The sequence below is a fragment of the Parabacteroides sp. genome (assembly GCF_977054455.1).
Map to the genome: position 1 here is coordinate 1 of NZ_CDRTCT010000016.1, position 57,671 is coordinate 57,671.

The 57,671-nt window shown below is 48.9% G+C and carries 47 protein-coding genes, 1 tRNA gene and 1 pseudogene (1 of these 49 running past the window's edge); 25 read left to right on the forward strand and 24 right to left on the reverse strand.

Annotation, left to right across the window (positions count from 1 at the left end):
• Positions 1–158 precede the first annotated feature (158 nt).
• The 3 genes from ACW6QF_RS09415 (at position 159) to ACW6QF_RS09425 (ending at position 1,206) form a co-directional block, all read left to right on the forward strand.
• A complete protein-coding gene (locus ACW6QF_RS09415) occupies positions 159–536 on the forward strand; it encodes a helix-turn-helix domain-containing protein (protein WP_456087621.1) in 378 nt (125 codons plus the stop codon).
• A gap of 14 nt (positions 537–550) precedes the next feature.
• Positions 551–853, forward strand: coding sequence for a DUF3876 domain-containing protein (locus ACW6QF_RS09420; protein ID WP_456087622.1), 303 nt, complete (start codon positions 551–553; stop codon positions 851–853).
• A gap of 110 nt (positions 854–963) precedes the next feature.
• Positions 964–1,206 carry a helix-turn-helix domain-containing protein gene (locus ACW6QF_RS09425; RefSeq protein WP_456087623.1) on the forward strand — a complete coding sequence of 81 codons (243 nt, stop codon included), beginning with the start codon at positions 964–966 and terminating at the stop codon, positions 1,204–1,206.
• 217 nt (positions 1,207–1,423) lie between these two features.
• Here the strand turns inward: ACW6QF_RS09425 and ACW6QF_RS09430 are convergent, their stop codons facing one another.
• The 3 genes from ACW6QF_RS09430 to ACW6QF_RS09440 all read right to left on the reverse strand — a co-directional run bounded on the left by ACW6QF_RS09430 (position 1,424) and on the right by ACW6QF_RS09440 (position 3,773).
• Positions 1,424–2,191, reverse strand: a complete 768-nt coding sequence (locus ACW6QF_RS09430) for a hypothetical protein (protein WP_025830704.1) — start codon at positions 2,189–2,191, stop codon at positions 1,424–1,426.
• Between the two features lie 35 nt (positions 2,192–2,226).
• The gene (locus tag ACW6QF_RS09435) at positions 2,227–3,456 is read right to left on the reverse strand and encodes a site-specific integrase (RefSeq protein WP_456087624.1); all 1,230 of its coding nucleotides are present in this window, start codon (positions 3,454–3,456) and stop codon (positions 2,227–2,229) included.
• Between the two features lie 243 nt (positions 3,457–3,699).
• Positions 3,700–3,773 (reverse strand) — tRNA-Asp (locus ACW6QF_RS09440).
• Between the two features lie 139 nt (positions 3,774–3,912).
• Between ACW6QF_RS09440 and ACW6QF_RS09445 the strand changes: the two genes are divergently transcribed.
• Together ACW6QF_RS09445 and ACW6QF_RS09450 are read left to right on the forward strand one after the other, a co-directional pair.
• Positions 3,913–5,226 carry a pyridoxal phosphate-dependent aminotransferase gene (locus ACW6QF_RS09445; RefSeq protein ID WP_298548403.1) on the forward strand — a complete coding sequence of 438 codons (1,314 nt, stop codon included), beginning with the start codon at positions 3,913–3,915 and terminating at the stop codon, positions 5,224–5,226.
• Positions 5,227–5,348: 122 nt separating this feature from the next.
• On the forward strand, positions 5,349–5,945 hold the full coding sequence (locus tag ACW6QF_RS09450) for a YqgE/AlgH family protein (protein ID WP_308573056.1): 597 nt from the start codon (positions 5,349–5,351) through the stop codon (positions 5,943–5,945).
• Positions 5,946–6,022: 77 nt separating this feature from the next.
• Here the strand turns inward: ACW6QF_RS09450 and ACW6QF_RS09455 are convergent, their stop codons facing one another.
• Genes ACW6QF_RS09455 through recR form a run of 3 tightly spaced genes read right to left on the reverse strand, consistent with a single transcriptional unit; the run spans position 6,023 to position 8,344 of the window.
• Positions 6,023–6,547, reverse strand: a complete 525-nt coding sequence (locus tag ACW6QF_RS09455; RefSeq protein WP_456087684.1) for a GNAT family N-acetyltransferase — start codon at positions 6,545–6,547, stop codon at positions 6,023–6,025.
• A gap of 5 nt (positions 6,548–6,552) precedes the next feature.
• A complete protein-coding gene (locus ACW6QF_RS09460; RefSeq protein ID WP_456087625.1) occupies positions 6,553–7,707 on the reverse strand; it encodes a glycosyltransferase family 2 protein in 1,155 nt (384 codons plus the stop codon).
• A gap of 13 nt (positions 7,708–7,720) precedes the next feature.
• Positions 7,721–8,344, reverse strand: a complete 624-nt coding sequence (recR, locus tag ACW6QF_RS09465; protein WP_456087626.1) for a recombination mediator RecR — start codon at positions 8,342–8,344, stop codon at positions 7,721–7,723.
• A 277-nt stretch (positions 8,345–8,621) separates the two neighbouring features.
• Between recR and ACW6QF_RS09470 the strand changes: the two genes are divergently transcribed.
• Complete coding sequence (locus tag ACW6QF_RS09470; RefSeq protein WP_456087627.1) at positions 8,622–10,619, forward strand: OPT family oligopeptide transporter; 1,998 nt, start codon at positions 8,622–8,624, stop codon at positions 10,617–10,619.
• Between the two features lie 49 nt (positions 10,620–10,668).
• Entirely contained in the window at positions 10,669–11,982 is a 1,314-nt protein-coding gene (locus tag ACW6QF_RS09475; protein WP_456087628.1) for a SpoIID/LytB domain-containing protein, read from the forward strand.
• A 223-nt stretch (positions 11,983–12,205) separates the two neighbouring features.
• Here ACW6QF_RS09475 and ACW6QF_RS09480 read toward each other — a convergent pair whose 3' ends face one another.
• The 3 genes and pseudogenes from ACW6QF_RS09480 to ACW6QF_RS09490 all read right to left on the reverse strand — a co-directional run bounded on the left by ACW6QF_RS09480 (position 12,206) and on the right by ACW6QF_RS09490 (position 13,756).
• A complete protein-coding gene (locus ACW6QF_RS09480; RefSeq protein ID WP_456087629.1) occupies positions 12,206–13,024 on the reverse strand; it encodes a carboxymuconolactone decarboxylase family protein in 819 nt (272 codons plus the stop codon).
• Positions 13,025–13,035: 11 nt separating this feature from the next.
• Positions 13,036–13,410 (reverse strand): annotated as a pseudogene (locus ACW6QF_RS09485) (putative quinol monooxygenase); the annotation flags it as partial.
• Positions 13,411–13,540: 130 nt separating this feature from the next.
• Positions 13,541–13,756 (reverse strand): hypothetical protein, encoded by a 216-nt coding sequence (locus tag ACW6QF_RS09490; RefSeq protein WP_186929831.1) that lies wholly within the window; start codon positions 13,754–13,756, stop codon positions 13,541–13,543.
• Between the two features lie 194 nt (positions 13,757–13,950).
• On the opposite strand from ACW6QF_RS09490, the gene ACW6QF_RS09495 reads away from it, so the two are divergent.
• The 5 genes from ACW6QF_RS09495 (at position 13,951) to ACW6QF_RS09515 (ending at position 17,837) form a co-directional block, all read left to right on the forward strand.
• Positions 13,951–14,826: a helix-turn-helix domain-containing protein gene (locus ACW6QF_RS09495; RefSeq protein WP_456087630.1), complete on the forward strand. Its 876-nt coding sequence runs from the start codon at positions 13,951–13,953 to the stop codon at positions 14,824–14,826.
• A 36-nt stretch (positions 14,827–14,862) separates the two neighbouring features.
• Positions 14,863–16,344, forward strand: a complete 1,482-nt coding sequence (locus ACW6QF_RS09500; RefSeq protein WP_456087631.1) for a sodium:solute symporter — start codon at positions 14,863–14,865, stop codon at positions 16,342–16,344.
• A 29-nt stretch (positions 16,345–16,373) separates the two neighbouring features.
• Entirely contained in the window at positions 16,374–16,970 is a 597-nt protein-coding gene (gene yihA, locus ACW6QF_RS09505) for a ribosome biogenesis GTP-binding protein YihA/YsxC (protein WP_456087632.1), read from the forward strand.
• 256 nt (positions 16,971–17,226) lie between these two features.
• Positions 17,227–17,529 carry a hypothetical protein gene (locus ACW6QF_RS09510; protein WP_298548433.1) on the forward strand — a complete coding sequence of 101 codons (303 nt, stop codon included), beginning with the start codon at positions 17,227–17,229 and terminating at the stop codon, positions 17,527–17,529.
• Positions 17,517–17,837, forward strand: coding sequence for a type II toxin-antitoxin system RelE/ParE family toxin (locus ACW6QF_RS09515; protein WP_298548435.1), 321 nt, complete (start codon positions 17,517–17,519; stop codon positions 17,835–17,837). Before ACW6QF_RS09510 ends, ACW6QF_RS09515 begins: the two co-directional genes overlap by 13 nt.
• A gap of 66 nt (positions 17,838–17,903) precedes the next feature.
• Here ACW6QF_RS09515 and ACW6QF_RS09520 read toward each other — a convergent pair whose 3' ends face one another.
• Positions 17,904–20,207, reverse strand: coding sequence for a TonB-dependent receptor (locus tag ACW6QF_RS09520; RefSeq protein WP_456087633.1), 2,304 nt, complete (start codon positions 20,205–20,207; stop codon positions 17,904–17,906).
• A 247-nt stretch (positions 20,208–20,454) separates the two neighbouring features.
• A complete protein-coding gene (locus ACW6QF_RS09525) occupies positions 20,455–20,808 on the reverse strand; it encodes a hypothetical protein (RefSeq protein WP_298548438.1) in 354 nt (117 codons plus the stop codon).
• Positions 20,809–20,979: 171 nt separating this feature from the next.
• Here ACW6QF_RS09525 and ACW6QF_RS09530 point away from each other — a divergent pair, with 171 nt between their 5' ends.
• From ACW6QF_RS09530 to ACW6QF_RS09550, 5 genes are all read left to right on the forward strand, one after another.
• A complete protein-coding gene (locus ACW6QF_RS09530) occupies positions 20,980–23,265 on the forward strand; it encodes an NADP-dependent malic enzyme (protein ID WP_456087634.1) in 2,286 nt (761 codons plus the stop codon).
• Between the two features lie 28 nt (positions 23,266–23,293).
• Complete coding sequence (locus tag ACW6QF_RS09535; RefSeq protein WP_298548444.1) at positions 23,294–24,646, forward strand: MATE family efflux transporter; 1,353 nt, start codon at positions 23,294–23,296, stop codon at positions 24,644–24,646.
• Positions 24,647–24,908: 262 nt separating this feature from the next.
• Positions 24,909–26,312, forward strand: coding sequence for an efflux transporter outer membrane subunit (locus ACW6QF_RS09540; RefSeq protein WP_456087635.1), 1,404 nt, complete (start codon positions 24,909–24,911; stop codon positions 26,310–26,312).
• 33 nt (positions 26,313–26,345) lie between these two features.
• Positions 26,346–27,461: an efflux RND transporter periplasmic adaptor subunit gene (locus ACW6QF_RS09545; RefSeq protein ID WP_456087636.1), complete on the forward strand. Its 1,116-nt coding sequence runs from the start codon at positions 26,346–26,348 to the stop codon at positions 27,459–27,461.
• A 6-nt stretch (positions 27,462–27,467) separates the two neighbouring features.
• The gene (locus ACW6QF_RS09550) at positions 27,468–30,590 is read left to right on the forward strand and encodes an efflux RND transporter permease subunit (RefSeq protein WP_456087637.1); all 3,123 of its coding nucleotides are present in this window, start codon (positions 27,468–27,470) and stop codon (positions 30,588–30,590) included.
• A 122-nt stretch (positions 30,591–30,712) separates the two neighbouring features.
• Here the strand turns inward: ACW6QF_RS09550 and fmt are convergent, their stop codons facing one another.
• From fmt to ACW6QF_RS09570, 4 genes are read right to left on the reverse strand one after another with little or no spacing between them, the layout of a single operon-like run.
• On the reverse strand, positions 30,713–31,687 hold the full coding sequence (gene fmt, locus ACW6QF_RS09555) for a methionyl-tRNA formyltransferase (RefSeq protein ID WP_456087638.1): 975 nt from the start codon (positions 31,685–31,687) through the stop codon (positions 30,713–30,715).
• 3 nt (positions 31,688–31,690) lie between these two features.
• Complete coding sequence (locus ACW6QF_RS09560) at positions 31,691–33,499, reverse strand: chloride channel protein (protein ID WP_298548455.1); 1,809 nt, start codon at positions 33,497–33,499, stop codon at positions 31,691–31,693.
• Between the two features lie 47 nt (positions 33,500–33,546).
• Positions 33,547–34,947, reverse strand: coding sequence for a sugar transferase (locus tag ACW6QF_RS09565; protein ID WP_456087639.1), 1,401 nt, complete (start codon positions 34,945–34,947; stop codon positions 33,547–33,549).
• Between the two features lie 2 nt (positions 34,948–34,949).
• Positions 34,950–35,510, reverse strand: coding sequence for an L-threonylcarbamoyladenylate synthase (locus ACW6QF_RS09570; RefSeq protein ID WP_456087640.1), 561 nt, complete (start codon positions 35,508–35,510; stop codon positions 34,950–34,952).
• A 400-nt stretch (positions 35,511–35,910) separates the two neighbouring features.
• Between ACW6QF_RS09570 and recJ the strand changes: the two genes are divergently transcribed.
• Positions 35,911–37,635 (forward strand): single-stranded-DNA-specific exonuclease RecJ, encoded by a 1,725-nt coding sequence (recJ, locus tag ACW6QF_RS09575; RefSeq protein ID WP_456087641.1) that lies wholly within the window; start codon positions 35,911–35,913, stop codon positions 37,633–37,635.
• Positions 37,636–37,644: 9 nt separating this feature from the next.
• Positions 37,645–39,333: a RecQ family ATP-dependent DNA helicase gene (locus ACW6QF_RS09580; protein ID WP_456087642.1), complete on the forward strand. Its 1,689-nt coding sequence runs from the start codon at positions 37,645–37,647 to the stop codon at positions 39,331–39,333.
• A gap of 48 nt (positions 39,334–39,381) precedes the next feature.
• On the opposite strand, the gene ACW6QF_RS09585 is transcribed toward ACW6QF_RS09580, so the two are convergent.
• The 8 genes from ACW6QF_RS09585 to ACW6QF_RS09620 form a co-directional block, all read right to left on the reverse strand.
• Complete coding sequence (locus tag ACW6QF_RS09585) at positions 39,382–40,986, reverse strand: NAD(P)/FAD-dependent oxidoreductase (protein WP_456087643.1); 1,605 nt, start codon at positions 40,984–40,986, stop codon at positions 39,382–39,384.
• 2 nt (positions 40,987–40,988) lie between these two features.
• A complete protein-coding gene (locus ACW6QF_RS09590) occupies positions 40,989–41,699 on the reverse strand; it encodes a hypothetical protein (protein WP_456087644.1) in 711 nt (236 codons plus the stop codon).
• The gene (locus ACW6QF_RS09595) at positions 41,696–42,442 is read right to left on the reverse strand and encodes a hypothetical protein (RefSeq protein WP_456087645.1); all 747 of its coding nucleotides are present in this window, start codon (positions 42,440–42,442) and stop codon (positions 41,696–41,698) included. The genes ACW6QF_RS09590 and ACW6QF_RS09595 overlap by 4 nt, the downstream gene beginning before the upstream one ends.
• A 12-nt stretch (positions 42,443–42,454) precedes the next feature.
• Positions 42,455–43,834, reverse strand: coding sequence for a DNA repair protein RadA (gene radA / locus ACW6QF_RS09600; RefSeq protein ID WP_456087646.1), 1,380 nt, complete (start codon positions 43,832–43,834; stop codon positions 42,455–42,457).
• 86 nt (positions 43,835–43,920) lie between these two features.
• Positions 43,921–44,877 (reverse strand): hypothetical protein, encoded by a 957-nt coding sequence (locus tag ACW6QF_RS09605; protein ID WP_456087647.1) that lies wholly within the window; start codon positions 44,875–44,877, stop codon positions 43,921–43,923.
• Positions 44,878–44,880: 3 nt separating this feature from the next.
• Positions 44,881–45,414: a ferredoxin domain-containing protein gene (locus ACW6QF_RS09610; protein ID WP_298548479.1), complete on the reverse strand. Its 534-nt coding sequence runs from the start codon at positions 45,412–45,414 to the stop codon at positions 44,881–44,883.
• A gap of 43 nt (positions 45,415–45,457) precedes the next feature.
• Positions 45,458–47,569 (reverse strand): KamA family radical SAM protein, encoded by a 2,112-nt coding sequence (locus tag ACW6QF_RS09615; RefSeq protein WP_456087648.1) that lies wholly within the window; start codon positions 47,567–47,569, stop codon positions 45,458–45,460.
• A 167-nt stretch (positions 47,570–47,736) separates the two neighbouring features.
• A complete protein-coding gene (locus ACW6QF_RS09620; protein WP_298548484.1) occupies positions 47,737–49,269 on the reverse strand; it encodes a carbon-nitrogen hydrolase family protein in 1,533 nt (510 codons plus the stop codon).
• A 467-nt stretch (positions 49,270–49,736) separates the two neighbouring features.
• On the opposite strand from ACW6QF_RS09620, the gene ACW6QF_RS09625 reads away from it, so the two are divergent.
• From ACW6QF_RS09625 to ACW6QF_RS09650, 6 genes are all read left to right on the forward strand, one after another.
• A complete protein-coding gene (locus ACW6QF_RS09625; protein WP_456087649.1) occupies positions 49,737–50,924 on the forward strand; it encodes an AAA family ATPase in 1,188 nt (395 codons plus the stop codon).
• Positions 50,925–50,933: 9 nt separating this feature from the next.
• Positions 50,934–51,551, forward strand: a complete 618-nt coding sequence (locus ACW6QF_RS09630) for an RloB family protein (protein WP_298548489.1) — start codon at positions 50,934–50,936, stop codon at positions 51,549–51,551.
• A 318-nt stretch (positions 51,552–51,869) separates the two neighbouring features.
• Positions 51,870–54,455: a DUF5686 and carboxypeptidase-like regulatory domain-containing protein gene (locus ACW6QF_RS09635; RefSeq protein ID WP_298548491.1), complete on the forward strand. Its 2,586-nt coding sequence runs from the start codon at positions 51,870–51,872 to the stop codon at positions 54,453–54,455.
• Positions 54,456–54,473: 18 nt separating this feature from the next.
• The gene (locus tag ACW6QF_RS09640; RefSeq protein WP_456087650.1) at positions 54,474–55,790 is read left to right on the forward strand and encodes a Na+/H+ antiporter NhaC family protein; all 1,317 of its coding nucleotides are present in this window, start codon (positions 54,474–54,476) and stop codon (positions 55,788–55,790) included.
• A gap of 109 nt (positions 55,791–55,899) precedes the next feature.
• Positions 55,900–57,081, forward strand: a complete 1,182-nt coding sequence (locus ACW6QF_RS09645; RefSeq protein WP_456087651.1) for a 6-bladed beta-propeller — start codon at positions 55,900–55,902, stop codon at positions 57,079–57,081.
• A gap of 14 nt (positions 57,082–57,095) precedes the next feature.
• Complete coding sequence (locus ACW6QF_RS09650; RefSeq protein ID WP_456087652.1) at positions 57,096–57,578, forward strand: energy transducer TonB; 483 nt, start codon at positions 57,096–57,098, stop codon at positions 57,576–57,578.
• 92 nt (positions 57,579–57,670) lie between these two features.
• Here ACW6QF_RS09650 and ACW6QF_RS09655 read toward each other — a convergent pair whose 3' ends face one another.
• Position 57,671 carries a 1-nt sliver of a hypothetical protein gene (locus ACW6QF_RS09655; protein ID WP_456087653.1) on the reverse strand. 275 nt of this gene lie beyond the right edge of the window, so only 1 of the gene's 276 nt is visible here; its start codon lies off the right edge, out of view — the gene reads right to left on this strand; its stop codon straddles the right edge of the window (only 1 of its three bases is visible, at position 57,671).

The window sequence follows — 57,671 nt, forward strand, 5'->3', positions numbered from 1 at the left end:
ATTTATAATGTTAATTAGTGTAGATAAAACTCAGACTTTTATATGCGATAGCCCTAAAGTTCTATCCAACGGGTGGGATACTTTTCAATTATTTTAGTGGAGTACTTTTCAGTTATTATCTACAGATAACGTACTGGAAGAACATTTGAATACACACAATGATGTTCTTTCGGCTCTCTATCGGGAAGAAATGCAAAAAGGAATATTCAACCAGCCAAAAGAAAAAAACCTATGAATATCATACTATTGAGGAACAGACCTTTAAACAGGTGTGCGGTCGGTTTTCCGGCTTCGCCAGTCAGGTGGAACGGATTTGCAAAGAGAATACCCGTCAGCCAGATGAATGGCTGTCAGGTCGTGAAGTGTGTGCCCTGCTCGGTATCAGCATCCGAAGTTTGCAGAACTACCGGGATAGCGGTAAACTGGGCTACTCCCAAATAGGTAACAAGCTGTACTATAAATCTGCCGATATTGAAAGACTGATTGCAGAATGTATGGAAAACAAGATAACGAATTATAAATCAAACAATAAATAAATAAATATTGTCCTATGGAAAAGAAAGAAGAAAATAATACGGAAATAAACCAGTCATTCAAATTGTCTGCTATTGTCGGAATTTGGGAAAGTTTAAACCTTCATCCTACGGTGATGATATACCCAAGCAAGAAAAAGTATTTCCTTTCGATGCTCCATGTATCTGATAACGGACAGGCGAAACCAGCCGTTTACGAGATACAGAAAGAAGATGACCGTTACTTCATCGTTGAAGCCTTTAAACGGCTTTATATCGGCTATGATGCGGTAAAAGATAGTATTTCCATATTTTACTATGGTGAGTATCTGCGTAACTGACAGGTGTATGTCTGTCAATCATTCAAACGAATTATCAATCAATATAACGATATAGCAATATGGAACTGATAAATGGCAATAGTGAAATAATTAGGGACTTCTTTTAGTCTATGGATAGAATATTAGACGGTATCAGCCGACTGGCAAAGGAAAACAGACCACATTTGAACGGTGAAAAGTTTCTAAGCAACCGGGAAGCAGCCAAATGCCTGAAAGTAAGCATCCGCACGCTGCAAGAATGGAGAGATACGGGCGTTATCCCTTACATTCAGATAAAAGGCAAAATAATCTACCGTCAAAGCGATATAAAAAGGCTTTTGCAGACCTACTATAATAAAGAACGGCAGGAATAACCTCCATCCTTAAAAACACACATTTTTTTCCGAAACTGACTAAGAGCATTAACTTTATTAGTGTAGTATTTCGTCTGTGCAAGTCTTTAACTAAAAATACAACCCGGAGCGCAGCGCAGGTGTGGAGATTTTTAGTTAAACCCATAGGGCTTGGACTTGAACGGACGGAATACGGAGCTTACCTTTGTTAATGTTTTATTCAGCTTCGGAAAAAGTACTATACTTCTTTCTGCAATTTTGCAAACCTTGTCATTAAGGATTTTTCCCCGAAGTTCTCAAAATCAACTTTCACCACTTCGTCTCGACCTGATTTTAAAATATCTTTTATAAATCCTTTTCCAAATCTTTCATGTATAACATTATCACCTATAGCTAATGCGCACTTTTGGTTTATGTAATGTATCTCAGAGGATGTATTTGGAAGTCTTTCTTGCAAATTGGTTATTTTTGAAGTTAGGTCTTTTATCATTTCTGTTACATAAGTAATTTCAGGCGATAAATGTATATTTGCTTCCAGTGTAGCAGTAGAAACGCCTAATAAAGATACTAAAGAATTAATATTTGTTTCTTTAGTAGAATATGTTGATTTTATATTAGCAGCTATAATATCTATTTCGTTTTGAACTTCATCTATTCTTAGTGAACTAGAATATTCACAATCCCTAAATCCTTGTATATCAAAAATACGACTTGTTAAATCATCCTTAATTAAACAAACAGGTAAGTTAAAAGCCTGCCTTATGCCTAATTCATATAACACATTTGGATTTTTAGAACTCAAATCACAGATACACATTTCAGCACTCAAAAGATGCTGAACTATATCTAATACTATAAAATTAGTCTCCTGAATTTCATCTGCTCTTGTTGCTTCAAATCCTGCCTTTTCAATTGCAGGTCTAAGAAGATGCAGATAAACTCTATTAAAATGTCCACTTGGATAATCGTCTGTATCAGATATAGGCATTATAACAAAACACTTCATATTATTTCTTTTGAGACAAAGTTAATAATTAAAAACTATTTTCCTATAAAATTTCTCTCTACATTTGCCATATCACGCATAATAGAACTATCCAAAACTTTTGCATAATGCTGTGTCATTCTGATATTGGAATGTCCCAAGATTTTAGACACATTTTCCATTGATACATCATTGGCAAGAAAAACAACAGTAGCCGCCGTATGTCTTGCAACATGCGTGGTCAGGCGTTTGGTAATGCCGCATAAATCAGCGATTTCTTTTAAGTAAGCATTCATGCGCTGATTACTGATTACAGGCAAAAGTACACCTTTCTTTATACACTCTGCATTATCTTCATATTTCCTCAATATCCTTTGAGGAATGGATAAAACAGGAATATTACACATTTGATTAGTCTTTTGTCGTGCCTTGCGTATCCATAAAGCACCGTTATTGTCTTTTGTTAGGTGTTCACGGCTTAACTGCTGCACATCAACGAAAGCAAGAGCAGTAAAACAGCAAAAGACAAAAATATCCCTTATCTGCTCCAGCCGTTGGATAGCAAATTCCTTGTTCATTAGAATATCCAGTTCTTCACGTGAAAGGAACTCTACATTTACTTCCTCCTGCTTGAAGTGGATGCCGTAAAACGGGTCTTTCTTTATCCAGTCATTAGCCAAAGCAATGCGAACAACCTTTTTCAAATTCTTCAAATGTTTCAATGCGGAATTGTTTTGGCAATGCTTCTCTGTTTTTAGCCAAAAATCAAAGTCACGGATAAACTGCCCGTCCAGTTCTGCCAGCATTATATCATCACGGTGGTAACAACTGCGGATATATTCTTTCAGTCGATTTATGGACGTATCAAACTTGGTAACTGTGCTTTTCGTATATTCTTTGCCAATCAGGGCACGGCATTTCTCGTTATGCTCCGCATAAACTTCCAATAAACTACGTTGTACTTTGTCCCGTCCGTAGAAACAATCTTTTATTATATCAGCTGTTATTGGCTTGTTGTCTATTTCCAGTTCGCGGTGTATCTGCAATACTTTGGCACGAACCGTATTAATATAGAGGTTTAGTTCTGTGGCTACACGGTCTTTTCCTTTGGAACATTCCTTTTTCTGATTCCATAAATCTACGGGAATACTCCGTTTAATCATAACTTCGGCTACTCGCTTGTTTACGGTGATGCGCATACAAATAGGAGCTTCACCGTTTTTCAGAAGTTTCGCTTTCTTGATGATAAATAATACGCTTAGTGTGTTTCTTTTCACTGCTCCCATAATTCTTTGATTTTTAAGTGGTACAAAATTAGTTTGCTACACTCAAAAACCAGCTACGTAAAAAGCTGACAATCAAAGACAAATGCGTCAATTCGTGGGAGCAAAAACGGTTTTCAAAAAGTCCCACGAATAAGCCACGTGAGAACTGCCTAAGACTACTGTTTTTTGCCGAAGCGGAGAAAAAGAAAAAGCTCTGAAATCCTTGAATTTCAGAGCTTTGCTTTAATTTGCTATTCGCTTTCGCGGTCCGGACGGGACTCGAACCCGCGACCCCATGCGTGACAGGCATGTATTCTAACCAGCTGAACTACCGAACCGGAACTTTTGTATTGCAATCTCTATCGATTGCGGTGCAAAGGTAGAGATTATTTCGAATCTTGCAATAGTTTCGTGGCGAAAATTTAGGTCGGATGGATTATTTTTCTACTTTTGCCCCTCATATAAACAATAACAATCATGAAGAATACTCCGGTAGATTATCAGACAGCCAGAAAGATCATAGATGGCTACGGACTTCCCGATTTCGGGAAAGCGACGATCCGCGAGGTCGTTGCCATATCCACACAACTCGAACAAGAGACTAAAACAGAATTTATCCATATGGAAATGGGGGTTCCCGGACTGAAAGCGGCTCAGGTCGGTATCGATGCCGAGATCAAGGCCCTTCAGGAAGGCGTCGCCTCCATCTATCCGAATATCAACGGTACACCCGACGTAAAAGCGGAAGCATCCCGTTTCATCAAGGCATTTATCGATATCGATGTAGCGCCGGAAGGCTGCGTCCCCGTAACAGGCTCCATGCAGGGGACATACGCTTCGTTCCTCGTCTGCGGACAATGTACGCCGGGAAAGGACACGATCCTCTTTATCGATCCGGGATTCCCTGTACAGAAGCAGCAGATCACGGTCATGGGCTATAAATACGAATCGTTCGACGTGTACGAATACCGGGGCGAAAAACTACGGGACATATTGGAACAATATCTCTCCAAAGGAAACATTGCCGCCATGATCTACTCCAACCCCAACAATCCGGCCTGGTTCTGCCTGACGGAAGAAGAGCTGAAGATCATCGGAGACATGGCAAACAAATACGACACGATCGTGATCGAAGACCTCGCCTATTTCGCCATGGACTTCCGCAAACCGCTGGGCAAGCCGTTTGAAGCGCCTTTCCAGGCAACTGTAGCCCGCTATACGGATAATTACATCTTGCAGATTTCAGGTTCAAAAGCATTCAGCTATGCCGGCCAGCGCATCGGCGTCACGGCAATCTCCGACAAGCTGTACCACCGGGCCTATCCCGGACTGACACAGCGCTACGGAGGCGGGACGTTCGGAACCGTGTACATCCACCGCGTGTTGTATGCCCTGTCGTCGGGCACAAGCCATTCGGGGCAGTTCGCATTGGCAGCGATGTTCAAAGCTGCGGCAGACGGGACGTTCGATTTTATTTCGGAAGTAAAAGAATACGGACGCCGGGCGGAAAAACTGAAAAAGATCTTTACCGATTACGGTTTCCGGATCGTCTACGACCATGACCTGGACCAACCGATCGCGGACGGGTTCTATTTCACGATCGCCTATCCGGGAATGACCGGAGGAGAACTGATGGAAGAGCTTATTTATTATGGCGTAAGCGCCATCTCACTAAGCACGACAGGCAGCAACCAGGAAGGCCTCCGTGCTTGTACTTCTTTTATCAAACCGCATCAATATGCCTTGCTCGAAGAACGTCTGAAGCTGTTCAAAGAGAATCACACCGCATAATTAACACGAGCCGGGCTTTTATTTATGGTTCATTAACATGAAAGTCCGGCTTTTCGTTTGTTTCTTTAAACCAAAAGCTATATATTGTCGCTGTTTTATTAATCAGCAAGCATAACTCTGTCATGGCAATGTATAACAACATATTCAAAATAACTCATAATGACGTGCTTCCGGCCCAAGGAAGCATCCTGATATCAGAACCTTTCTTACAAGATGCCTACTTCCAACGTTCCGTCGTACTATTGGTAGAACACACGCAAGAGGGTTCGATGGGCTTTGTATTAAACAAGAAAACAGAGTTAGCGGTCAACACTTTCTTTGCCGATTTGCAGGAATTTCCGGAAATGCCGATCTATTTAGGCGGCCCGGTCAGCGCCAACCGCCTGTTCTTTATTCATTCCTTAGGAGAGTTGATTATCCCGAACTCCCTCAAGATAAACGATCACCTCTATTTCGACGGCGATTTCAACGCACTGATACGTTATATCCAGAACGGGCATCCTGTCGACGGGAAAGTAAAATTCTTCTTAGGTTACTCCGGATGGCAGAAAGGACAACTGCACAATGAAATAGACCAAAATTCATGGGTCGTAAGCCATGCCTCCAACCGGAACGTGTTGCTCGCCGAAGGGGAAGACTTCTGGAAAAAATCGCTCGAATCGCTCGGCAGCCAATATGAGACATGGACGAAGTATCCGAAAGAGCCATCGCTCAATTGAAATTAAAAATTAAAAATTAAGAATTAAAAAATGAGAGTCAAGTATTATTTTTTAATTTTTAATTCTTAATTTTTAATTTAATCATCGATTTTCTGCATCGTCAAGACATCCGAATAACCGTCTTTAGTCGTTATCCAGTCCGTCAGTATGCCTGTCACGGTAAAGCCGCAACGGGTAAAAAGGGCTTTACTGGGTTCGTTCCCTATCGGGATATGTACGAAGAGCTGGTGTAGTTTCAAATAAGAAAAAGCATATTCGATCAATAGGTTCAACGCTTCTGTAGCCAGTCCGTTCTTCTGGTAAAGCGGATCGACCAGTATGCCGACTCCAGCCCTGCGATGATGCGGGTCGAAATCGTACAAATCCAGCATGCCGACCGTTGCGCCCGTGGAGCAAAGGTCGATCATCAGGCGCAATTGCTTCAAATCGAATATATCCCGGTGAGATTCCGCTATATATTCTTTCAAAAGGTAGCGGGAATAAGGCGCCAACGTATTCCCGAGCTCCCACCATTCGGGATTGTTTTCCCAGGCATAGAGCAGTTCCAAATCTTCCGGTTCCGGGGCGCGAAGGCGGACAGTTTCGTTTTGAAGTAATTCCATTTTCATCAGATCAGTTGCTTGCTTCCTTTATTATATATATGATAGCTGATCTTTTTATCGACCATCTTGTCCATCAATAAAAGCATCTGTTCGAAACGGGCATCCGGGTAGCAGAATGCCAAATCGGTAAAGCGCTTCATCTGGTTACGGCGGCAGATAGCATCCATCACACGCTCTTCACTCAGATTCCAGAGATTGACATATTCCAGATCCGGCATCCGTTCCACACAGGCTGCTTTCACCTCCTCAAACTCTTCCTCCCGGCAAAGCACCAGCAGGCGGCGATGTTTCGTCCGGGGTTTCCGTTTCAGCCCCAACATACCGGCGACGGCAGAAAGGGACGCTTTCAGCAGAACGGCCAAACGGATCAGCATGCCCATCAGCCAACCGGAATGCGGATAATATTTCCGGTAGAATATCAGCATGGCTCCATAAAAGGCTTTTACATATTTGATATCACCATGCTTCGTGCTTTCTCCTTTATAATGAAGGATACGTTCAGGGATATAATAATTCGCATAGCCTCCCTGCACAATCCGGTAAGACAGGTCGATGTCTTCGCCGTACATAAAGAAAGACTCGTCCAACAGCCCCACTTTATCCAGCGCTTCACGGCGAAGGAACATGAAAGCGCCCGCCAATACCTCGACCTTATGCTGCCTCTCCTTATCCAAGTACGGCAGGCTGTAGCGGGCAAACAGGCGGGAAGAAGGGAACAGCTTCGACAACCCGAACAGCTTGCAGAAAGAGACCCAGGGAGAAGGGAAACTCCGCTTGCTCTCCGCCAGGAAAGCGCCGTGCCCGTCCAGCATCTTCACCCCGATTCCGCCCGCCTGCGGATGTTCGTCCATAAAGAAACAAAGGGAGCGCATGCTATCTTCGCCTATCAGGGTGTCGGGGTTCAGCAGGAGGACATACTCTCCGCTGCTGATCCGGATCGCCTGGTTGTTCGCTTTGGCAAATCCCGGATTATCTTCATTCTCGATGAAAGTGACTTCCGGGAAACGCGGGCGAAGGTATTCGACCGAACCGTCGGTCGAATGATTATCGACAACCAGCACTTCCGCTTCCATCCCCTGGGTGGCGGCACGGACGGAACAGAGGCACTGTTCGAGAAAATACTTTACATTGTAGTTGACAATTATGATTGAGAGTTTCATGGGGATTTATGATTTATAGTTTGATGGAGTCGTTGAAGCTGGTGCGGTTCACGATGGAACGCCCCAACGTTATTTCATCGGCATATTCGATTTCGTCGCCAATGGAGACGCCACGGGCGATGACCGATATTTTCACATCGTATGAGGAGAGCTTGCGGTAGATAAAAAAGTTCGTCGTGTCGCCCTCCATCGTCGTACTGAGCGCCAGGACCACTTCCTTCACTTCCCCTTCGGCAATCCGTTGTACCAGGCTGTCGATCTGCAAGTCGCCCGGACCGATCCCGTCCATCGGCGAGATAATGCCGCCCAGGACATGATAAACGCCACGGAACTGCCCCGTGTTTTCGATCGCCATCACTTCCTTGATATTCTCGACCACGCAGACCGTCGAATGGTCACGCTGGCGGTCGGCGCAAATAGAGCACACGTCGTCGTCGCATATATTATGGCAGACCTTACAATATTTGACATCCCGGCGAAGCGCCAACAGCGCGGACGCAAACCCTTCCGTGTAGCCGGCATCCCGGCGAAGCATATAGAGCGCCAGCCTGAGCGCCGTCTTCCGCCCCACTCCCGGCAATGACGACAATTCGTTCACGGCGTTTTCCAATAAGACTGATGGATATTTTTGATTCATTCGCAATCTGATCTTCTTTAAGTACAAAGGTAATATAAAAATGAAATTCAAGAGCGATCAGGGACAACTAAATCATAAAAGCCGGAAAGGGGCGAAGATTTCTTCTGCCTTTAGGCAAACAAAATTTGCCGATTCCAAAATAATAAGGCATACAGCCAAGAATAGATGCTACGATCAGGTTCATTTGTTTCTTAAAGAGAAATAATGTAGCTTTGCGATGCTTAGCCGACATACGATAAGCAGATTCTGATTAAATCTAACTAAATAAATAAACACCGTGAAGAAAGAAGATGAAGAAAAGGTGAGCGGGCTACCGGAAAACGCCTACAGAGAACTGAAAGAAGGTGAGGTATATAAACCCATCCTGTCGCCCGACAAACAGTATCGGGAAGTAACTCCCTGGTCCGTATTCTGGGGACTTGTCATGGCCGTCCTGTTCAGTGCGGCGGCTGCTTTCCTCGGACTGAAAGTCGGACAGGTATTCGAGGCCGCCATCCCGATCGCGATCATAGCTGTAGGATTGTCCAGCGGGTTCAAACGTAAAAACGCGTTAGGCGAAAACGTCATTATCCAGTCTATCGGGGCGAACAGCGGCGTGATCGTGGCAGGCGCCATATTTACGCTGCCCGCCCTCTACATCTTGCAGGATAAGTATCCGGAGATCACGATCAACTTCTTCGAAGTATTCATGAGCTCCCTCCTGGGCGGTATCCTCGGCATCCTGCTCCTGATCCCGTTCCGGAAGTATTTCGTATCGACCATGCACGGTAAATATCCGTTCCCGGAAGCGACTGCCACCACGCAGGTATTGGTGTCCGGCGAGAAGGGAGGCAACCAGGCGAAGCCGCTTATCTATGCGGGCCTGGTCGGAGGTCTGTACGACTTCATCATCGCGACCTTCGGCTGGTGGAGCGAGACGGTCAGCACGCGCATCGTCGGTGTCGGCGAGATGATGGCCGACAAGGCGAAAGTCGTGTTCAAGGTGAATACCGGCGCCGCCGTGTTGGGTTTGGGATATATCATCGGATTAAAATATTCGGCCATCATCTGTGCCGGATCATTCTTAGTGTGGTTGGTAATCATTCCGTTGATGTCTGTCGTTTTCGGCGCCGATGTCCTGACATTCGGCAATGACGCCATTACGCAGACGGTAGGAAGCATGAGTGCGGAACAGATCTTCACCACCTACGCCCGCCACATCGGCATCGGAGGCATTGCGACCGCCGGCGTGATCGGTATCATCAAGTCATGGGGAATCATCAAAGGAGCCGTGGGATTGGCCGCCAAAGAGCTGAAAGGGAAAACGGGGGCTGCGCAGACGGAAGAGATCCGTACGCAGAAAGACCTGTCGATGAAAGTGATCGCCATCGGCATCTTTGCAACACTGATCGTGACGTACCTGTTCTTCCACTTCGGCGTGCTGGATAACTGGTATTACGCGCTGATCGGATTGTTGATCGTCGGTATAATCGCTTTCCTCTTCACAACCGTTGCAGCCAATGCGATTGCCATCGTCGGGACCAACCCCGTATCCGGGATGACGCTGATGACCTTGATCCTGGCCTCCATCATTCTGGTTGCCGTCGGGTTGAAAGGGACAGCCGGCATGGTATCGGCACTGATCATCGGGGGTGTGGTCTGCACGGCGCTTTCTATGGCAGGCGGTTTTATCACGGACCTGAAGATCGGATATTGGATCGGCAGCACACCTGCCAAGCAGGAAAGCTGGAAGTTCCTCGGAACCTTAGTATCGGCAGCAACCGTAGGCGGCGTGATCCTGATCCTGAACCAGACATACGGTTTCACAAGCGGACAACTGGCCGCTCCGCAAGCCAATGCGATGGCGGCCGTCATCGAGCCGTTGATGAGCGGTTCGGGTGCTCCCTGGGCGCTGTATGCCATCGGAGCCGTACTGGCCATCGTCCTAAACTTCTGCAAGATTCCGGCGCTGGCATTTGCATTGGGCATGTTCATTCCGCTGGAGCTGAACACGCCGCTCTTGATCGGAGGCGCCATCAGCTGGTATGTAGGCAGCCGCAGCAAGGACCAGGCCCTGAACAGTGCACGTCTGGAAAAAGGGACTTTGTTAGCATCCGGTTTCATCGCAGGCGGAGCCTTGATGGGAGTCGTCAGCGCAGCCATGCGTTTCGCCGGTATCAACCTGGTTGACATCGAATGGATGGAAAGCAATTTAGCCGGAGCACTGGCCGTCGTGATGTACATCCTGCTAATCGCTTATCTGGCAATAAGTTCATTGAAAGCCAAGAAAGAATGAAAAAAATCATCACTTCTTATTTTTTAATTCTTAATTTTTAATTTAAACCATGGAAGCACCTGTAGTGAATGTCGGCATTATGACGGAAAAGGCCGTTTCGTTTGTATTCCACGGAGAATATGTACATACGGAAACCGGAAAGTTCCTGACGGGGGAACAGCGCGCTTTATTTGTAAACGGCAATATCGTTTTCAATGGCAAGTTGTTCAAAGAGATCTTCTTTGAACCCGCCTCCCCCGCCTCGTCCTTCGAATTGAAGGCAGTCACTATAGGTCATGACTTCCACTGGCAACGGCAGGAAGACCAATGCTTCAAAGGGGCTTTCAACCTGGTGGCGGGCGGGAATGGCATTGTCGTCATCAACCAGGTGGACGTCGAAGAATACCTGACCAGCGTCATCTCCTCGGAAATGAGCGCACAGGCTTCGAAGGAGCTGCTGAAGGCACATGCCGTCATCTCCCGCAGCTGGCTGCTCGCGCAGATCGAAAAGAACTTCCGTCTGGACGGCAAAGAGGAGAAGCAGCAAAGCTGTTACCGTGACAACGAACAACTGGTGCGCTGGTATGACCGCGAAGACCATGATATCTTCGATGTCTGTGCCGACGACCATTGCCAGCGTTACCAGGGAATCACCCGCGCCTCCAACCCGGTCGTCCAAAAGGTGATCCACGAGACAAGAGGCGAGATACTGACGGATGGCGAAACGATCTGCGATGCCCGCTTTTCCAAATGCTGCGGAGGCGTGACGGAACAGTTCGAACATTGCTGGGAACCGGTCCCCCACTCCTATCTGACCGCACTACGGGACAGCCGGGAGAAGACTTTCCCTGACCTCACCCAGGAAGAAGAGGCCCGGAAATGGATTCGCTCCGCTCCCGACGCTTTTTGCAATACATCCGACAAAGAGGTTCTCAGCCAGGTGCTGAACAACTATGATCAGGAAACGACAGACTTTTATCGGTGGAAAGTATCCTACAAGCAGGAAGAATTAGCCGGATTGATCCATCGCAAGAGCGGGATCGATTTCGGCCGGATCCTGGATTTGATACCGCTCAGCCGCGGCACATCCGGCCGTATCGAAATGCTGAAGATTGTCGGGACGCACCGGACCTTTACCATCGGCAAGGAGTTGGAGATACGCCGGACCTTATCCGAAACACATCTGTACAGTTCGGCCTTTGTCGTGGACAAAGAAGATGTGCAATCCGGCATTCCCGGACGGTTCGTCCTGACCGGCGCCGGCTGGGGACACGGTGTAGGGTTGTGCCAGATCGGGGCCGCCATGATGGCGGACGAGGGATATGATTACCGGCAGATTCTCTCCCACTACTTTTCCGGAGCTTCTATTGAAAAAAGGTATTGAGGAATTTATGATTTATGCGTCGGTGATAAATCATAAATCAAAAAGGCTGCGTATCCGAAGATCGCAGCCTTTTCTTTATTGTGTTTACCTATTTGTCTCCGGTCTTTTGAACCGGTTGCCTTGACTCTCCCGAGCTCCAGCTGATACAAAGGAACAAGAAATTAATAACATACGCAAAACAAAATAGACAAAAAGCCCAAATTTTCCTACGAAAACGAATATTTTACCGATGAATCAGGCCATACTCTTCATCCGTAACCGGTTCAAGCCACTCATTGGAGGTGTTCTCGCCGGAAATCTCGAACGCAAGATGTGCGAACCAACTGTCGGCGGCAGCACCATGCCAATGCTTGACATTTGCCGGGATATGGATGACCGTTCCAGGCAGAATCGCCACCGCCGGCTTGCCCTCTTCCTGATACCAGCCGCGGCCGGCTACGCCGATGAGCATTTGTCCGCCGCCACTCGTTGCACGATGGATATGCCAGTTGTTGCGGCAACGCGGCTCGAAAGTGACATTGGAGATATTTACCTGCTCGCGCGAAACCGGCGCGAGGTAACTGTTACCGGTGAAATACTGCGCATAGGCCGTATTAGGTTCGCCAATGGAGAAGATCATCTCGCGCTGGAAAGCGGCTTTAGCATCTTCTCCGGCCGTATCTTCGGCCCACACGCCTTTTGCGAGGTTGAATGCAGCCCACGCCTTAGGCCAACCGGCATAGAAAGCGATATGGGTAATGATCTCGGCAATCTCCGTGCGGGTGATGCCGTTCTTCTTGGCAGACTGAAGATGGTAAACGAGCGAATTGTCCGTTATACCTTGACTGATAAGAGAGGTGATCGTCACTAAACTGCGGTCACGCAGACCGAGCTTGTCGGTGCGGCTCCATACCTCGCCGAAGAGGACGTCGTCGTTGAGTTCCGCAAATTTAGGGGCGAACGTTCCCAACTGGTCGCGTCCTGCCGTCTGTACTATTTTTTCCTGTGCCATAACGTTGAATGTTAAAATACTGAACATTAATAATAAAAAGAATCTATTCATAATCGTTGCGTTTATTGAATAAAATTATTGATTCGGCTTGCAGGGTTGAGTGGAACCTGGTCGGATAAGACAAGCGTCTTGACCATATGCAGCGTCCCCTGTTTGTACTTTTGAAAATGTTCCGATGCGATATGAGATTTATAAGCCTCCTGGTTTGCATACGTTTCGAGGATGGTAACCATGCAGGGATTCTCCTTTTCACTGACGGCATACATGGTCAGCACTCCCGGCTCGGTACGCAGGGAGACCTCGCCAACTTCGGTCGCATAGTTTATATATTCTTCAAGATACTCCGGATAAACCTCTATTTTCGATAGCCGCACAATGCCGTCGGCTGCCATAGGCAGTTTGGCACACATACCGGGTTGCTTATCCAGATTCAGGCAAGCTGACATTGACAATACAGCCAGCAACATCAAGGGAATCAATGATAACATTTTCATAAATCAGCTTATTTATCTATTTGACTTTCGGTGAACGGGTCGGCCCGATGGCCCACCAGGTCGATTTTTAATTTCATGTATGACTGCAATAAGTCAATCCCCGCAATATTTCTATCTCGTTGTTTTCCAAATGAAAGGCAATGGCTTCCTCTTCCGTATCGGGAACCAAGCCGGCTTGCACAAGAAAACATCGCATTACTTTCTGAGGGGTGGTATGATAGCGGTCTGCAATGAAGCATACGGCTTCATCGTTATACAATGCTGTAGGAATGTCTATTAGTTCGTTCATCTTTTTCTATTTTTTCAGTATTGCAAAGTTACCATGCCACGCAAAAAACGGATGTAACGATAAGTGGGGAGTTTGTACCGTTTTTACTGATTTTAATGGATCAATATTATTTTATTCATTTGATATAATATATATTTGTACATATCTATCGAATCCCGCATGATGCTATGAGCAAGATTTTGAAAATAAGAAACGTGAGCGACTACAGTCACTATCTCGGACACGCAGACCGGCATCCGTTGGTCAGTGTCATCGACTATGCAAAGGTGTCACCCATCCGCCATAGCCTGAACAATTACGGTGTCTATGGCATTTTCTTTCATGATGAATCGGATATAGACCTGGCTTACGGATGCGGCAAATACGATTACAAGAAAGGAACCGTCATCTGCGTGGCCCCCGGTCAGATCGGAGGAAAGGAAGATAACGGCGAACAGGTTATGCTGACGGGGTGGGCGTTGCTTTTCCATCCCGACATACTGCACGGCACCCCTTTGGAAAAGACCATAAAGGACTATTCCTTTTTCGATTACCGTGTCAATGAAGCCCTACACATGACCGACGAAGAACACGACATATTCGTCTCTTTGATGCAACAGATAAGGGACGAACTGCAAAAAAGGCACGATGAACTGCAAAACACCATTATAGTAGGATATATCGGGCTGGTTCTGAACTTCTGCCAACGCTTCTATAACCGGCAATTCATTACCCGAAAGCTGGAAAACTCGGACATACTCATGAAGTTCGACACCTTGCTGAGAGATTATTTCGAAGAAAAGAAGCAGTTGACACTCGGCATACCGACCGTACAATACTGTGCCGACAAATTATGCATGTCGTCCAACTATTTCGGAGATATGATCAAAAAGGCGACAGGTGATACCGCAAGCAATTATATCCGCCAATATGTCATCCAACGGGTGAAAAACGAACTCGCATCCGGGGCCAGTATCACGCAGGTTGCCGACGAGCTCGGATTCGAATATCCCCAACATCTCAGCCGCATGTTCAAGAAGCTGGAAGGGCTTACTCCCTCCGAATATTGCGATCGTTTGTCCAAATCATAAATCACCCTTATCTTTACGGCAAATTAACGACAAGTCATGAATAGCTATATCATCCTCTTTATCATAGCCGCCTATTTCGGAATCCTTCTGCTGATCGCCTGGATCACGGGGCGGAAAAGTTCGAGCAATGAAGCGTTTTTCCTCGGCAACCGTAAATCTCCCTGGTACATCGTATCGATCGGAATGGTCGGGACATCGCTTTCCGGTGTCACTTTCGTTTCTGTTCCGGGGATGGTACGCAGCATAGACATGACCTATATGCAGACGGTCTTAGGGTTCTTTTTCGGATATATCCTGATCGCCAAAGTGTTGTTGCCGCTTTATTATAAACTACAGCTAACCACCATCTATTCGTACTTAGACGACCGGATCGGACGGCATAGTTATAAAACAGGGGCCTCCTTTTTCCTTCTGTCCAAGATCGTAGGGGCGGCGGCACGGCTCTATTTGGTCGTGCTGATCCTGCAACATTATGTATTCAGCGCTTGGGACATACCGTTCGCCGTAACGGTCGTTATCAGTATTTTCCTGGTCTGGCTCTACACCTATCGGAGCGGCATCAAAACCATCATCTGGACAGACACGCTGCAAGCATTATGCCTGGTCGCCATGCTGATCGTCATTATCTGGCAGGTGAAAGACAAGATGCAACTGGATTTTGCAGACATGGTACAGACTTTGCAGGCCAGTCCGCATTTCCGCATCTTCGAGTTCGGCGACTGGCACAGTACGCAACATTTCGTGAAACAGTTTTTCAGCGGAATCTTCATCACCATCGTAATGACCGGCCTCGATCAGGACATGATGCAGAAAAACCTTTCCTGCAAGAATCTGAAAGACGCCCAAAAGAATATGTACACCTACGGCTTTGCCTTCACACCGGTCAATTTCCTGTTCCTTTCGCTTGGCGTCCTTCTGCTGACGCTCGCCTCGCAGCAGCATATCGAACTGCCCGCGTTGAGCGACGATATTCTCCCGATGTTCTGTACCTCCGGCATATTGGGACATTCGATCCTGCTCTTCTTCACGATCGGTATCATCGCGGCGGCATTCAGCAGTGCCGATTCCGCCTTGACAGCCCTTACGACCTCTTTCTGCATCGATATTTTAGGGGTCGAAAAAGAAAAGGCACAATCCGCCAAACGCACCCGCCTGGCGGTCCATTTAATGATCTCCGTCCTGTTTGCCATTATCATACTCGCGTTCAAGGCGATCAATAGCCGGAGTGTGATCGATGCCATTTACATGATCGCGTCCTATACATACGGTCCGCTACTCGGCCTCTTTGTGTTCGGGTTATTTACGAAAAAACTTCCCCGTGACAAATTTGTTCCTTATATATGCATCCTGTCCCCTTTGATCTGTTTCCTGACCGATTATTTGGTGAAACGGCATACGGGATATGTTTTCGGCTATGAGATGTTGATGCTGAACGGAGCTATTACTTTCTGGGGATTATGGCTTTGTTCGATTAAAAATGGGAAATTTCAATTATCTTTAGGCCCGGATTCGGTTTGAAGAGTATAAATCAATAAACAACAGATAGAATGGAAATCAAAAGCGCAGAATTTGTTATCAGTAACACAAACGTAAAGAAATGTCCCGCAGGTGATCTGCCGGAATACGCTTTTATCGGGCGAAGCAATGTTGGCAAATCCTCCCTTATCAATATGCTGACCGGCAAAAAGGGGCTTGCCATGACCTCCCAGAAACCGGGAAAGACGATGCTTATCAATCATTTCCTTATCAACGGGCAATGGTATCTGGTCGATCTCCCCGGCTATGGTTTTGCCCAGCGGGGAAAAGAGGGACGCGAAAATATCCAGCGGATCATCGAAGACTATATCCTGGAACGTGAACAGCTCACGAACTTGTTTGTCCTGATCGACTGCCGTCACGAACCGCAAAAGATCGACTTGGAATTTATGGAATGGCTTGGAGAAAACGGAATCCCCTTTTCCCTCATCTTCACTAAGATCGACAAAATCAGCAGAGGGCGCTTGCAGGAGAACCTGAAAGCCTACCAAGCGAAGTTATTGGAATCATGGGAAGAACTTCCTCCCATCCTCCTCTCCTCCTCCGAGAAGAAAGAAGGAAGGGATGAGATCCTTAATTACATCGACGAGATCAATAAAAGTCTATAAAAGCCAGAACGCTCGATCGCAACTTGGGGTGATAAGAGGTACGGGTGGTATGGGAATCGCCAACAACTTTACCGAAGCCGGCACGACTGCACCGGCTTCGAGGGGGCAACACCCCGCCGAGTACAGTTGACCAGCCACCGTACTACTATCTTCGCGCTTTAACAGTCCCACCGGCCAATTTCCCATGAAATAATTTCTTTCCTGCCGGAAAAGAACTACATTTGCGAATATTACAAAAACCAAAATAAGTAAAAACATGAATACATTGAATTTGCAAGGAGAACGGCTCGAACTGTTCAACCAAATTGCCAGCCTTGACAATGAAAGCTTTGCCAGGGTAAAAAAGTATGTCAAAAGGGTTATCCACGATCATCATCAAGTTAAAATCGAGAAAAAGAATCTTAAAGATGTCGATCTCATCAGTGATGAAGAAATTGAGGATGCAATGCGCCCTTATACGCATGAAGAGAAAATGGAAAGATTAAAAGTCTCCGAAGCTGATCCAGTTTATTATAAGCATGAAGATGTGAAAAAAATGTCATTAGAATGGCTCAAATGAAAACACACTGGAAACGCAAAGCCTTAGCAAAATATAAAAGCATTACACTCTGGTACAAAAAGAAAATGGGATTTTCTGCCGCAAGTAAATTTGTGCAAGGCATTAATGATGTAGTTGCTTTATTGGAACAGAATCCTTATATGGGAAAAGAGGAACCAGAACTTAAGGCATACAAGAAAAACTATCGTTCCTTCGTTGAACACCGCAATCATAAGATTATCTATTATGTAGAGAAAGACACAATCTACATTGCCGATATCTGGCCAAACAGCCAAAACCCGGAAGACATCGACAAACGATTGAAATAAAAAAGGGGGGTGTGTCATCTGCGCTCTATTTTATATTTTGACACACCTTCTTTCCTTTTCCACGGCTTAATAGCTGATTTTACACCCCACAAAATAACTGCGCGGAGTTCCGGGACCGTAGATATATTTGGAGTCGCGGTCCTTGCCCTGATCGAAATCGCTCTGATAAGCCTCGAATATGTTTTGCACGCCGGCGTTCAACTGCAAAGTCACCGACTTATACAAAGGAAAGTCGTACGCGACCTTCATGTTCAGATCAAAGAAATCAGGCGTCTGCACCTCCCGGTCCTCCGGAATATAGCCGGCCAGGTGTTGCACCAACATGGTTCCCGTATAGGTCCCCGTCAGTGAAACGGCCAGACGTTTGACCGGTGTAAAGGTGGAAGTAAAATAACCGTACACATCCGGCGTACGGAACATCTTTTTCTGTGCCGGCAGATCCGGGTTCGTCTCGCTCCAGGTCACTGCCTCCTTGTAACGGCTGCGCTGGATGGTCGCGCCCGCCTGAAGTTGCAGCCAGGCATACGCCATCTTTCCTTCCAAATTGACCCCCATCACGCGGGCGCCGTCCTTATTGCGCCGTTCCATAATCAGGTTGCCCTGATCGTCATGCCCTTTCTCTTGCAGGAAGAACACATCGCTCAGATCCGTATAGAAACCTTCCACCAACAAGTTCAACTGGACCGGACCGAAACGATGATAGAAATCCGCCGAAGCGCTGATGCTCCTGGACTTCTCCTCTTTCAGGTCCTCGGCAAGCCGGATGATCGCCACTTCGCCACCGACGGCCGCCACATGCAGGTCCTCGTCAAATGCCTGCGGGGCACGGAAACCGCTCGAATAGGACAAACGGAGATTGATGTCTTCGGTCGGATTGAAACGGACATTCGCACGCGGACTGAAGATCAGATGATCGATCAGGTTATGCTTGTCGAAACGACCGCCGACCAGGAAACTCCATTTCTCATTCTTCCACTCGTTCTGCAGGAACAGACTACCGATATGGACCGTCTGGTCCACGATACGGTTATACCCCAACATCTCGTCCTTCAGCTCGTCGAAGTTATATTCCATGCCGCCGGTAAACTCCGCCGGCATGAACAAGCATTTATCGGCCGAATAGGAATACTGCGAACCGGCGACAACCGTCATGTCCGTCGTATGCCCGTACGCATCCGGATTCCGGTTGGTCCCGTAATAACTCTTCCGGTTCGTATGCTGCGCGGAAGTATAGACGTTCAGGCGATGTTTATAGTCTTTGGAGAACAGGTCGAACTTCAGGCCGCCGCCATTGATGCTGTGGTCCGTCTGTTCCGCCACCCACGCTTCATGGGGCGGCCGGTGGATCTGGTCGCCGCCACGACGGTACTCGCTTATATTATGGTATTCGAAACCCAGTTTGGAATAGGTGCTCGTCTTCAGATAGGAACGGAAACCGACCGTCCGGGCTTCCAACTGCCCAAGTTCGGAAAAGCCGTCCCCGTCATGATCGTAAGCCGAACGATGGCGGCTCTGCCCGAAAAGATAGACGCCTGCCTTGTGGTCGTCCGTCACCAAGGAAGCATTCAAGGTCGTATTATTGTCCGGGCGGCTTCCTCCGATCATCGTCAGCGAATGGGCGATCTGGGCCGAGTTGCGCAAAGGTTCTTTCGTAATGATATTGATCGTGCCCGCAATTGCCGACGAACCGAAAAGGGCGGAACCGCCGCCGCGCATGATCTCGACACGCTCGATCATATTGGCCGGAATCTGTTCGAGGCCGTACACGCCCGTCAGCGCACTGAATATGGGACGGCTGTCCACCAATATCTGCGTGTACGGACCTTCCAGCCCGTTGATACGCACCTGCTGGAAACCGCAGTTCTGGCAATTGTTTTCCACCCGCACGCCCGGCTGGAAGTTCAGCCCGTCGGCAAGCGAAGTGGCATGCGTCGTCTCGAACATTTTCGAATCCAGCACGTTCACAAGCGACGGAGCCATACGCCGGGTCGTCTCGTTCCGGTTGGCCGAAACCACGACTCCATCCAAAGACAAGGCTTCTTCTTCCGCCTCGAAATTGATTTCCAGCGTCTTCCCTTTTTTCAGCGTTACGGGTGTCTCGATGGTTTTATAGCCCATCGTCTTCATCACGACCGTGAATTTCCCTTCCGGCAGGTTCTTCAGATAATAATGGCCCGTGGCATCGGTCGAAGTCCCGATAGTCGTTCCTTTCAAGAAGATGGTAATGAAAGACAAATGTTCGCCGGTTTTCCGGTCCACCACATGACCGACAATGTTCGCGTCCGATGGATTCAAGGCAGGACCCTCCTCCGCCCGCGCGACCGTAAAGGCACAGCACAGGCATAGTATAAGTATAATAATCTTATTCATTTCGTTTGTTCTGATAAAATAAAGACTTGCATAAAAATTCACATGGCTGTGCATCCGCCGCAAGAAAGGCTTGCAGGCAATAACAGTTTCCTTTGCATGAAACTTTTGTTTCACGCCGGTGAAAATAAAGTTTCCCGCAAGTGAAAATAAATTTTCACCGGCACGGAACAAACTGAAACTTTTGTTTCACCCTCTCGCAAAAGGTGAAACTTTTTTGATTTCCTACCAACGGCAGATGCTATCTTGATCAGACAAAGGGAGGAGCGCGAAGGAACAGTTTCCCCAAGACAGGGAGCAGATGATCCGGGAAGACCGGATTTTCGATTATCTTATAATTCGGTGTAGCATAAAATTGCAGAAGCAGCGAATGGATCGCCCCGTCCTCCACATGGACAGTCGTCAGCAAATGGAACAGCTGGATTTCCGCAAGAGACGAGTGACGGTGGTAAGTACCGTCTGCCGCCTTCCTGAACGGGTGCGAATGGACTATCGTCGTGCCATGCTCGACATGGACGTGCATAAACAAAGAAACGCTGCTGTAGTACACTATAAAAAGTGCAGGCAGCAACCATTTCATATATTTCGCGATTGTCTGTTTCACATTCCGTCCTTGTCAAATCGAGGGTACGAAGATAACACAAATAGCCGAAACCTGCAAATACACAAAATTCAAGCAACTAAATGTAAGCGTTTGATGCCATATTCATAATAATTTGTTACTTTTGTGCGCAATTTTCGAAAGACAAAACAACAATTAAAAACTATACAGTCTATGGCTAAGATCACGAAAGAAGAAGCACTCCGCTATCATGCGCAAGGCAAGCCGGGAAAGATAGAAGTCGTTCCCACCAAGCCCTATAGTACCCAGATGGATTTGTCGCTGGCTTATTCGCCCGGCGTTGCCGAACCCTGCCTGGAAATCGAAAAGAATCCGTTGGATGCTTACAAATATACTTCTAAAGGGAACCTGGTAGCGGTCATTTCAAACGGCACAGCCGTATTGGGATTAGGAGATATCGGCCCGTTGGCCGGCAAACCGGTGATGGAAGGGAAAGGACTGTTGTTCAAGATATTTGCCGGTATCGATGTGTTCGACATCGAAGTGAACGAGAAAGACCCCGACAAGTTTATCGAGACCGTAAAGGCCATCGCCCCCACTTTCGGCGGCATCAACCTCGAAGATATCAAAGCTCCCGAATGTTTCAAGATCGAAACACGCCTGAAAGAAGAGCTGGATATTCCGGTCATGCATGACGACCAGCACGGGACCGCCATTATCTCCGGTGCAGGCTTGATCAACGCGCTGGAGATCGCCGGGAAGAAGATCGAGGACGTGAAGATCGTGGTGAACGGCGCCGGAGCCGCTTCCATCTCTTGCACGAAACTATATATAATGTTAGGGGCAAAGAAGGAAAACATCATCATGTGCGACAGCAAGGGCGTTATCTCCACGCATCGCACGGACCTGAACGAATCCAAGAAATTCTTCGCTACCGACCGCGACATCAAGACATTGGCGGAAGCCGTCGTCGGAGCCGACGTGTTCTTGGGATTATCGGTCGCCAATGTATTGACAAAGGAGATGGTCCGTTCCATGAACACGAACCCGATCGTGTTCGCTTTGGCCAACCCGAATCCGGAAATCTCGTATGCCGATGCAATGGCTTCACGCGACGATATCATTTTCGCCACAGGCCGCTCCGACTATCCGAACCAGATCAACAATGTATTGGGATTCCCCTATATCTTCCGCGGCGCATTGGACACGCATGCCAAAGCGATCAACGAAGAGATGAAATTGGCGGCCGTCTACGCGATCGCCGGACTTGCCAAAGAACCGGTTCCCGACGTGGTGAACGCAGCCTACAAACTGAAACGGACGACTTTCGGACGTGATTACATCCTGCCGAAAGCGCTCGACCCGCGGCTCCTGACCCGTGTTTCCTGTGCCGTTGCCAAAGCAGCCATCGAATCGGGCGTATCCCGCCGGACGATCACCGACTGGGAAGGTTATGCCAACCACTTGCGCGAAATGATGGGATATGACAACAAGCTGCTCCGCTCGTTCACCGATATGGCCAAGGCCAATCCGAAACGGGTGGTATTTGCCGAAGCCAACCATGTCAATATGCTGAAAGCCGCTGCCGAAGCAAAAGCCGAAGGTATCTGCATCCCTATCCTCTTAGGCAACGAAGAACGCCTGGCAAAGATCGCGGCAGAAGAAAACATCAGCCTCGAAGGGATCGAAATCGTCAACCTTCGCCACGACCGCGAGACGGAACGCCGCCACCGGTATGCCAAGATCCTGTCCGATAAGAAAGCCCGCGAAGGTGTCACCTATTCGGAAGCTTGCGAAAAGATGGTCGACCGCAATGCCTTCGGTATGATGATGGTCGCGACAGGCGATGCCGACGCTTTCGTGACAGGCGTTTACAGCCGCTACTCCGAAGTGACCAAGATGGCTGAGCAGATCATCGGCATCCGTCCGTCTTACACGCATTTCGGCGCCCTGAATATCCTGACTTGCAAGAAAGGCACGTTCTTCATCGCCGACACGCTGATCAACCGCCACCCGTCGACGGAAGTATTGATCGATATCGCCCGCCTGACCCAGGATGCCGTGAAGTTCTTCGCACATGAACCGGTTATGGCGATGTTGTCCTACTCCAACTTCGGCTCCGACAAGCAGGGCAGCCCGCTGAAAGTCCACGACGCGATCAACTACCTGCACAAGAACTATCCGGATATGATGGTAGACGGCGAGATGCAGGTCAACTTCGCCCTGGACAAGAAGCTGCGTGACGAAATGTATCCGTTCAATAAGCTGAAAGGAAAAGATGTCAACACGCTGATCTTCCCGAACCTGAGTTCCGCCAATAGCGCCTACAAGCTGCTCGACACGCTCGGCATCAGCGAAACGATCGGCCCGATCCAGATGGGCTTGAACAAACCGATCCATTTCACCGACGTGGAAAGCTCTACGCGCGACATCCTGAACCTGACGACTGTCGCTGTCGTGGATGCGATCGTACAGGAACAGATCGAGAAAGGGGAATAACGCCCCGGATCGTTTAGGTATCACATTTATGGCAACTACTACCAAAGAAATGACGGCAGGGGCTCCCCTGCCGCTTATTCTCAGTTTCACTTTTCCCCTGTTGCTGGGAAATATATTGCAACAAACCTACTCGCTTGTCGATGCCGCCATCGTCGGGAAATTCTTAGGGATCAATGATCTGGCGGCGATCGGGGCAAGCACTTCCGTCGTGTTTCTGATCTTAGGGTTTTGCAACGGGTGCTGTTGCGGGTTCGGGATCCCGGTGGCACAGAAATTCGGGGCAAGGGACTACAAGACAATGCGGCGGTACGTGACGGTCAGTTTACAGCTGGCCACCCTGATGTCGGTCGTCATTGCGGTTCTGACCAGCCTATATTGCGCCGATATCCTGCGAAATATGCAGACGCCGGAAACTATTTTCCACGGAGCTTACTATTATCTGCTCGTAACGTTTATAGGAGTACCCTGTACGTTCTTCTATAACTTGCTGTCCAGCATCATACGCGCACTCGGCGACAGCAAAACGCCTTTCTGGTTCCTGCTGTTCTCTACCGTGCTGAACATCGTGCTCGACCTGTTCTGCATCCTCGTGTTGGGCTGGGGCGTGTTAGGGGCCGGCATCGCCACCGTCGTCTCGCAAGGCGTGTCGGCGCTTTTGTGCTATTTCTATATGTACAAGCATTTCCCCATTCTGAAAGGGACGGCCGACGACCGGAAATTCCGCTTCCCACTGGCTAAAAACCTTTTGTATATCGGGGTGCCTATGGGACTTCAATTCTCCATTACGGCGATCGGCAGCATCCTGCTCCAAAGTGCCAATAACGCCTTGGGAACGGCTTGCGTAGCCGCTTTCACAGCCGCCATGCGAATCAAGATGTTCTTTATCTGCGCCTTCGAGAGCTTAGGGATAGCGATGGCGACCTATACGGGACAAAACTACGGAGCCGGAAAGCCCGAACGCATCTGGCAGGGCATCAAGGCCAGCTCGCTGATGATGATGGTCTACGCCGTCTTCACATTTACGATCCTGATGTCGGTCTCCGACAAGATATCGCTGTTGTTCGTCGACGCTTCGGAAACGGAAATACTTGGGAACACGGTGCTTTTCCTCCATGTTTCCTGCTATTTCTTTCCGATCTTAGGACTGCTCTGCATCCTGCGCTATACCATACAAGGCGCAGGGTACACCAATCTGGCGATGCTTTCCGGAGTTTCCGAAATGATCGCACGCACGCTGGTCAGTATCTATGCCGTCCCGGTATTCGGATTCTTGGCCGTTTGCTATGGCGATCCGACCGCCTGGATAGCAGCCGACCTGTTCCTCGTCCCGGCATTCATATATGTCTATCGGAAACTGAAAAAGAGCCTTGAGGGGAATTAGGCAATCCCCAAAGCCCCTCAGCCTCTCTTTTGCCGTCAGGCTCTATCTCCGGCCTAAGCTGGTGAGCGTCAAGCGCAGAGACCGCAGCGAGCGAACGGAGCGTCTGCTGTCCCAAGCGAAGCGAGTTTCAGACGCGACAGCGAACGGAGAGAACGAAGCAGCAATGCATCCCACCTATTAAAATAAACAGAAAGAAATAAAAAGAGGCAAACAATTATACGGCAAGTCTGTTCTTTAATGGCTAAATCTAAACAAAAAAGTTATGCATATACGTACATGGTGTTATGCTGTGCTTTGCCTGTCCTTGCCGATAACGTTGCCTGCACAGAAAGAGCACAAATACCTGGATCACGCATTACCGGAAGCGTGGCAGGAAAACGACAGTGATTTTCAACAGACATTACCGGTAGACGACCAGTGGTGGAAAAACTTCAACGATCCCACACTGGACTCGCTGATAGAAGTAGCCGTAAAGCAAAATTACTCCGTACTGATGGCAGCAGACCGTATCGCTATGGCAAAAGCCAATCTGCGCATACAACAGGGTAGCTATTCGCCGACCCTGGGACTCGCTGCCGGCTGGACCCGGCAACAAAGCAGCGGCCATACGAGCAGCCTGCCGCAGACAACGACCCAATACGGCGATGCCGCCCTGTCCATGAACTGGGAGATCGATGTGTTCGGAAGCATCCGCAACCGCGTAAAGGCCCAAAAGGAGAACTTTGCAGCTTCCAAAGAGGACTATAACGCCGTGATGGTCTCCCTTTGCGCACAGGTGGCATCCGCCTATATCAACCTGCGGGAACTGCAACAGGAAGTGGAAGTCGTCAAAAAGAACTGCCTGTCGCAACAAGCGGTCGTCAAGATCACGGAAAAAAGATACGAGACAGGGCTTGTCTCGAAATTGGATGTCGCGCAGGCCTTATCCGTCTACTACGACACAAAAGCCTCCCTCCCCATGCTGGAAGCCGGGATCATCCAGTACACGAACGCTTTGGGCGTACTGATGGGACTCTATCCCTGGGACGTACGGAAAATCATGGAAACGCGAAAACCGCTGCCGGAATATATCGAGCCTGTCGGTATCGGCATTCCCGCCAACCTGCTGCTACGCCGTCCGGACATCCGGGCAGCCGAACGCCTGGTGAATGCACAGGCCGCATCGCTCGGAGCCTCCAAATCAGACTGGTGGCCGAAGGTTTTCGTAAAAGGATCGGTGGGCTTCGCTTCTCATGATTTGGACAAACTGGTAAACCATAACAGTTTGACCTACGAGATCGCCCCGGCCATCTCCTGGAACTTCTTCCAGGGGACGAAGTTGGCACAGGCGACTCGGCTGGCTAAAGCCCAGCTCGACGAGTCGATCCGGCAATTCAACCAGGATGTACTGACTGCCGTCCAGGAAGTGGACAATGCCATGAATTCCTATAAGAACTCGATCAAGCAGATCGTCGCGCTCCGGGAAGTCGTCAACCAGGGGAAACAAACGTTGGAACTTTCGCTCGACCTCTATAAACAGGGGCTTACGCCTTTCCAAAATGTCCTGGACGCACAACGTTCTCTCCTCTCCTACGAGAACGAACTGACACAAGCCAGAGGATCGTCCCTCTTGAGCCTGATCCAGCTTTACCAGGCTTTAGGCGGCGGTTGGGAGATTGAGAATTAAAAATTAAGAATTAAGAATTAAAAAATAAGAGAGATGAAGACTGCTATTAAAATAGGGATGATGGGATTGTCCATCGTCCTGCTTGCCGGGTGTAAAGAGAAAAGTCACCAGACGGAGATGCCGGCTCCTTCCATAAGCGTCGCGATGCCGGTCGTGCGAGATATCACGCTGACAAAAGACTATCCGGGCTATTTGAGTTCCGACCGCATGGTCAACCTGGTAGCACGCGTGAACGGATATCTGCAATCCTCGCAACTCGTGCCGGGCGCCAAAGTGAAGAAAGGCGACCTGATATTCGTGATCGAACCGGAAGTCTACCAAAACAATGTCACCCAGGCGGAAGCCGCGCTAAACACGGCAAAGGCCCAGGTCGAATATGCCCGCAGCAACTACGAACGCATGAAAGAAGCCGCCAAGAGCGGAGCCGTCAGCCAAATACAGGTCTTGCAGGCCGAATCGACCGCAGCGGAAATGGAAGCATCCGTACGCAACGCCGAAGCGGCTTTGAAAACAGCCCGGACCAATCTGGGCTATTGCTATATCCGGGCTCCCTACGACGGGCGTGTCACCCGTGCAAGCTATGATGTGGGCAACTATATCAACGGTGCCGTCCAACCCGTCACTTTGGCAACCTTATATAAAGACGACATCATGTACGCCAATTTCAATATCGAAGACAACCAGTTCATGCGGATGAAAATGATTGCCGCCCAGAACGATCCGAACGTCAAGATGCCTACCCATGTTTCCATACGCCTCGGACAGGACGGACGGCAAAGTTATACCGGGACACTCGACTACCTCTCTCCCAACGTCGACCTGTCGACCGGTACGCTGAACGTCCGTGCCAATCTCGAAAACAAGGACGGCGAGTTGAAAAGCGGGTTGTATGTTACGATCACCTTGCCCTACAGCGAACAGAAAGACGCAGTCCTCGTGCGCGACGCCTCTATCGGGACCGACCAGTTGGGGAAATACCTGTATATCGTGAACGACTCGGATGTCGTACGATACCGCCATATCGAACCCGGGCAGTTGGTGGACGATACGCTCCGGCAGGTCATCAGCGGTATCCGCCCCGACGAACGGTATGTGACAACCGCCCTGCTGAAAGTCAGGGATGGTATGAGTATTCAGCCTATAAAATAAAAAGCTATGGTAAAATTCTTCATAAACAGACCGATATTCGCTACTGTCCTCGCCCTGATCCTGGTGGTAGCCGGATTGGTCACGCTACACATACTTCCCATCGCGCAATATCCGGAAATCACGCCGCCGACCGTACAGGTATCGGCTTTCTACCCGGGTGCGGACGCGGAAACCGTGGCGCAGACCGTGGGATTGCCCATCGAACAACAGGTAAACGGTGTGGATGGAATGCTTTATATGAGTTCCAATTCATCCAGTTCGGGAGCCTATTCCCTAACCATCACGTTCGCAGTCGGGACCGATATCGACATGGCGACCGTCATGGTGCAGAACCGTGTCAGCATTGCACAAAGCAGCCTGCCGGAAGCCGTGATCGTACAAGGCATCACGACCAAGAAGCAGTCGTCCAACATCGTCATGATGCTGACGCTAAGCGCCCGCGACTCCACTTACAGCGGGCTATACCTGAGCAACTACGCCAGCCTCAATATGACGGACGAGCTGACGCGTCTGCCGGGTGTCGGCTCCGTCAGTGTCATGGGAGCCGGAAGCTACAGCATGCGTATATGGCTCGACCCGAATGCCATGCGCATCCGCAACCTCACGCCGGATATGATCTTCCAGGCGATCTCGACACAGAACACACAGGTTTCGGCCGGTTACGTCGGGCAACCGATAGCCAAAGCGGACAACCCGTTCCAGTACACACTGACGGTTAAAGGCCGTCTGACGACTCCGGAAGAATTCGGAGACATCATCCTCCGTACGGAAGAGGGCGGCAAGATTCTCCGCTTGAAGGATGTCGCCCATATCGAACTGGGCAGTTCTTCCTACAATGTCACCTCCAAACTGAAAGGCCGGCCGAGTGCCGCCATAGCCATTTACCAGCTTCCCGGTTCCAATTCGCTGGAAGTGGCCAAAGGGGTACGGGCCAAAATGGAACAGCTGGCCGCGAACCTGCCGGAAGGAGTCGTCTATGATGTGACGCTGGACACGACACAGGTAATCAATGCCTCCATCGACGAAGTGCTCGTCACTTTCCTGGAGACGACGGCCCTCGTCATACTGGTCATCTTCCTGTTCCTCCAGAACTTCCGTGCCGTCATCATCCCCTGCATCACCATCCCCGTCTCCCTGATCGGAACACTGGCGGTCATGTCGGCTTTGGGCTTCTCGATCAATACGTTGACCTTGTTCGGGTTGATCCTGGCCATCGCGATCGTGGTGGATGATGCGATCGTGGTGGTGGAAAACTCGTCTCGGCTGATGGATACGGGGAAATATACCGCCCGTGAGGCCGTGACGGAAGCGATGGGTGAAATTGTCGGCCCGATCGTAGGCGTCGTGCTGGTGTTGCTGGCGGTCTTTATCCCGACAACCTTCATCAGCGGTATCTCCGGCCAGTTATACAAACAATTTGCCCTGACAATCGCAGCCGCCACCGTCTTAAGCGGATTCAACTCGCTGACGCTTACGCCGGCCCTGTGCGCCCTGTTCCTGCAAGCGAACAAAGAACCGAAATTCTTTGTATTCAAAGCCTTCAACAAGGTGTTCGGCAAAACCCAGAAAATATATGACGACATTGTCGGCCGCATGCTGAAAAGCCCGTTTGTCACGATGGCGATATTCGGGATCATAACGGTCATTGCCATCGTCATGTTTATGCGCTGGCCGACTACTTTCATCCCGGAAGAGGATGACGGCTATTTCCTGGTATCCACCCAGCTCCCGCCGGCAGCCAGCCTGAACCGTACGGAAGCGGTCGGAAAACAGATCGACAAGATCCTCGACAGCTATCCCGAAATCAAGACCTATATCGGGGTAAACGGTTTCTCGATCATGGGGGGCGGCGAACTCTCGAACGCAGGGACCTATTTCGTGATCCTGAAAAACTGGAACGAACGAAAAGGCAAAGAGCATACCGCCTCGGCCGTCGTAAACCGTTTCAACCGCGAAGCCTACGGCATCCAGGAAGCACAGATATTCGCCATGGTCCCCCCTGCCATCCCCGGATTGGGAGCTTCGGGAGGCCTGCAACTCCAATTGGAAGATCGTAAGAATCTGGGACCGACGGAGATGCAGCATGCCATCGAAACATTGCAAGCCACGTACCGGAGCAAACCGCAACTGCTCAGCCTTTCCAGCATGTACCAAGCCAACGTCCCTCAATACAAACTGGAAATCGACCGCGACAAGGTGCAATTGCTCGGCCTTCAGCTCAACCAGGTTTTCGCGACTCTAAGCTACTATATGGGAGCCGCCTATGTAAACGATTTCGTCGAGTTCGGGCGTATCTACCAGGTCAAGATCGAAGCCAACGACCAGGCTCAAAAAGTCATAGACGACGTGTTGCACCTGAGCCTCGAAAACAATTCCGGCAAAATGGTTCCTTTCTCCGCCTTTACGGAGGTGAAGGAGCAGTTGGGACTGGACCAGATCAACCTGTACAATATGTATAAGTCGGCATCCATCACCTGCATAGCCAATCCGAAATATAGTTCCGGCGAAGCGATCCAGGCTATGGAAGAACTCGTACAGGAGCAGTTAGGCGGTAATTTCGGATATGAATGGACATCCGTCGCTTACCAGGAAACGAAAGCAGGCTCCACCACCATGCTCGTCTTTGCAATGGCTCTTTTGGTCGCCTTCCTGGTTCTCTCCGCCCAGTATGAAAGTTGGACAAGCCCGATCGCCGCCATCATGGGACTTCCGATCGCCCTGTTAGGGGCCATTTTGGGTTGTTTCGTCATGGGCGTGCCGGTCAGCATCTATACGCAAATCGGTATCATCCTGCTGATCGCCCTCTCTGCGAAGAACGGTATCCTGATTGTCGAATTTGCCCGTGACTACCATAAGGCCGGCAATCCGATACGCGAATCCGCACTCGAAGCCGGCCATGTCCGTCTGCGTCCGATCCTGATGACTTCATTCGCATTCGTCTTAGGGGTCATGCCTCTGCTGTTTGCAACAGGAGCCGGAGCGGGAAGCCGTCTATCCTTAGGAGCGGCGGTCGTATTCGGCATGGCGGTAAACACCATTTTTGCCACGATGTTTATCCCCAGCTTCTACGAGTTGATGCAATTATTCCAGGAAAAGGTATTGGACAAATTCAGCCGGAAACAGAAATAAACCGGGATACAGGTAACACCGAACAGAGGGAGATGTGTCGAATTCACCCTTTGTTCCCACATTGAGGGCATAGCCGTCAAGCGCGGGAATAAAGGGGCTTTCGACACATCTCCCTTCTTTTATCAATCGACTTTATATTCCCCTATTTGCTTGAAGCCATTCAAAAAATCGGCTATAGACAAACGTTTCTTACCTGCCAACTGAACCGACAACAGACGCAGATACCCGTCTTCCACCGCGATATCGATATAGCTTTTACGGTCGGTCCGGATGGTTCCGACGGGAAGTTCATGTGCGGCAGGGCGCTTCTCTGTCTGATAGATTTTCAGCGCGGTGCGCACGCCCTCCGGAGAAACGATTTCAGTCCAGGCAGCCGGATAAGGAGACAGGCCGCGGATGAAGTCATAAATCCTTTTCACCGGCTGATGCCAGTCGATACGGCAAGTTTCTTTGAAAATCTTCGGGGCGGGACGGAGTTCGGAAGGATCTTTATAAAATTCTTCCTGGGGGACGGCATCTGTTTTTCCTTCCAACAGCAAATCGACGGTTTCCAGCACCAGCCCGGCTCCCATCGTCATCAAGCCGTCGTGGACGATCCCCACATCATCCGTATCGGCTATAGGCAAATGCTTCTGGCGGATGATCTTGCCTGTGTCGATCTCGTGAGTCAGGAAAAAGGTGGTCGCACCGGTTTCCGTATCTCCGTTGATCACCGCCCAGTTGATAGGTGCCGCCCCCCTGTATTGGGGAAGCAAAGAGGCATGGAGGTTAAACGTTCCCAGACGCGGCATATTCCAGACCACCTCCGGCAGCATACGGAAAGCGACGACGATCTGCAAGTCCGCTTTCAAAGCCCGCAGCTCGGAAAGGAAAGCCTCATCTTTCAACTTTTCGGGCTGGAGTACCGGCAATCCCTTCGACAGGGCATATTGCTTCACCGGGCTTGCCTGCAAGACGCTGCCATGACGGCCGACCGGCTTGTCCGGCATCGTAATCACCCCTACTATATTGTATCCGCCTTCAACCAAGGCACGCAGGCTCTCCACCGCAAAATCGGGAGTGCCCATATAAACGATTCGTAAATCTTCTTTCTTCATTTTTTAATCTCCTGAAAAGTTTTCAACCAGCACTTCGCGGTATGAATTAAATATCTTCGATTTGGACATAAAGCCGATATACCGCCCTTCCTCGTCTACGACCGGCAGGTTCCAGGCCTTCGTATCGTCAAAGATACGCATGATCTGCTCCATCGGCGTCCCTACCTGGATCTTGGCAGGCGCCGAAACCATGAACTTGGAGACGTGGAACCGGTTATATAACTCAGGGCGGAACATGATGTTCCGGATATTGTCCAACAGAACAAGCCCCAACAGGATGCCCCGTTCGTCGATAACGGGGAACGTATTTCGCCCGCTCTTGGCAATCACCTTCACCATATCTCCCAAGGACATTTCGGGAGAGACGGTCAGGAAGTCGCGCTCGATCACACTGTCGGTATTCAGCAACGTCAGCACGGCACGATCCTTATGATGGGTAAGCAACTCTCCTTTCTGGGCCAGGCGCATCGAATAGATACTGTGCGGAAGAAACATCTTGATCGTGATATAAGAGCTCACGGATACGATCATCAGCGGAAGGAAAAGGGCGTATCCCCCGGTCAGCTCGGCAATCAGGAAGACGCCGGTCAGCGGCGCATGCATGACACCGGACATGATACCCGCCATTCCCAACAAGGCGAAATTCTTCTCCGACAGATACATCGTAAAGGGAAAATAGTTGGACGCGTGCGCAAACACGAATCCGGCAATGCATCCTAAATACAAACTGGGAGCAAATATACCACCGCAACCGCCTCCTGCATTCGTCGCGCTCGAAGCAAAGACCTTAAACAACAGGATCAGCGTAAGGAAGATCTGCAATCCCCAATAGGTATCGTTCAGGCTATAGAACATACTCTTATCCATGATATGGGTAAACTGCCCGTTCAACAAAGACGAAATCGTATCGTAGCCTTCACCGTAGAGCGGCGGGAATATGAAGATCAGCACACTCAACATGATCCCCCCGACAACGAATTTCTTCCAGTAATTATTCAAGTTCCGGTACATTCCCTCGACCCGGTTCATGACTTTGGTAAAATAGAGTGACACCAGACCACAGAAGACACCGAGCAGCAACACGTATGGAATACGCTCGATCACAAACACCTCAGTCTGCGAAAACGGGAACATCGCTTCCGTACCCGTAAAGATATAGGAAACGGTCGCGGCCGTCACCGAAGTGATAAGCAAAGGCAGTACCGATGTCATCGTCAAGTCCAGCAACAGCACTTCCACCACAAACACCACCCCGGCGATCGGAGCTTTGAAAATACCGGCAATCGCCCCGGCAGCCCCACAGCCGACCAGCAACATCAAAGTCTTTTGCTCCATGCGGAACAGGCGGCCCAAGTTGGACCCGATCGCCGCCCCCGTCAACACGATAGGCGCCTCCGCCCCGACCGATCCGCCGAAACCGATGGTGACGGAACTGGCAACAATGGAAGTCCAGGTATTATGAGGCTTGATGCGGCTCTTCCGCTGGGAAATGGCATAGAGTATCTTCGTCACCCCGTGGCTGATATCATCCCGTACGATATATTTCACAAACAAACCGGCAAGCAGGATACCGATCACCGGATAAAGCAGATACAGGTAATTCGCCCCATCCTGATTGAAATTGCCGGTCAGAAGATGTTGTATAAAATGAATGATCGACTTCAGGATAATAGCTGCCGTCGCCGTACAAATACCGACCAGAAAACTGACGATCAGTATGAAATGCTTCTCTTTTATATGCTTGTCCCGCCACAACAGGAACCGATAGAAAAGTTGAAAATTGAAAATTGAAAATTGAAAATTATCCTTCATAATCAACACCTCTATTTTTTAATTCTTAATTCTTAATTTTTAATTCCTCAAACGCCTTTACCTGTAAGTACTGTCTTAACTGTATAGATCAGGATTGTCAGATCCAGTGTCAACGACATATTTTCGTAATACAATATATCATATTCCATGCGCTCCACCATTTTGTCCACGCTTGCCGCATAGCCGTACTTCACCATCCCCAACGAGGTAATGCCCGGACGGACATTGTGCAACAGATAGTAGTAGGGAGCCGCCTTCACGATCTCGTCGATAAAATATTTCCGTTCGGGGCGCGGCCCGACGAGCGACATATCCCCTTTCAGCACGTTCCAGAACTGCGGCAATTCGTCCAGCCGGTATTTCCGCATGATACGTCCGAACGGCGTTACACGCGGATCGTCTTCCGAAGAGAGCGACGGCCCCTTCTCTTCGGCATTGACATACATGGTACGGAACTTGTACATCCAAAACGGCTGTCCGAGATAGCCGATCCGCTCCTGGCGGAAAAACACAGGTCCCGGAGAGTCTTTCTTCACCCGCCATGCCATATAGACGAATAAAGGAGAAAGCAGCAGCAATGCAACAGCCGAACAGACCTTATCAAGAAAAAGCTTTATGTTCTGTTCGGCCGGTGAAAAGTTGTTATCCGTCACATCGACCAACGGGATCCCCCGTATCGTCCGGAGCTGGATTTTCGAAAGCATATTGAACCGGTCCGCCAGCACTTTTATCGGACGCTTATACCGGTAAAGCGAATAGAGCACTCCCAGGAGCACCTTGTTATTCTCCGACTCGACGGCCAGGACGATCTCATCCACATTCTCCTTTTCCATCAAAACCGGGATATCTTCCACCGTCCCCAGCACCTGATTCCGATCGACCTTGACCGGCGTCCTCTCGTCTTCCGAGACAAACCCGCAAATGCCATAACCCAGGCAATACAAATCGTGAGCGATACGGACGGCCTTCCCTCCCGCACCGATAATCAGCACGTTCATCGCCCATTCCCGGTTCTTTATTTTCCTTACCCCGCTCTGCGTAATCAGCAAACGCGGGATATAGGTAATGAAAAACTGCAATCCGAGCATTCCGAAGAACAGTTTATAATAGATATTGATCGAACGGGGAATATCGTCGAGCAGCAAAACAAAGAAGACGAAAACCGTCCCGATCAGCACGGTAATGAATGTCGAGAAAAGTTCGGTAAGACGAGACTTCCCGAACGGCTTGTTATAATATCCCGAAAAATAGTAAAGCACCAGCCAGAAAAAAGGAATCACCACCTGGCCGGTAACCACACCCGGATATTGCAAATAATCAAGCAGGCTATACGCTCCCTCATTGATGGCAAACACCTCATAACGAAGGATATTGAATAGCAACCACGCAACCGAAGCCGATATGAAATCCGACAATATATATTTACCTGCCTGCTTGCTCTTCTTCATTTTTATCTGATTACCTGGATAACGCCACCGTCTCCTAATTTGATGATATTGGAAGGCTTGGCTTTGCCCATATCGTCCTGGCGATATTTCACAATATAATCGACCCCGTTCTTAATGCTGTCCGACACCTCGCTGAAATTGCCCGGAGCAGGTTCGCCGCTCACATTCGCAGAGGTAGAGACCAACGGCTTGCGGAAACGTTCGCACAGTCTACGGGAAAACTCTTCGTTCGTCACCCGGATACCGACACTTCCGTCTTCACCCAAGAGATTGCCCGCCAGGTTCTTCGCATGAGGATAGATAATCGTGAGCGGTTTATCGGCCACCTCTATCAGATCCCAGGCTATATCGGGCATATCCGACACGTACATGCTCAGTTTTGCCGAACTGTCGGTCAATACCAGCATAGCCTTATTGTCCATTCTCTTTTTCAGCGCGTACACTTTCTGTACGGCTTTCTCGTTGGTCGCATCACAACCGATCCCCCAGATCGTATCTGTAGGATAGAGTATTATGCCTCCCGCCTGCATGATCTCGCAGGCTTTTTGAATATCTTCTGTCATCGTTTTTTAAATAATGTCACAAATGTACAAATGATTCGCGGACTTGGAAACAAATGAAATAAAAATTAAATGCCGATGTAATTTATGCACGACATTGTCAAAGATGTTTTCGACAATGCCGGATATATTCTTGACAACGTCATTTATATACACGACATTGTCGAAAACAAATTACACTTGCATCCGATTGCGGATTCAAGAGGAGAGAGATCGATTACCATGCCGAAGAAACGAGGGCAAATTCCCCGGAAATTATAAATTAACAAAAAAGCAAGCGGCCAAACAAAAATATCCATTTATATTATCTAACTTTACGGATTCAAATATATTGGAGGTTTTATTACCATAAACCTGCATATCCGATATATCAGAGACGAAAAAAAAGAAAAAACAATATATAATGATTACAAAATGGAACTTTCAAACCCCAACAGAAGAAGAGTTACATAAGAGAGACAGGCTGGCAAGCCAACTGGGACTCAGTCCGGTCGTATGTCTTTTGCTCGTTCAGCGAGGACTCACCACTGTTGAAGAGGTGAAGAAATTCTTTAAACCCAGCTTGAACGACCTGCATGATCCATTCCTCATGCCGGATATGGAGAAGGCGGTCAAACGCTTGAATAAAGCACTAGGTAATAAAGAAAAGATTTTGATTTACGGAGACTACGATGTAGACGGTACGACTGCCGTCTCATTGGTCTACAAGTATTTGCGTCCTTATTCATCGGCATTGGATTATTATATTCCGGACCGGTATGACGAAGGATACGGGATTTCGTACAAAGGGATCAATTACGCCCTGGAAAACGGGATCACGCTGGTGATCTCGCTCGACTGCGGCATCAAGGCCATCGAAAAGATCGAATATGCCAAGCAGTTGGGGATCGATTTTATTATCTGCGACCATCACATGCCGGACGACACATTGCCCGATGCCGTCGCCGTGCTGGATGCCAAGCGGGTGGACTCGGTCTATCCGTACGAACATCTGTCGGGATGCGGCGTCGGGTTCAAGTTCATGCAGGCATTCGCCAAAAGCAACAACTTCCCGTTCGCCGACCTGGAGAAGCTGCTGGAGCTGACGGCGGTCAGCATCGCCTCGGACATCGTCCCCATCACCGGCGAAAACCGCATATTGGCTTACTACGGCCTGAAGCAGCTTAACAGCAATCCGAGCCTCGGCCTGAAAGGGATCATCGATATCTGCGGCCTGTCGGGCAAAGAGATCACGATCAGCGACATCGTCTTCAAGATCGGACCGCGCATCAACGCTTCCGGCCGTATGATGAACGGAAAGGAAGCGGTCGAACTGCTCCTGGCGAAGGATGTCGACGTGGCCCGCGAAAAGAGCGAGAGCATCAACCAGTATAACGAAGAACGCCGCGAACTGGACAAGAAGATCACAGACGAGGCGAACGCCATCATCGACGAATTCCAGAACATGGAAGACCGCAAGGCGATCATCGTCTACAATCCGGGATGGCACAAGGGGGTGATCGGCATCGTCGCTTCCCGCCTGACGGAAAAATACTACCGCCCGGCAGTCGTCCTGACGAAATCGTCCGAACTGATCACCGGTTCCGCCCGCTCGGTCACGGGATTCGACATATACAAAGCGATCGAAAGCTGCCGCGACCTGTTGGAAAACTTCGGCGGGCACACGTATGCCGCCGGCCTCTCCCTGAAAGAGGAAAACCTGGACGCTTTCACCCAGCGGTTCCTCAAGCTGGCCGCCGACGAGATCATCCCCGAACAGATGACGCCGCAGATCGATATAGATGCCGTGCTGGACCTGCAAGATATCAACGCCAAGTTCATGAGCGAGTTGAAAAAGATGAATCCGTTCGGCCCGGACAACCAGAAACCCGTGTTCTGCTCGCTCGGAGTCAAGGATTACGGGACCAGCAAGCTGGTAGGGAAAGACTTGGAACATATCAAACTGGAATTGATCGACGACAAGTCGAACACACCGATACACGGCATTGCTTTCGGCATGCACCAGCACAATACGCATATCAAGAACATGAAGCCTTTCAATATCTGCTACACCATCGAGGAGAACACCTACAACGGCAACACGTCGTTGCAACTGATGGTGAAGGACATCAAGGAGAACGATATATGAAGGGATGCGGTGGATGTCTACCATAAGATCTTAGGGAAGTATTGGGGATACCCTGCTTTCCGTCCCCTACAGGAGGATATTATCCATTCCGCCTGTGCCGGAAGAGACACGCTCGGCCTGATGCCGACGGGAGGCGGCAAATCGGTCACCTTCCAGGTTCCGGCATTGGCAATGGAAGGGATTTGCCTTGTCATTACCCCGCTGATCGCTTTGATGTGCGACCAGGTCGACAATCTGCGCCGGGTCGGGATCAAAGCTACGGCTGTATATTCGGGCATGGGCCGGCAGGAAATCGTTGCGGAATTGGAGGATTGCGTTTCCGGACAATACAAGTTCCTGTACGTTTCGCCCGAACGGCTTGCCACCGGATTATTCAGGGAAAAGCTGCAGGCCATGAACGTCTGCCTGTTAGTGGTGGATGAAAGCCATTGTATCTCGCAATGGGGCTATGACTTCCGCCCTTCCTATCTCCATATCGCCGACATTCGGGAGCAACTGCCCGGCGTGCCGGTACTGGCACTGACGGCGACTGCCACGCCCGAAGTCGTGGACGACATACAGGAACGATTGCTTTTCAAGGAGAAGAATGTGTTCCGGACAAGCTTTGTCCGTCCGAACCTTGCCTACATCGTGCGCCGTACGGAAGACAAGCTGAGCACACTGGCCTACATACTCGGAAAAGTGCCCGGCACGGCTATCGTCTATACCCGGAGCCGGAAACAGACAAAAGAGGCGGCTCTCTTCCTGCAACAAGCCGGAATATCTGCCGATTTCTTTCATGCCGGGCTGAACCGGGAAGAAAAGGCGATCCGGCAGCACCGCTGGAAAAACAACGAATGCCGGGTTATAGTTGCGACAAACGCTTTCGGGATGGGGATCGACAAGCCGGACGTGCGGTTGGTTGTCCATCTGGATATGCCGGGATCATTGGAAGAATATTTCCAGGAGGCAGGCCGTGCCGGACGGGACAGCCGGAAAGCCTTTGCGGTGTCTCTCTGTACGGATACGGACAGCTTCCAGCTAAAAAAACGGATAGATGACGAGTTTCCGGAAAAAAGACTGATCGGGCAAGTGTACGAGGCATTGGGAGATTACTACCAAATACAGGAAGGGCACGGGAAGGACATCATACACGGATTTGCATTGGCTGATTTCTGTTCCGCCTGCCAGCTTCCCCCGTTACAGGTGCATCATGCGCTGAAACTGCTGGAACTGTCCGGTTACATCGAATATTCCGAAGCGGTGGATGAATCATCTTCTCCAACAGCCTCCCGAATTACCTATACGCATCCACGGATGGAAAAGGAGACTCTTATTCTCCCTCCCTCCGCTTATGAGGAGCGTCGCGAAAGGATGAAAAAGCGCATCTCGAAAGTGGTGGAATACATGGACGGGGAACATATCTGCCGGAGCCGTCTGCTACTCTCTTATTTCGGAGAAAAGGATGCAGAAGATTGCGGGTGTTGCGACATCTGCCTCTCCAAGAACAATTCCGGCCTGAACAACCGGGATTTCAACGCCATACGCGACCTGTTGCTCAGACTGCTGTCGGGTCGGCAACCGCTCCCTGTCACCTCCTTGATGCCTTCTTTGCCTTTTCCTGAAGAGAAAATCGTCACCGCCATCCGCTTCCTGGTCGAGCAGGACGAACGGTTTTATTTGAAAAATGGGGAGATTGGAGTGGTTGCCTACCGTTAATACGGCTTGGATAACGGCGGCAGGCAACCATTTCAAAGCATATCTGTTTTAAACGAGGGATAAATATCCGGCCACCCCTTCCGCACACCGCTCCCCGTCGATAGCGGCAGAGACGATTCCGCCTGCATAGCCGGCTCCTTCGCCGCAAGGGAAAAGGCCTTTCAGGGTTATATGCTGGTAACTTTCCTTGTCGCGCAGGATACGGACGGGCGAAGAGGTCCGGGTTTCCACCCCGATCATCACCGCGTCGTTGGTCAGGAAGCCTCTGGAGACTTTACCGAAATGGCGGAAGCCCTCACGCAGGCGGCCGGTGACGAACTCCGGCATCCAGAAATGCAACGGGGAAGCCAGCAAACCGGGCGTATAAGAGGATTCGGGAAGATCGAAAGAGTTTTTCTTATTCACGAAATCAACCATCCGCTGTGCAGGGGCGGTTTGCTTCATCCCGCCGTTCAGCCAGCAGAGTTCTTCCAGCCGTTCCTGGAAAGCCATCAACGCTAATGGAGAATCCGGCTCCACCCTCTCTCCATTATTCATTCTTAATTCTTCATTATTCATTAGCGAAGCATAGTCTTCCGGGCGTACCTCCACCACCATGCCGGAGTTCGCCCATCGGGAACCACGGTTGGAAGGAGACATCCCGTTGACCACCACCTGACGGGGACCGCTTGCCGCCGGGACGACGAAACCACCTGGACACATGCAAAAAGAATAGACTCCCCGTCCGCCGGCCTGCGCCACAAAGCTATATTCGGCTGCCGGCAGATAGTTGCCTCTGCCCTCCTTGCGGTGATATTGTATCTGGTCGATCAGCATCTGCGGATGTTCCAGGCGGACACCGACAGCAATGCCTTTGGCTTCGATCGGGATTTGCCGGTCATGGAGATAGCGATACACATCGCGGGCGGAATGGCCTGTTGCCAGGATGACCGGCCCCAGAAAGTGCTCGCCGGTATTCGTTTCGACACCTATGACTTCCCCGCCCCGGATGACCAAGGCGTTCATTCGTGTCTCGAAACGGACTTCCCCGCCACAACGGATGATCTGTTCGCGGATATTCTCGATCACGCGCGGCAGCTTGTCCGTACCGATGTGCGGATGGGCGTCCGCCAAGATCGAAGTGCTCGCCCCGAACTGGCAAAAGACATTCAGAATCTTATCGACCGACCCCCGTTTCTTGCTGCGGGTGTAAAGTTTGCCGTCGGAATAGGCGCCGGCTCCCCCTTCGCCGAAGCTGTAGTTGGATTCTTCGTCCACCTTATGTTCGCGGCTGATCAGGGCGATATCCTTTTTACGTTCGCGCACGTTCTTCCCACGTTCGATCACGATCGGACGCAGGCCGAGCTCTATCAGGCGAAGGGCGGCAAACAACCCGCCCGGCCCCGCTCCTACCACCACGACAGGCTTCCCGGCCGACACATCTTTATATTCGACCGACTGGAATTCCGGTTCGTCCGGTTCCTCATCGATGAAAGCACGCAACTTGACATTCAGATAGATCGTACGCTGACGCGCATCGATGGAACGTTTCAGCACCCGGACGGTGTGAATATGCGGGACGGATGTCCCTGTCTCGCGGGCTACCACCTGCTTCAACGTCTGTTCGCTGGCTGCCTCTTCGGGCAATATACGGAGTTGTAATTCTTGTATCATCGTTACTTCTTTAAATTCAAATAAAAAATCAAACCGGCTTGCGCCCTGTACCCGCTCCAGTCCACTTTGAAAGTCGACGGGGACCCTGCCTTTTCAATCGAATGTTCTTGTTTCACGGCATCCCATTCATACGCGATGCTCAGGTTCAACGCGGCATAACGGCACAGGCCGAACTTGATGCCGAAAGCAGGCTCCACGAAGAAATTCCTGCCGGAAAAAGCATTTTCCTTCCGATATCCGGCTTCCGGATCAGATTCGACGAGCAGGCGGTCCGCCTCGTTCACCTTGTTCAGCACGACACCCGTCGAGAGCCCTACATACGGTTCGAATGTAAAGATACTAATTTCTTCTTTCACCAGACGGAAACGATAAAAAGCTCCGAGTTTATATCCTTTATTACGCAGTTCGTAGTAGCATGAGCCGGAATAATCGGCCACGCCTCTTTTCCCCGCCGTATTCATATAGTTGAAAAGAGCGCCTGCCTGATGGCTGCGCCATTCGATCCCGACACGGGTTTCCTCTGTCATATAACCGGGAAAGTTATCCGTGACCTGCGCATTGGTCACAGGAAGTATTGCCGCTTTCAACAGGTCTTTCATATCGGACATCCGGTATGCGCCGTGACCGATGTTATACTCGATTGTCAACGACTGGGCCTGTCCTACCCGGACGAAAGCGAACAGGAGACAGATTAAGAAAAAGGTCCGTTTCATTTCTCCGGGTTATTTTCAGGGTTAAACGTATCGGGAACTTCCAAGACGACCTTGCCGAGGGAATAAGGGCGGATCGTTTCATCTTTGAAATAAATATAGACCGTGTACGTGCCACCGACACCGTCGTAAGTCTTGTCCACAAAAGAACGTTGGTCGAAATCCAGGCTTCTCCGGATATAAGTCATATGATCGTAATTATGTTCTATCGTATAATGGTCAAACCCGGCACGAAGCGACTCGTCCACTTCCCAGAATATTTCAGGATAGCCTTCTTCAGTCATCCGGCATTCCAAAAGATGATCGCTCTCGTTGCGTGCTTTCACCTTGACAGGCCAGCCACGCGTTTCCACATAATGTCCGGCTCCCACCTGCCCGGCGACAGTACCATTGTTCGTACTGGCCTGCACTTCACAGGTCAACTCATAGGTCCCATTCGGGATCCGGTCTACATCTATGAAGAAATCACCTCTGGAATCATCGCTCTCCCACTCCATCTTGCCAAGTCGGATCACACATTTCTCCACTTTATATCCCGGAAAAGGATAAACCGTGAAACTTGCCAGACAGGTTTTGTCGACATAATACCCGCCTCCATATTCTTCGGAAAGATTCAAATACACATCCATCAAAACCGAATCGGCCGGATGCCTTTCCATTTCCACAAAATTCTCCCCCAGCCGGTACTCACAGCTTGTAAACAGGAAGAAGACACTCACAAATAGATAAACAACACTTTTTTTCATATACATATAAACTTATCCGAACAATTGCCGGAAAGCCTCTTCCACCTTGCGCACTTGCACGATTTGCATCTTGCACTTGGACGTGTCGAAGCCTTTCAGGTTATTGTGCGGGATGATAATGCGCGAGAAACCTAATTTTTCCGCTTCCAGGATGCGCTGCTCGATGCGGTTCACCGGACGGATCTCGCCCGAAAGCCCCACCTCGCCGCACATGCAGATACCCGGCTCGATCGAAATGTCGAGGCTCGAAGAAAGAACCGCACTGATCACCGCCAGATCGATCGCCGGATCGTTCACCTTCAGTCCGCCGGCAATATTCAAAAAGACATCTTTCTGGACCAGCTTGAACCCGGCACGCTTTTCGAGCACCGCCAGCAGCATGTTCATACGCCTCAGGTCGAAACCCGTCGCGCTGCGCTGGGGCGTCCCGTAGACGGCGGAACTTACCAGCGCCTGTGTCTCGATCAGGAAAGGACGGATACCCTCGATCGCCGCCGCGATCGCCACGCCGCTCAATCCCTCATGGTTCTGCGTCAACAGCAGTTCGGAAGGGTTGCTGACTTCGCGGAGGCCGTCCTGGCGCATCTCGTAGATACCCAATTCAGCCGTACTTCCGAAACGGTTCTTGATGCTTCGGAGGATACGGTACATATAATGTTGGTCGCCTTCGAACTGGAGAACGGTATCGACGATATGTTCGAGCACCTTCGGCCCGGCAATGCTCCCTTCCTTATTGATATGGCCGATCAGGAGGACGGGCGTGCCGCTCTCCTTCGCATATTTCAGGATAGCCGCACTGCACTCGCGCACCTGCGAGACACTTCCGGGGGAAGACTCGACAAGCTCGGTATAAATAGTTTGTATCGAGTCGATGATCAGGAGGTTGGGTTGTACGTTCTTGGTCTGGACAAATATCTGTTCGAGATTGGTTTCGCAGAGGATGAAGCAGTCCGGGTTCTCATGCGCGATGCGGTCGGCACGGAGTTTCAACTGGCGGCTGCTCTCTTCGCCGGAGACGTAAAGCGTACGAAGTCCTTTCAACCCCAAGACGGTTTGCAGGACAAGAGTAGACTTCCCGATTCCCGGCTCGCCGCCGATCAGGACCAACGATCCTTTCACCAGGCCGCCACCGAGGACACGGTTCAGCTCCTGGTCGCCGAGGTCGATACGCGTCTCCTCTTCGGAAGTAATGTCACGAAGCAGGACGGGGCGCACAGGGCCTGCCCCGTCAGGACGGATAAATCCCGCTGCGGCACGCTTTCCCGCCGATTCCTTTGCCACGACCTCTTCGACATACGTGTTCCACTCCCCGCACGAAGGACATTTCCCGATCCATTTCGGGGAATCGGCCCCACAGTTGGAGCAGACATATACTGTTTTTGTCTTAGCCATACCTCTCTTTTTATTAATTGTCTCAACACAATGGAGCCGTAAAGCTCTCAAAAGAGCCTTTCGGTGTATGTGTCAACGAATATTTATCACCCGAAAAGATCGAGCGTCAACTGCTTTTTCTCTGCTTCCAACTTTCGCAGATGGCGTTTGCCTTGCGACGTGATGATTTCCATCTTGTCGAAACGGGTACGGATCACGGTTTCGACCGTATAGCTGATGTTGACCACTTCACCCAGTTCGCTCATCTTCCGTTGAATCTCCAGTACACAATCGATGCACATGCCGCTCTTGAAAACGATCTTTTCATCGAACATATCTTTCTTGAAGTCTTCGTCGCACATGTAAAAGTCAATCGTCTCGCCCCCTTTGTTGTAGATGCCCTTCCAACGGTAACGGGCGTCTTTCAGCACGGGCGAGATGATCTCTATCGTCGCTTTCTGATCCTTGACAGGGGGTAACTCGTCGGAACGGAGGATATAATAGTCGAACTGTTCACGCTTGACTTCCAACGATCCGGAACGGCTGCGGTTGCCGGCGTTCAGTTCGCGGAGGGTAAACTTCGTCACCTTCGGATAGCCGCGCACGGCTTCGTAGAAATTCGATTTGCATTTGCAGAAACGGGGCGAGGCGCTGAGCAGTCCCACCAATTCACGCGTCACCGTAATGCCGGGCATTTTCTTTCTCAGGTTACTGCGCAACAAGGCGATTTCGCGCTGCATCTTTTCCTCGTCGGCCGCCGAACGGTCCACTACCGGCTGTCCGCCGACCAAAAGGGACGGACGCGTCCACACTTGCATAAACAGGTTGAGAAGGACGGAGATCAGGCGGCTGTTCTCACCTGCCACCGACCAGATTTCACGGAATCCCTCCTGCTGGGCAAACGACTCGCAGTAAATAGTCATCTTGATGTCCAGCATGTCTGCCAAGGTCCTGAGAAGCGAGAGCACCTCCTTCTCCGAACGGTGTTTGATCAGGGCATCCATGTAGTTGGACTTATCATTGAAGTAGTATCGCAGTTCGAGTTTGTTATCAAACTTTATCATGACTTACTCTGTTTTGGGTTTTCGATCGAAGAACGGGTTTTTCGAGGACGCGCTCACCGGAATCGCCATCACGCATTTGCAGTCGCCCAGCATCCCCAAACGCTGAGCAGCCAGACCGGCGCTGAACATCACGCGCGTATCCAGACGCCAATCCGATGCCGTGGCACAGGCCGAACCGATCGCAATGCCCAAGTCCACCGAATTGATCGCGCATGGAACGGCTTCCGGCTTCTCCACGCAGGTCGGGAACCCGCAATGCGCACAATTCAAACCCTGCACCTGCTGACGCGTGCCGGCAATCATGACGGCTTCGGCCTGAAGGATATTGTCGGCATCGCGCAGGAAAAACTTCAAACCGGTTTCGCCGGACAGGACGACAAGCTCCTCGGAAAGGCGTTTGATATCTTCGTCCGTCACCATCGCCACTTCTATAATATCGATCCCTTTTCCTTTCGGGGCTGTCCGGGCGGCTGTCATCATCTGACGAACAGCCTGTAACACATGCTCGTGTCGTATTTCTCTTTCGTTCTGTATCATTTTAATATTGGTTTAGCACGAACAAAGATAATAATTACTCGTTTTATAGCTCAAGATTTGTCATCTTTTCTGTAACATCAAACGGATAAACGGGATATTCGTAAATACTGAAACGGGGTTCGGTCACACCTTCGGAATAGTTCCAGATGCTGATATACTCCCGCACGTCCTCGCCCATATCCTGCAACTGGCGCAGGTAGGCGGCGACGGATTTGTTCTCGACGATGTAGACTTCCCCCATCCGGTCGATAATCGGGCTGTGGCGGCGTCCGGCGTCATGGTCGAATTTCAGGATACGCTTTCCCTCGGCCGTCAAACCGATTGTCCGGAACGTCATGCTTTTGCCGATAGCCGGAAGATTCAGCACGCTGCGGTCAGTGGCGGCAAAAAGGAGATGGTTCTCTTTCAGGAAACCGGACAGTTTCTTTCCTAAGGGCCGCTCATAGCGGATCAGCCGGTACAATTCCTTCTGCTTCTCTTTGGGAATAAGGCCGAAGACTTTCTCCTCCCGCCGTTCCTGCAAGGAGCGGCTGTTGGGGGTGAACACGGCATAGTTCTCGTGGAAACCCTTGACCGAAAAAGTATAATAGCACACCACTCCCATCGCATTCAACGTCTGCCGAAGCTTTGCCGTATGCCCGCGCCGGGAAGCGGCAACGGTGTAGACCAACTGGTTGGTGATGATCCATCCGGCGGAGAGGATCGCCTCGATCGCCCTTTTCGCTTCCGGCGTGACCTCCAACGGAGATTGGAAATGGGTCTGGACGATAAATTGCGTGACACCGATGCGCGAGGCTTTGTCTTTGAAGTCCCTCAAAATGCCAACCAGCTCGTCCGTGACCCTCAGAGGCAGGTAGGCAAGCAGGCGCGAGCCCAGGCGGACCCGTTGCAGTTCGGCGTACTTCTCTCCTTCGGGCCGGCCCTCGTTGGCTTTCCGTTTCCGTACCGCCATCTTGTAGACGGCATCGAGTATGTTGCGGAGCGTCGCGTTCTGGCTCATCAACGCGTCGCCACCGGTGATCAGGATATCCCTGAGCTGGGCGTCCTCCTCGAAATAGCGCATCAACCGGCGCAGTTTCTTATCCCATGTTTCCTTCGGTTTCAGGGATTCGAAATCAAAATTCAAGCGTTCGCTCTGGAAATCGTACATCCGTTGGCAAGAAGCGCATAGCCCGCCACAGGCACGCCCCATCGAATCGGGGATCAGGATCGCCACCTCCGGATACCGGCGGTGTATGTTGTGCCCTTCCGGCAACAACCACCCGGCGGCATTCGGCTGTCCGGCCACGACGATGTCTTCCTTTTCCCACGCCTTGATCCAGCCGTATGTATCGACCAGTTCTTCCGAATAAAGGATATAAGAGCGGATGGCAGCGTCGTCATATCCGCTTGTATTCGTGTTCAGCAGGGAAAGGTAGTAAGGAGTCACAAAGAACGGCATGCCTTTCTTACGGGCACGTGCCAACAGATCCATCGTTCCAGCCGACAGGGAACCGCCAAGGAAATAGTTCAGTTCCGTCGGGCTTTTGAAAGCCATCGCAAGATGGAAACGGCCGGTATTCCACCATTCCTGCACTTTGATGTATTTCTCGGAATAGCTCATCCCTTCCGTAAACTGGAAGCGGGAGGTCGGGGCGTGGCGCCGTTCGATCTTGCGTATCAGCCCGGCAATGATCCGCTCCTTGTTGGAACGGCGGATCGCCATCACCTCCTCGTCCAGTCCGGTCGGCCAACGGTTCATCTGCCGTTTGACAAGCGAACGGTCCGGAACGATCTCCTCCGGCTTCTCCAGCAATTCGAATTGCCGGTACAGGTCGATAAAGAAGTCCGGCGAAACATCTTCCTCCAGCTTCCCGGCCAGGAACTGCCACAGGCAGGTAATCGTCCGTACCGGTATCTCCTCACCTGTCGAAAGCTCGGAGACCGTCGCGCCGTCATGTTCGATCAACAAAAGAATACGCTTCGCCACGGCATTTCCCATATTGCTCCCGCCAACCGTCCTGTCGATGCGGGAAGAAACGAAAGAGCGCAAGGCTTCTTTAAAAAGCGCTGCGCTCTCACTCTCTTCCGCCATCATTGCCAGTTGGGGAAAATCTTTTTTAAATGCTTTTGTCAATTGCGGAATGTCGTACGATAGTAATCTTCTTTTAATCATAAGCAAATACTTTTTAGGAAGGATTATAGAATGTTATTTTGAAATCATTTGTCTACAAATATAACATTTTTCTCCCACCATCAAAAGCGTGCTACTTATAAAACATCTTAAAAGTCTTGCGAATCACAACAAAATGACAAGAGCGGCACCTATTCGCCACCTTTCTGCTACTTCCGCTTCATCTTCACTTCATACAGGTCATGCCGGCGGTCTTTCAAGTTGCGGACACTTCCGTACGTATGCAATTCGTTCAGCAAATCGAGATCCACATCCGACACCAAGATCATTTCCGTATTCGGGGTCGCCTCCGCCCTTTTCCCGTCTGTCGGGAAAGCAAAATCACACGGGGTGAAGACACCGGACTGCGCATACTGGATATCCATGTTATGGACGCGGGGCAAGTTGCCGACACTACCGGCTATGACGACAAAGCATTCGTTTTCGATCGCACGTGCCTGCGCACAAACACGGACACGCGAATAGGCGTTCTGCGTATCGGTCAGGAAGGGCACAAACAGGATCTGCATTCCCTGGTCCGCCATGATACGCGACAGTTCCGGAAATTCGACATCGTAGCAGATCAGGACACCGATCTTGGCACAGTCCGTTTCGAAAGTCTGCACCATCTTGCCGCCGGAAAGTCCCCAGCTCTTCGCTTCATCGGGCGTGATATGCACTTTCTCGTACGTCTCATAACTACCGTCGCGGCGACAAAGGAAACCGACGTTGTACAACCCGTCGTCCTTGATCAACGGCATGCTCCCGGTAATGATATTGATGTTGTAGCTGATCGCCAGGTTGATGAAGCGGTTCAGCATCTCGTCCGTATATTTCGCCAGCTCGCGGATCGCCTCCGACTCGCTCATGTGGTTGAACTTGGCCATCAGAGGGGCATTGAAGTATTCGGGGAAAAGGATGAAGTCACTCTTATAGTCAGACACGGCATCCACGAAAAACTCCACCTGCTCGAACACGTCGTCGAGCCCCTTGTAAGGTCGCATCTGCCACTGGACAAGACCGACGCGGACGGTCGTCTTGGTCGAAACGATTTCCGGAGTCGGCTGGTAATAGATATTGTCCCATTGCAGCAGGGTTGCATAATGTTTGGATTCCTCATCGTTCGGCAAGTAATTCGTCATCACCTTGCGAACGTGAAAATCGTTCGATATCTGGAAAGTCAGTACCGGATCATAAATTTCTCTTTTACGAACCTGATCGATATATTCCTTCGGGCGCATCGTATCCGCATATTTATGATAATTCGGAATACGTCCGCCAAACATAATCGCTTTCAAGTTCAAGCTTTCGCACAATTCCTTCCGGTAATCATACATACGCCGCGCCAGGCGCAACCCCCGGTAATCGGGATGGATAAAAACTTCGATGCCATAGAGGATATTGCCTTTCGGGTTATGCGTATTGAAAGTCTCGTTTCCGGTGACGAAAGCGTAGGTATGGTCGTTCTTCACCTTGTCGTAATCGACGATGATAGACAAGGCGCAGCCCACGATCTTATCGTCCACAACCGTAACCACCTGCCCTTCCGGGAAAATGGTGATTAACTTCTTGATTTGCTCACGTGTCCAAAACACATCCGAGCCGTCTGAATAAACTCTTGTAAAAGATTGGGATAATTGTCGGTAGTCCGCCATCTGCAAAGTACGGACCTCTACTTTGTTAATCTTAGGAGTGTGTTCCATTTTTTATTTCATTTTTAAGAACGACGCAAAAGTATAAAAAGTTTCATCCGGATGAAACAAAAATCTCACGATAGCAAAAAACATTGGTCCAATTCGAAACAACTTCTGCATCTAATTCGATTTTCTACCCCATTTAGCGCAAATTAGTAGCAAGGGTAATATTTTTTAATAATCTATTACTTTTATTTAGGGTAAATCCAGATGGCTTTTTCACACAACGTTGATAGCACGCCGTTCTTCCTTACTGCATTTCGTTTGACGACATTGATAATGCCTCTACATCTTCCAGCTTATAGAAAATCTGTCACAGAAAGTCAGCTCTTTTCATAAAGAATGGAATTAACCAACTGATGATGATAAGAAATTACCCCAAAAGATAAAAAAGTGAAATAATACCAAGAAAAGTATCTTTTGTGCAGATGATTTGTTATTTTTGTAGGAAAGTTACAAAATAAAAGGATGAATGCATGATTAGAGAACTTAGTATAGAAAATTTCATGTCAATACGAAAAGAACAGGTATTATCTTTCGAGGCTACCAAAGACAAGACCTCTCATGAGTTATTGACCGTCGAAATCAAACCGGGGATGCGGTTAAATCGTATGCTTATACTTTATGGGGCTAATGCTTCCGGGAAGAGTAATATTCTCTATGCCTATGAGACAATATGGAGAATGTTGGTTTCTCCATATACTAATAAGCAGCAGGCCATACCTTTTTATCCGTTTGCTTTGGATAAGGATAAAAATACCCGATTGTCCGTGTCTTTTTATATAGGGCGAGTACGATACGACTATTCAGTGGAGTATAATAACCGCTATATCATTTCTGAGAAGATGGAATATGCTCCTAATGGAGTATTATCTTTATTTTATAGTAGGAAGTTTGTCCATGAAGATGTAGTACCGGATATTGAATTTGGTCGTACAGTCGGTTTGCATTTGAAAAGTAAGAAAACAATTGTAGACAATACTTTGAATAACCATACTGTACTGTCTACTTTTGCAAAAGTATCTTTAAATGAAGATGCAAAGATATTCCGTGATACCTATAACTGGATTGTTCGGTATGTGCATGGCATGAAGGGAAATACTCTTTTGGATATTGCCCAGCAGTTGATCGATAATAAAGAGAAGAAAAATTATTTTATATCGGCTATGCGAAAGGCTGATTTTAATATTTCTAATATAAGTATTGACAATGAAGCAAGAATGCAAAGTGGCAAAGATGTGTTTTTTACACATCACACCATAGACGGATCTGATTTTACTTTATCTTCTATTGACCAATCATTGGGGACATTACGCTATTTTCAGTTACAGGAATGTATGTTCAATATGTTGCGTGAAGATCATATATATAGTTTTGATGAAATAGAAAGTAATTTGCATTATGATCTTTTGCTCCATTTTCTGACGACTTTTATGATGAATACAGTCAATTCGCAAATATTGTTCACGACACAAGACCAGCAGTTATTGGATGAAGAATTTATACGTCGGGATATGGTTTGGTTTACTGAGAAATCAAAGGAAGATGCTTCTACTGAACTTTATTGTGCTTCTGAATTTGGATTGCACAAAAATCTATCTCTTTATAAGGCATATAGAACAGGAAAACTTGGTGCAAAACCGGAATTAGGCTCCATTTTTTAAGGAAGTGATATGAAAACGCGGAAAACAAAAACGACAATAGCTGTTATTGGTGAAGGACCGACTGAAAAGTATTATTTGAAGTCTTTAGAAGGTGTTATTCATGCACAAGTGAAACCTGTTGTTCCGAACCATGCCACCAGCATGGCTGAATTGGAACGCCGAATAGAACAATGCATCGATGATGGTTATAATATGATATTCTGTCTAATTGATATGGATAATAAGAAAGAAGGGCGTAATCGAGAGAACTATTTAAGGCTAAAAACAAAATATCATCAAAAAACGATCATCAAGAAGCAGCAAGGAACAGAAAGTCTAATACGTTTTTTTGAGAACGATCGCTGTTTGGAAATATGGTTCTTGTATCATTTTAAATATACAACACAACAATTTAATAGCTCTAATGAATTAGCCAAGGAATTGGAGCGTATTTGTAATTATGAAAAGACCGAGGATTTTTTTAGTAGAAAATGCAAAGGATTACATAATTTTTTGCTTGCCAATGGAGGAAATTTTGATATCGCAATTGAAAATTCCGAGAAATCTATATTATCTAAATTAAAGGAAGGACGTGAACATACTTATAGTGAAATGGCAGATTTCTTTTATGAAGTAATAAAGAAATAGTATCTTGTTTTGGAAAAGTTTGACAGATTGCTGTATTCTTTACGGCATCAACATTTTGCTATCAAAGAACATTCTATTGAAGCAAGAACAAAGAAATGGGAAATTATACGTGCAATAGAAAAGTCGAAACATACACGAATGCACTTTCCTATTTCTGTCCGTCAATAAAAAAACATTTTAACTGTATGCAAAAGAGCAAGCCCTATTTAAGCGGCAGACTATCTTTCGATTAAAGATTATTAATATCGCCTGTAGGACTGTAACCAATAAAAATCTTACCTTTGTTGTCTATATCCGAGAAGGAACAACGTTAAATACATGGTAAGATTTATTCGTTATATAATATTAATAGCTCTGCTGCAATCAGTAGCAGGAACTTTTCTATCATACGCTCAGAATTTCACCTCGGCATCCGGTATAGTCAAAGACTCGATTACCGGTGAACCGCTTCCGTTTGTATCCGTCTATTTTGACGGATCGACTATCGGGGCTATGACAGACGACAATGGAGCATTCACCCTCCAAAACAACCAAGGCTACACCAAACTGGCCGCCGCCTCCTTGGGCTACGATACCAAATTCATCGACCTCAAGCCCGGTAAAAAGAATGACAATCTGGAATTGCTGTTGAAACCGACCGCATTCGAGATTTCGGAAGTCGTGGTCAAACCCAAAAGAGAAAAATATACCCGCAAGGATAATCCGGCTGTGGAGCTTATTAAAAAAGTAATTGCACACAAGAATGACAACCGGATCGAGGCAAAGCCGGAATATCAAACGGAAATATACGAAAAACTAAGCTTGTCGCTGGATAATTTCAATCCGAATCTCGACAAGAACAAATTTCTGAAAAAGTTCAAATTCATCAAAAACTATCTGGACACGTCCGAATTTAACGGCAAACCGATCCTGACCGTTTCCGTGCGCGAAAACCTATCGGACTTCTACTACCGGAAAAGCCCCAAAGCGGAAAAGACAATTGTCAGGGCCAAACGCATGCAGGGGATCGATAAGACGTTGGACGACGGTGGAGGCATAACCTCCAACCTGGAAGAGATATTCAAGAGCATCAATATTTTCGACAACAATATCCCTATTCTATTGAACCGGTTCGTCAGCCCGTTATCATCGACACTGGCGACCACATATTACCATTACTACATCATGGATACGCTCGATGTGGGAGGAGATAAATGTGTGGATCTGGCTTTCGTTCCGGCAAACAGTGAAAGCTACGGGTTTACGGGACGGCTTTATATAACGCTTGACGGTAATTATGCGGTCAAGAAAGTATTGTTGAACACACCCGCGAATATCAACCTGAACTGGGTGGACAAGCTCCGTATCGAACAGGAATTCAAGCAGATGCCGGATAGTACCTGGGTACTCGACCAAGAGAATACCTTTGTCAATTTCTATGTGGTAAAGGGAGCGCAACAACTCTATGCGCACCAGCTCAGGAATTACGACAATTATAATTTCAACGTGCAAAATGCAGACTCCGTTTTCGGCCTCTTAGGGGCGTTGCATGTCTTGCCGGAAGCGACGGTACAGCCGGATACGTTCTGGATGCACAACCGCCCTATTCCACTGAAAGAGAAGGAAGATGCGCTAAAAGATTTATTGGGGCAGCTGCGGAAAGTTCCGGCCTTCAATGCCATTATCAAAACCGCGGAAATCCTGATAACGGGCTATATCCCGACAGCAAACGACAAGAAAGTGACCAAATTCGACTTCGGTCCGATGAATACGACCTTCAGCGCGAACCATCTGGAAGGTTTCCGTATGCGTGTGGGAGGAATGACGACCGCCAACCTCAATCCGTATTGGTTTGCAAGCGGCTATCTGGCTTACGGCACGAACGACCGCAAGATCAAATACAACCTGAAATTGACGCACAGCTTCACCAAAAAAGAATACCACGAAGGTGAAAATCCGGTCAATAACCTGTCGTTTATCCAGGAATATGACGTGTACACCCCAGGCCAGGATTTCCTTTTCACAAGCAAGGATAACATTTTCGTTGCCTGGAAAGTCGGTGAACCGGTGACCAAGATGCAGTACATCCGCAAAAGCGTATTGCAATACGAAAAAGAATGGTTGAACGGCCTGACATGGAAGTCCTGGATGATGAACCAGAACAACGAGGCGGCAGGGACGCTTCAATACATCAAGCGGGACGAATCCGGGAATTTGTACCTTATAAAAGATTTTACGACATCCGAAATCGGGACGCAGCTGCGTTTCGCTCCGGGTGAACGCGCCTACAACGGACGTTCGGGGAAAGAATCCGTATTCAACCTGTCCAAAGACGCACCCGTATTCAAGCTCTCCCATCAATTAGGCATCAAAGGCGTGTTAGGCGGTGACTACAATTATAACCATACGGAGATCAGTGCCGAGAAACGTATCTGGCTTTCCTCGTTCGGGCATATCGATGCACAGGTTAAAGCGGGCAAGGTTTGGGACAAAGTGCCTTTCCCCCTGTTGATTTTGCCGAATACGAACCAATCCATCACGATCCAGCCGGAAGCCTTCCACATGATGAACGCGTTGGAGTTTGTGACCGACCAATATGTATCGTTCAATGCTACTTATTATATGAAGGGCTGGATCCTGAACCGCATTCCGGGCATCAAATGGCTGCGTCTGCGTGAAGTTCTTTCCTTTAATATGATTTATGGCGGACTGACGGATAAAAACAATCCGACCTTGACGCCGGGACTTTTCCTGTTACCGGAAGGGACACAGCCGTTGGGCAACACTCCATATATGGAATGCAGCGTCGGTTTGGAAAATATATTCAAGATCCTGCGCATCGATTACTACAGACGCTTAACCTATCTGAATCATCCTGATATCAAAAAGGGAGGCATCCGTATTGCGTTGAGATTCACGTTCTAACATGTGGCTTAATTAAAAATGACAGATCCGAATAGTTCACGTTTACATCATGCCCCTAACCCCTGGGCGCTGACACCTCTGGTTGTTTTTTTATTATCTTACCTTGTAGTGTCCATTATCGCAGGCGATTTCTACAAGATGCCTATTACCGTGGCCTTTGTTATCGCCTCGGTAGTTGCCATCGCCATGTCCAAAGGGGGCAAACTCAGCAACCGGATCGAACAATTCTGCCGGGGAGCGGCCAACAGCAATATTATGCTGATGGTATTGATCTTCATTCTTGCAGGAGCTTTTGCCCAAACAGCCAAAGCGATGGGGGCTGTCGATGCGACCGTGAATCTGGCCATGTCCATCCTGCCGGGCAATTTGTTGGCAGCCGGAATCTTCCTTGCCGCCTGTTTCATTTCCATTTCGGTCGGGACATCGGTCGGGACAATCGTTGCCCTGGCTCCTGTTGCCGTAGGGATCGCCGGCAAAACCGGAATGCCCGATGCACTCATGTTGGGCGTTGTCGTAAGCGGGGCCATGTTCGGGGACAACCTGTCTTTCATATCGGATACCACTATCGTCGCTACCCGCACGCAAGGTTGTAATATGAATGACAAGTTCAAGGTGAATATTCGAATCGCCCTTCCGATCGCCCTGTTAACCGGCATTATCTATGTGTTGATCGGAAGCGGAGTCGGGAGCGGATATGAAACAGGGCCGATCGAATGGGTCAAGGTCCTGCCCTATCTGGTTGTCCTCGTAACAGCTATTTGCGGCGTGAATGTCATGATGGTCCTGATAGTCGGGATTATCCTTTCCGGTATCGTCGGATTGCTGACAGGCGGGTTCGATATCTGGGGATGGAATGCCTCGATGGGACTGGGTATCACGAATATGGGCGAACTGATCATCGTAACTTTGCTGGCCGGCGGAATGCTGGAAATGATACGGTATAACGGAGGCATCGACTGGATCATCCTGAAACTCACGTCCCGCATCCGTTCCTCCAAAGGAGCCGAATTAAGCATTGCCGCATTAATCAGTTTCGCCAATCTCTGTACCGCAAACAATACTATCGCCTTGATCATGGCCGGCCCGATCGCCAAAGACATCGCCGACCGTTTCAAGATAGATCCGCGCCGCAGCGCCAGCCTGTTGGACATTTTTTCCTGCTTCGTACAAGGCATCATACCTTACGGCGCACAATTGTTGATGGCGGCAGGCTTAGGGCACGTCTCTCCCATCGAGATCATGCAGTATCTGTATTATCCTTATTTGTTGGGTGCCGGAGCTTTATTAGCCATCGCGTTCAATTATCCTCGCAAATACAGCCGGAACAAGAGATAAGACAACTTGCACTACTCGAATAAGGAGTTTTCAAAATGATATTTATGGGTAATAAAGAAAAAAACGTATATTTGAAGAATAATACCTTTATGAGATGTGCGCGACTTCTATGAACTGTCTTTTATCAATTTGTTTGTGTCTGGCTCTTTTTTCTTGTTCTGAAAAAACACAAAAAACGGATCGTCTGTTTACGGTCGATATAGAATCCGGCTTCAGCAAAGAGCAAGGAATGAATATATCCGAAGTTGCAGATACAGTGGAATACTTAGAGTTGAAAACACCTGAAGATTTGATAATCAGTCGTATTTGGGATGTCGTCCAGGCAGAAGATTGCTGGCTTGTACGCTCGATATCGGGAATCAGCAAGTTTACTTTAGATGGGGAATGGATCATGCAGATCGGCAAAAAGGGACAAGGACCGGGAGAATATATATCACTTCACGGGTTCGACTATGACCCGATTCATAAAGAGGTCCTTATTGCCGATTGGCATCAGATTTTGTTTTATGACCTGAATGGCAATTATCTGCGCAGCATTAAGATTGAGGATGAATTCTTTTACAACATCGCAGTTTCCGACACGGTGTTTTGGACAACAGCTTTGGGTATCCATCAAGAAAAGTATCTGGCACATGCTTTTAATCGCCACAATGACACCTTATCGGTGTACCTGAATCCCAATTATGGGATAAAAATAAAAAACACTGACGGTGTGTATTTCTCCCATTCCCGTTGGGAGAAGGAATTTTATCATTACAATGGCAATCTTTATCTGAAAAACAGAATATCGAACGATACCGTATTTCGTCTGGATGGAGTGAAAAAAACGCCTTATATGGCATTCGACATGGGAAAATACAAATTGCCTTTGGAATATGAGTATTGGTATTCCGCGGAAGACAACGATCGGTATGGGGGGAATTACTGGGGTATTGTATCAGTGGCGGAAGATGACCGTTATGTGTTTTTTCTGGCCAAACGAAGGGGGAAACATGATTTTGATGACGATGACAAGCGTTACCTTGTATATGACAAAACCACGAAAACCGAGTTCACCGTAAAAGGCAATCACGGAAAGATGCTGAAAGATGATCTCTTGGGCGGATCATCGATCTGGCCCCGTTTCATCACACAGGATTATTATATATGGACGTGTGAGTGGACGGAATTGTCCGAAGACGTGAAAAAGGGACTTTACCCATCGTTGTCTCCGGCACTTGCCAAACAGTTCGAATATTTCAATTACGGAACCAATGAACTGATCATCCTTTGCAGAAAGAAAAAACAATAAAAAATAGAAATCGCATGGAAACAAAAAAAGCAAGAAAGTCGTGTTGGCAAATTTCATTCGGCCTGTTTATCTTTTCTTTCGTTACCCTTCTGAATTTGTTTGCTCAAAAAGGCGATACGGAAGGAGATGACAAAGTGTATCTTCGCGTGGATCACATGCCTTATTATCTATACGGAGGATCGGAGGAAAATTACGCTAAAGATGTAGAAGCAATCATGAAATTCATATCCGACAACATCCGATATCCAAAAGATGCGTGGAAGATCGAGAAACAAGGAAAAGTGATTTGTCGGTTCGTGGTTGAAAAAGACGGCCGCTTATCCGATATCCATATTCAAGAAAGAGACAGCCTCTACCCTTCTTTGGACAAGGAGGCGATTCGTGTCATCAGTTCTTTCCCGAAATGGCATCCGGGAACTATTGACAAAAAAGCGGTACGAACCGGTTTCTCCCTTCCCGTTATTTTCCGTATGCGGGGAGCGAAAGTACAGGAGTGATACCCTCTGTCCAAAACTGTCAGAGTGGCTATCTTCGTGACTAATCCGGATGGCCTTATTGTATATTATCGTTTCTTTAACAACGAAACATAT

What these genes read in the sequence shown, in the direction of transcription:
- ACW6QF_RS09650 (WP_456087652.1), top strand. Translation starts at nt 57,096, where the DNA reads ATGGAAACAAAAAAAGCAAGAAAGTCGTGTTGGCAAATTTCATTCGGC.
- ACW6QF_RS09545 (WP_456087636.1), top strand. Translation starts at nt 26,346, where the DNA reads ATGAAGACTGCTATTAAAATAGGGATGATGGGATTGTCCATCGTCCTG.
- ACW6QF_RS09515 (WP_298548435.1), top strand. Translation starts at nt 17,517, where the DNA reads ATGGCTCAAATGAAAACACACTGGAAACGCAAAGCCTTAGCAAAATAT.
- radA (WP_456087646.1), bottom strand. Translation starts at nt 43,834, where the DNA reads ATGGCTAAGACAAAAACAGTATATGTCTGCTCCAACTGTGGGGCCGAT.
- ACW6QF_RS09550 (WP_456087637.1), top strand. Translation starts at nt 27,468, where the DNA reads ATGGTAAAATTCTTCATAAACAGACCGATATTCGCTACTGTCCTCGCC.
- ACW6QF_RS09430 (WP_025830704.1), bottom strand. Translation starts at nt 2,191, where the DNA reads ATGAAGTGTTTTGTTATAATGCCTATATCTGATACAGACGATTATCCA.
- ACW6QF_RS09620 (WP_298548484.1), bottom strand. Translation starts at nt 49,269, where the DNA reads ATGGAACACACTCCTAAGATTAACAAAGTAGAGGTCCGTACTTTGCAG.
- fmt (WP_456087638.1), bottom strand. Translation starts at nt 31,687, where the DNA reads ATGAAGAAAGAAGATTTACGAATCGTTTATATGGGCACTCCCGATTTT.
- ACW6QF_RS09635 (WP_298548491.1), top strand. Translation starts at nt 51,870, where the DNA reads ATGGTAAGATTTATTCGTTATATAATATTAATAGCTCTGCTGCAATCA.
- ACW6QF_RS09480 (WP_456087629.1), bottom strand. Translation starts at nt 13,024, where the DNA reads ATGAATAGATTCTTTTTATTATTAATGTTCAGTATTTTAACATTCAAC.
- ACW6QF_RS09490 (WP_186929831.1), bottom strand. Translation starts at nt 13,756, where the DNA reads ATGAACGAACTAATAGACATTCCTACAGCATTGTATAACGATGAAGCC.
- ACW6QF_RS09500 (WP_456087631.1), top strand. Translation starts at nt 14,863, where the DNA reads ATGAATAGCTATATCATCCTCTTTATCATAGCCGCCTATTTCGGAATC.
- ACW6QF_RS09630 (WP_298548489.1), top strand. Translation starts at nt 50,934, where the DNA reads ATGAAAACGCGGAAAACAAAAACGACAATAGCTGTTATTGGTGAAGGA.
- ACW6QF_RS09445 (WP_298548403.1), top strand. Translation starts at nt 3,913, where the DNA reads ATGAAGAATACTCCGGTAGATTATCAGACAGCCAGAAAGATCATAGAT.
- ACW6QF_RS09570 (WP_456087640.1), bottom strand. Translation starts at nt 35,510, where the DNA reads ATGACAGAAGATATTCAAAAAGCCTGCGAGATCATGCAGGCGGGAGGC.
- ACW6QF_RS09460 (WP_456087625.1), bottom strand. Translation starts at nt 7,707, where the DNA reads ATGAAACTCTCAATCATAATTGTCAACTACAATGTAAAGTATTTTCTC.
- recJ (WP_456087641.1), top strand. Translation starts at nt 35,911, where the DNA reads ATGATTACAAAATGGAACTTTCAAACCCCAACAGAAGAAGAGTTACAT.
- ACW6QF_RS09565 (WP_456087639.1), bottom strand. Translation starts at nt 34,947, where the DNA reads ATGAAGAAGAGCAAGCAGGCAGGTAAATATATATTGTCGGATTTCATA.
- ACW6QF_RS09640 (WP_456087650.1), top strand. Translation starts at nt 54,474, where the DNA reads ATGACAGATCCGAATAGTTCACGTTTACATCATGCCCCTAACCCCTGG.
- ACW6QF_RS09560 (WP_298548455.1), bottom strand. Translation starts at nt 33,499, where the DNA reads ATGAAGGATAATTTTCAATTTTCAATTTTCAATTTTCAACTTTTCTAT.
- ACW6QF_RS09425 (WP_456087623.1), top strand. Translation starts at nt 964, where the DNA reads ATGGATAGAATATTAGACGGTATCAGCCGACTGGCAAAGGAAAACAGA.
- ACW6QF_RS09590 (WP_456087644.1), bottom strand. Translation starts at nt 41,699, where the DNA reads ATGAAACGGACCTTTTTCTTAATCTGTCTCCTGTTCGCTTTCGTCCGG.
- ACW6QF_RS09450 (WP_308573056.1), top strand. Translation starts at nt 5,349, where the DNA reads ATGGCAATGTATAACAACATATTCAAAATAACTCATAATGACGTGCTT.
- recR (WP_456087626.1), bottom strand. Translation starts at nt 8,344, where the DNA reads ATGAATCAAAAATATCCATCAGTCTTATTGGAAAACGCCGTGAACGAA.
- ACW6QF_RS09595 (WP_456087645.1), bottom strand. Translation starts at nt 42,442, where the DNA reads ATGAAAAAAAGTGTTGTTTATCTATTTGTGAGTGTCTTCTTCCTGTTT.
- ACW6QF_RS09420 (WP_456087622.1), top strand. Translation starts at nt 551, where the DNA reads ATGGAAAAGAAAGAAGAAAATAATACGGAAATAAACCAGTCATTCAAA.
- ACW6QF_RS09455 (WP_456087684.1), bottom strand. Translation starts at nt 6,547, where the DNA reads ATGGAATTACTTCAAAACGAAACTGTCCGCCTTCGCGCCCCGGAACCG.
- yihA (WP_456087632.1), top strand. Translation starts at nt 16,374, where the DNA reads ATGGAAATCAAAAGCGCAGAATTTGTTATCAGTAACACAAACGTAAAG.
- ACW6QF_RS09435 (WP_456087624.1), bottom strand. Translation starts at nt 3,456, where the DNA reads ATGGGAGCAGTGAAAAGAAACACACTAAGCGTATTATTTATCATCAAG.
- ACW6QF_RS09605 (WP_456087647.1), bottom strand. Translation starts at nt 44,877, where the DNA reads ATGATAAAGTTTGATAACAAACTCGAACTGCGATACTACTTCAATGAT.
- ACW6QF_RS09415 (WP_456087621.1), top strand. Translation starts at nt 159, where the DNA reads ATGATGTTCTTTCGGCTCTCTATCGGGAAGAAATGCAAAAAGGAATAT.
- ACW6QF_RS09475 (WP_456087628.1), top strand. Translation starts at nt 10,669, where the DNA reads ATGGAAGCACCTGTAGTGAATGTCGGCATTATGACGGAAAAGGCCGTT.
- ACW6QF_RS09530 (WP_456087634.1), top strand. Translation starts at nt 20,980, where the DNA reads ATGGCTAAGATCACGAAAGAAGAAGCACTCCGCTATCATGCGCAAGGC.
- ACW6QF_RS09615 (WP_456087648.1), bottom strand. Translation starts at nt 47,569, where the DNA reads ATGATTAAAAGAAGATTACTATCGTACGACATTCCGCAATTGACAAAA.
- ACW6QF_RS09535 (WP_298548444.1), top strand. Translation starts at nt 23,294, where the DNA reads ATGGCAACTACTACCAAAGAAATGACGGCAGGGGCTCCCCTGCCGCTT.
- ACW6QF_RS09625 (WP_456087649.1), top strand. Translation starts at nt 49,737, where the DNA reads ATGATTAGAGAACTTAGTATAGAAAATTTCATGTCAATACGAAAAGAA.
- ACW6QF_RS09645 (WP_456087651.1), top strand. Translation starts at nt 55,900, where the DNA reads ATGAACTGTCTTTTATCAATTTGTTTGTGTCTGGCTCTTTTTTCTTGT.
- ACW6QF_RS09520 (WP_456087633.1), bottom strand. Translation starts at nt 20,207, where the DNA reads ATGAATAAGATTATTATACTTATACTATGCCTGTGCTGTGCCTTTACG.
- ACW6QF_RS09540 (WP_456087635.1), top strand. Translation starts at nt 24,909, where the DNA reads ATGCATATACGTACATGGTGTTATGCTGTGCTTTGCCTGTCCTTGCCG.
- ACW6QF_RS09585 (WP_456087643.1), bottom strand. Translation starts at nt 40,986, where the DNA reads ATGATACAAGAATTACAACTCCGTATATTGCCCGAAGAGGCAGCCAGC.
- ACW6QF_RS09610 (WP_298548479.1), bottom strand. Translation starts at nt 45,414, where the DNA reads ATGATACAGAACGAAAGAGAAATACGACACGAGCATGTGTTACAGGCT.
- ACW6QF_RS09510 (WP_298548433.1), top strand. Translation starts at nt 17,227, where the DNA reads ATGAATACATTGAATTTGCAAGGAGAACGGCTCGAACTGTTCAACCAA.